Raw genomic sequence first — 57,671 nt, forward strand, 5'->3', positions numbered from 1 at the left:
ATCCATACCGAGGCCGACAAGCAGGAAGCCCGTGAAAGGACCGAGGAGATGCTCGGCCTGGTCGGCTTTTCCAACCCGCATCGCACTTACGACATGTATCCGTTCGAACTGTCCGGCGGCATGCGCCAGCGCGCGATGATCGCCATGGCGCTGATCTGCAAGCCGGCTCTCTTGATCGCCGACGAGCCGACGACGGCGCTCGACGTGACGATCCAGGCGCAGATCCTGGAACTGCTCCGCGAGCTGCAGGCCAAGCTCGGCATGGCGATGCTGCTCATCACCCACGATCTCGGCATCGTCGCCAATATGGCCGACGAGGTGGTCGTCATCTATCACGGCGAGATCATGGAAGCAGGACCCGTCGAGGTGATCTTCCGCAATCCGCAGCATCCTTATCTCAAAGGTCTGATGGCCGCCGTTCCGCATTTCGACATGAAACCCGGCGAGCGGCTGAAAGCGCTACGCGAGGTAACGGTCAATCTCGAGTCCCTCGTCGGCAAGAAGAAGCCGCTCCAGGCAGAGGCGCCGGGCACCCTGCTGTCCGTTGCCAATCTGTCGAAGACCTACAAGACGCGCAAGCGCAGTTTCTTCGGCAAGCACGAAGCCACCGTCCTGCGCGCCGTCGACGACGTCAGCTTCGACGTCCGCCGCGGCGAATGTCTTGGCCTGGTCGGGGAATCCGGCTGCGGCAAGACGACACTCAGCAAGATCCTGATGCGCGCCATCACGCCGGACAGCGGCGCGGTGGTATTCAACGACGGCAAGGAGGTCGTCGACGTCCTCTCCGTCAAAGGCGCCGAACTGCAGGACATGCGGACCAAGATCCAGATGGTGTTCCAGGATCCGGTCTCCTCGCTTTCGCCGCGCATGACGGTGCGCAACATCCTGAGCGAACCGCTCGAGATCCATGACCGCGGCGACAGTAACGAGCGCAAGCGCAAGGTCGAGGGATTGATGGCGGCAATCGGCCTCGACAAGCGTTATCTCAGCCGTTACCCGCACAGTTTTTCGGGCGGCCAGCGCCAGCGCATCGGTATTGCGCGCGCACTCGCGCTCGGGCCGAAGCTCGTCATCCTCGACGAGCCGGTCTCGGCTCTCGACGTTTCCGTGCAGGCGCAGATCCTCAACCTGTTGAAGGACCTGCAGAAGGAGCTGGGACTTACCTATCTCTTCATTTCGCACAATCTCGCCGTCGTCGATTACATGGCCGACCGTATCGCGGTGATGTGCAAGGGCCGCATCGTCGAGATCGCGCCGCGCGAGATCATCCTGCGCGATCCGGTGCATCCCTATACGAAATCGCTGCTCGCCGCCGTCCCCTTCCCCGATCTCGACCGGCCGCTCGATTTCAAGGCGCTCAGGGAAAACGGCGCCGCCGACAAGCAGAACTGGGGCGTGACCTTCACCGCCGAGCACGACGACGCTTCCGAACTCGCTTATGCCGACCTCGGCGACGGCCATCTGGTGCGCGCCCGCAAGGGCGCCGATGCCAAGGAGTTGCGTTGATGGTGACGCGTCGCACATTCCTGGGCGGCCTCGTCGGTGCGGCGATCGCGCCCGCGGTGGTGAGGGCGCAACAAGCCGCCGAACCCGAATTCCTGAAGGAGCGGCTGACATCAGGCAGCCTGCCGCCGATGGCCGAGCGCATTCCCGCCCGCCCGCGCATCGTCAACCTGAAGGAATTGGGACTGGAACCGGGTGCCTACGGCGGCACGGTGCGCACCATTATCGGCGGCCAGCGCGATATCCGCTTCATGACGATCTACGGCTATTCCCGGCTGGTCGGCTACAACAAACACCTGCAGTTCCAGCCGGACATCCTGGCCGGTTTCCAGTCCGAGGACGACACGGTCTTCACCTTCACGCTGCGCGAAGGCCATAAATGGTCCGACGGCCAGCCGTTCACGGCCGACGATTTCCGCTACTGGTGGGAAGACGTCATCCTGAACGACAAGTTGACACCCGGCGGCGGCGCGCTGGAGCTTCGTCCGCACGGCAGCCTGCCGCGCTTCGAGATGCTCGATGCGCTGACCGTGCGCTACACCTGGGAAAAACCTAACCCGATGTTCCTGCCGACATTGGCAGGCCCGCAGCCGCTCGTCATCTTCGGCCCTGGTCATTATCTCAAGCAGTTCCACAAGAAATTCCAGCCGGACCAGGCGAAGATGGACGAGCTGATGAAGACCTACCGCGTCAAGAAATGGCAGGATCTGCACATCAAGATGGCGCGTTCCTATCGTCCGGAAAATCCGAACCTACCGACGCTCGATCCCTGGCGCAACACGACGCCGCTGCCGTCCGAGCAGTTCGTCTTCGAGCGCAACCCGTTCTTCCACCGCGTCGACGAGACCGGCAGGCAGCTTCCCTATCTCGACCGTTTCATCCTCAACGTCTCCTCCTCGTCGATCATCGCCGCCAAGGCGGGTGCAGGCGAAGCCGACCTGCAGGTGACCGGCATCGATTTCAACGACTACACCTTCCTGAAGGAGGCCGAAAAGCGCTTCCCGGTGAAGGTCAATCTCTGGAAGCTCGCGCGCGGCTCGCGCATCACGCTGCTGCCGAACCTCAACTGCGCCGACGAGGTGTGGCGCGGCCTCTTCCGCGACGTGCGCCTGCGCCGGGCGCTGTCGCTGGCGATCGACCGGCACGAGGTCAACATGGTGGCCTTCTACGGCCTTGGCACGCCAAGCGCCGATACGGTCCTGCCCGACAGCCCGCTCTTCAAGCAGGAATATGCCGACGCCTTCGTGAAGTTCGATCCCGACGAGGCCAACCGCCTGCTCGACGAGCTCGGCTTGACCAAACGCGACGACGACGGCATCCGGCTGCTGCCCGACGGGCGGCGCGCCGAGATCACCGTCGAGACCGCCGGCGAGAGCAATCTCGATACCGACGTGCTGGAGCTGGTGCATGACCACTGGGCCAATATCGGCCTTGCGCTCTATACCCGCACCTCGCAGCGCGACGTCTTCCGCAACCGGGCCATGAGCGGTTCGATCATGATGTCGATCTGGTACGGCCTCGACAATGGCGTGCCAACAGCCGACATGTCGCCCGCAGGCCTTGCGCCGACACTCGACGATCAGCTGCAATGGCCGCTCTGGGGCATGCATTACCTCTCCGCCGGCCAGGAGGGCGTCGCACCCGACCTGCCGGAGGCGGCCGAACTGGTCGACCTGCTTGGCCAATGGGGCTCGACGGCGAAATTCGAGGAGCGCCAGGTGATCTGGCACAAGATGCTGTCGCTCTATACACAGCAGGTGTTCTCGATCGGCCTCATCAACAGCACGCTGCAGCCGATCCTTCGCGCCGCCAAGCTGCAGAACCTGCCGGAGAAAGCGCTCTACGGCTTCGATCCCACCTCCTATCTCGGCGTCTATATGCCGGATGCATTCTGGTACAAGGAGGCCTGAGGCGTGTTCAGATATATACTTTGGCGGATCGCCGCCATGGTGCCGACGCTCTTCGTCATTTCGGCACTGGTCTTCACCATCATCGAGCTGCCGCCGGGCGACTTCTTCGAGAGCCAGATCGCCGAACTGCGCGCCTCGGGCGAAACCGCCAACCTCCAGGAAATCGAGGAGTTGCGCCAGCAATACGGCTTCGATAAGCCGGAGATCGTGCGTTATTTCTACTGGGTCGGCGGCATGCTGCACGGCGATTTCGGCTATTCCTTCGAATACCAACTGCCGGTCTCCGACGTGGTCGGCGATCGTCTATGGCTGACGATCCTCGTCTCCTTCACGACGATCCTGCTCACCTGGCTGATCGCCTTTCCAATCGGCATCTATTCGGCCACGCACCAGTACAGCTGGGGTGATTACGGGCTGACGTTCCTCGGTCTGATGGGCATCGCCATTCCGAACTTCATGCTGGCGCTGATCCTGATGTATTTCGCCAATATCTGGTTCGGCATCTCGATCGGCCATCTGATGGACCAGCAATTTATCTCGGCGCCGATGAGTTGGGCGAAGGCGCAGTCGATCCTCGCCCATCTCTGGATCCCCGTCATCATCGTCGGCACGGCCGGCACGGCCGGCATGATCCGCCGGCTGCGCGCCAACCTGCTCGACGAGATGCAGAAGCAGTATGTCGTCACCGCGCGCGCCAAGGGCCTGCCGCCGCTGAAGGCGCTCATCAAATACCCGCTGCGCATGGCGCTCAACTTCTTCGTCGCCGATATCGGCTCGATCCTGCCGTCGATCATCTCGGGCGCCGAGATCGTCGCGATCGTGCTGTCGCTGGAGACGACGGGGCCGATGCTCATCAAGGCGCTACAGAGCCAGGACATGTACCTTGCCGGCTCCTTCCTGATGTTCCTGGCCTTCCTCAACGTCATCGGCGTGCTGATCTCGGACATCGCGCTCGGCTTCCTCGATCCCCGTATCCGTCTGCAAGGCAGGAGCACCAAATAATGTCGCCCCTTCCCGCACCCGGCGCGCCGCTGCCGCATTACGTCTCGACCGCGCCTTTCGATCCGCTTGCGACCGAAAGCATGACTTCGGCGCAATCGCGCATCCATCTCGCCTCGCAGAAGCAGCTGATGTGGTGGAAGTTCAAGCAGCACAAGCTGGCCTTGATCTCCGGCATCTTTCTCGCCGCCGTCTACCTGATGATCCTGATCGTCGAGTTCCTGGCGCCCTACGGCCTGCACACGCGCAATGTCGATTTCATCCACGCGCCGCCGCAAACCATCCACTTTTTCGACAAGGGCAGCTTCGTCGGTCCCTTCGTCTACGGCCGCAGCATGACGCTCGATATCGACACGCTGCACCGCGTCTATACCGACAAGACGAATGACGTGCAGCCGATCCGTTTCTTCTGCCGCGGCGACGCCTATAAATTCTGGGGCGCTGTCGCCTCGAACTATCATCTCGTCTGCCCGGCGATCGGCGGCCAGATGTTCCTGCTCGGCACCGACCGGCTCGGCCGCGACGTGCTGTCGCGCATCCTCTACGGCGCGCGGATATCGCTGACGATCGGTCTGATCGGCATTTCGATCAGCTTCGTGCTCGGCATCGTCATCGGCGGCCTTGCCGGTTATCGCGGCGGCTTTTTCGATCTCATCGTCCAGCGCTTGATCGAAGTGTTGCAATCGCTGCCGAGCCTGCCGCTGTGGATGGCGCTGGCCGCCATCATGCCGGTGACGTGGAGCCCGATCGTCATCTATTTCGGCATCACCGTCATCCTCGGCATCATCGACTGGACGGGGTTGGCGCGCGCCGTGCGCTCCAAGCTCCTGGCGCTGCGCGAGGAGGATTATGTCCAGGCCGCACAGCTGATGGGCGCCAGCACGCCGCGCATCATCGGCCGGCATCTGGTGCCGGGCTTCATGTCGCATCTCATTGCTTCGGCGACGATTTCAATCCCCGGCATGATCCTTGGAGAGACCGCGCTCTCCTTCCTCGGCCTCGGCCTTCGTCCGCCGATCACCAGCTGGGGCATTCTGCTGACCGAGGCAAAAAGCGTCAGCGTCATCGCCTTCTACCCGTGGCTGCTCTATCCGATCATTCCTGTTGTTCTTGTCATTTTGGCGTTCAACTTTCTGGGAGACGGCTTGCGTGATGCGGCAGATCCCTACAAATAGCAGGAAACGCGGCGGCGCATCTCGGCACCGCCCCCACCTCTTGCCCTCCGGACGGTGGGGGTACTAAGTATGTTGCTCACCCCAGAAGGGATGCCCATGTCCAGACGTCTCGAAGATGCGCGCATCCTCATGTACAGCCACGACACCTTCGGTCTCGGCCATCTCAGGCGCTGTCGCGCCATCGCCCATGCGCTGGTCGAGGATTATCGCGGCCTGAACATTCTGATCATTTCGGGTGCCACGATCGCCGGCGCCTTCGACTACCGCGCCCGCGTCGACTTCGTGAAGATCCCGAGCGTCATCAAGCTGCGCAACGGCGAATATACGTCGCTCGCCAGCCATATCGACCTGCACGAGACGCTGAAGATGCGCGAATCGAGCATTCGCCACACGGCCGAGACTTTCCAGCCCGATATCTTCATCGTCGACAAGGAACCGATGGGACTGAAGGGCGAAGTCGAAGATACGCTCGCCTATCTCAAGGCCCGCGGCACCGTTCTGGTGCTGGGGCTTCGCGAGATCATGGACGCGCCGCATCTGCTCGAGGCCGAGTGGAAGAAGAACAGCATCATGCAGAAGATCGACCAATATTACGATAGCGTCTGGGTCTACGGCCCACCTGACTTTTACGATCCGCTGATCGGCCTCGACGTGCCGGCAAGCCTGCGCCGGAAGATGGATTTCGTCGGCTTCCTGCAGCGCAGCGTCTCCAGGGGCAAGACCTCGATCAACGCCCGCAAGGACAATTACATCCTCGTCACCACAGGCGGCGGCGGCGACGGCTCCGATCTCGTCCACGACGTCATGAACGCCTACGAGGCGGACCCGACCTTGACGCAGAAGGCGCTCGTCGTGCTCGGCCCCTATATGCCGGCCGCCGAGCGCGCCAAGCTGGTGCAGAAGGGGGAAGCCATTCCCTATATCGAGGTGATCGAGTTCGACAATCACATGGAAGAGCTGATCGACAGCGCCACCGGCGTCGTTGCCATGGGCGGCTACAACACCTATTGCGAGATCCTCTCCTTCGACAAACCGGCCCTCATCGTGCCGCGTGTCAAACCACGCGAGGAACAACTGCTGCGCGCGAAGCGGGCAAGCGAGCTCGGCCTCGTCGACATGCTGCTGCCGGAACAGTCGGTCGACCCCACAATCATGGCGGAAGCGCTGAAGCGTCTGCCCTTCCGCCAGCCGCCGTCAAAGAGCGGCGGCAACATGCGTCTTGAAGGGCTGGACCATATCTCGCAGACCGTCGGCCGGTGGATCGACGGCCGCGGCAGCCACCTTTCCCTCGTCGGCGCGGAATAGGGCAAAGCATTGCCGCCACGCCGCAAGATCCTCGTCGTGCTGAAAGGCTATCCCCGCCTTTCGGAAACCTTCATCGCCCAGGAGTTGCTCGGCCTCGAAAAGGCCGGCTTCGACCTGACGCTGATTTCGATGCGCCGGCCGACCGACAAGAAGCGCCATCCCGTGCATGACGAGATCAGGGCGCGCGTCGTCTATCTGCCGGAATATCTGCACGAGGAGCCGATCCGCGTGTTGAAAGGCCTCATCGCCGGTTTCTCCAAGCTCGGCTTCAAGCCGCTGATGAAACGCTTCCTCGCCGACCTCAAGCGCGATATCTCCCGCAATCGCTTCCGCCGTCTCGGCCAGGCGCTGGTGCTTGGGCGTGAATGGCCGGATGAGGGCGAATGGCTGCATGCCCATTTCATCCACACGCCGGCCTCGGTGACGGAATATGCGAGCATCCTCACGGAAACGCCCTGGACCTGTTCGGCGCACGCCAAGGACATCTGGACGTCACCCGACTGGGAGCTTAACGAGAAACTCGGCAGCGCCCGCTGGACCGTCACCTGCACCAGGACGGGCTATGACCACATGCGCACGCTGACATCACGCAAGGAGGCCGTGCACTTGAGCTACCACGGTCTCGATCTCGCCCGTTTCGGCCATTTTGCCGGCGAGCGTTCGAACAGGACCGGCAGCGACCCCGACGATCCGGCCTTCATCCTCAGCGTCGGCCGCGCCGTCGAGAAGAAGGGCTACGACGTGTTGCTGCGCGGGCTGGCGCTGCTGCCCGCCGACCTTCACTGGCGCATGGACCATATCGGCGGCGGCGAGGAGCTTGCGAAACTGAAGGCGCTGGCCAGCGAGCTCGGTATCTCCCGCCGCATCGTCTGGAAGGGCGCGATGGCGCAGGAAGACGTTCTCGATCACTACCGCCGCGCCGACCTCTTCGCGCTTGCCTGCCGCATCGCCGCCAACGGCGACCGCGACGGCCTGCCGAACGTCCTGGTCGAAGCCTCGAGCCAGCGGCTCGTCTGCCTCTCGACCGAAGTATCCGGCGTGCCGGAGCTGCTGAAGAACGGTGAAAACGGTCTCGTCGTGCCGCCCGAGGACCCGGCGCGGCTGGCCAGCGCGCTGGAGGCTGCGATCCGCGACCCGGCACTGCGCAAGCGCCTCGGCGACGCCGCCGAAGGCCAGGTGCGCGAACATTTCGACTACCACTCCAGCATCCGACAGCTCACAGGCCTGTTCGAGGCCGAATGGCAGAAGGCGTCATGACGGCACCGCGTATTTTCTTCTATGTCCAGCATCTGCTCGGTATCGGCCACATAGCCCGCGCCAGCCGCATCGCCAATGCGCTGGTCAAGGATGGTTTTGACGTGACTGTCGTGACCGGCGGCCTGCCGGTGCCGGGCTTTCCGGGCGAAGGCGTGAAGACCGTGGCCTTGCCGGCAGTCGTCGCCAGCAATGCCGGTTTCTCCGGCCTCGCCGATGCCGATGGCCGGCCAGCGGGCGAGGATTTCCTCCATGCCCGCTGCCAGCTGCTGCTCGATGCCTTTCATGCCGCAAGGCCCGATGTCGTCATCACCGAAGCCTTCCCTTTCGGCCGGCGACAGATGCGCTTCGAACTCCTGCCCCTGCTCGAGGCGATCGAAAGGGCCGAACCCCGGCCGAAACTCTTGAGCTCGGTGCGCGATATCCTGCAGGAAAACCGCAAGGCCGGCCGCGACGCGGAGACCGTCACGCTGGTCAAGGACCATTTCGATGCCGTGCTCGTCCACGGCGATCCCGGTTTCGTCAGGCTTGAGGACACCTTTCCGCCGACACCCGAGATCGCCGACAGGCTGCTTTATACCGGCCTCGTCGCACCCCCGCCGGCGCCGGAACCGACGGAGACATTCGACATCATCGCATCGGCGGGCGGCGGCGCGGTCGGCGCTGCGCTGATCGGCGCGGCGAAAGAGGCGGCAGCGCTGCTGCCCGCCGATCTTCGCTGGCTGCTGGTCGCCGGCCCGAACCTGCCGGAGGCAGATTTCGCCAAGCTGTCTGGAGACGCGGCCCCGAATGTGACGCTGGTGCGTTTCCGTAAGGATTTTCCCTCGCTGCTGCGTGGCGCCAAGGTCTCGATCTCGCAAGCAGGCTACAACACGGTCGGCGATCTCCTGCGCACCGAGTGTCGGGCGGTCCTCATCCCCTTCGTCGCCGGCGGCGAGACCGAGCAGACGGTGCGCGCCGAACGGCTGCAGGCGCTCGGCCTTGCCGATATTCTGCCGGAAAACGGACTGACCTCGGGCCATGTGAAAGAGGCCGTCGAAAAGGCGCTCACCACACCGCCAAGGGGATCGGTCCCGCTCGACCTCGACGGGGCGGAGAAAACCGCCCTCATCATTCGCTCCATGATTGCCGAATCCCTCGCCCAATCCAAAATTCCTGTGGTATAAGCAATGTTCCGGCGAGAATCGGCGCTTTTGCGGCCGGTCGCTTCGCCTTGTTTTCATTGCGATATCGGCGGTCCGGCTGCATGATCCTCTTCTCAGAATTCCTCCCCGACCCGGCGCCCGGATCGCGCCCTCGGAATTTCCCAGCAAGCTGACGGTTAGCCATGGAAAAAAGCCTCGCCCGCTACATCTGGAAGAACACGCGGCTGCAGCAGCTGTGGATTCTGGCTGTCGTCGCCGCTTCTATGGTGCCCTATTTCCTGTCCTTCGACCTGCCGAAGCAGATCGTCAACGGGCCGATCCAGGGAGACGGGTTCGAAGGTCCGGGCGCAAGGCAGACCTTCATGCATATTGCCTACGACATTCCGCTGATCGGACATGTCGAATTCTTTCAAGGCTTGCAGCTCAACCGATTCCAGATGTTGATGGCCCTCAGCATGGTGTTTCTGGCACTGGTGGTGCTGAACGGGCTCTTCAAGTTCTATATCAACACCTATAAGGGCCGGCTCGGCGAACGCATGCTACGCCGTATCCGCTTTGAGCTCATCGACCGGGTGCTGCGGTTTCCGCCCATCCATTTCAAGCGGGTAAAATCGGCCGAAATCGCCACCATGATCAAGGACGAGGTGGAGCCGATGGGCGGTTTCACCGGTGATGCCTTCGTCTCCCCTGCCCTTCTCGGCGGCCAGGCGATCACGGCGCTCGCCTTCATCATCGTGCAGAATTTCTGGCTTGGCATGATCGCGGCGGGCATCGTCGGCGTGCAGGCGCTCGTCATTCCCCGCATGCGCAAGCGCCTGCTGGATCTCGGCCGGCAGCGGCAGCTGACGGCGCGTGAGCTTTCCGGCCGCGTCGGCGAAATCGTCGAAGGCATCGGCACGATCCACGGCAACGACACGTCGAACCTCGAACGCGCCGACATCGCCTCGCGGCTCGGCCGGATCTTCTCGATCCGCTACGACCTTTATCAGTGGAAGTTCCTGGTGAAGTTCATCAACAATTTCCTGGCCCAGGTCACGCCGTTCCTGTTTTACGCGATCGGCGGCTACCTCGCGCTGCAGGGCAGGCTCGACATCGGCCAGCTCGTCGCCGTCATTTCAGCCTATAAGGACCTGCCCGGCCCGCTGAAGGAACTGATCGACTGGGACCAGATGCGCCAGGACGTGCAGGTGAAGTACCAGCAGGTCTATGAGCAGTTCAACGTCGAGCCGCTGATCGACAGCCGCATCCAGGAACTCGCAACCGCCCCCGTCGGCCCGCTGACGGGCGCGTTCGTCGTCACCAATCTGACGCTCTCCGACGACAGCGGCGCCCGTATCGTCGACCACGTCTCCGTCGAGATCAAACCGAACGAGACGGTGGCGATCGTCGGGCCGAACGGCAGCGGCGCGGAAGCGTTCGCCGAAGCGCTCGGACGCATGGTCTGGCCGGACTCCGGCCGCATCACCATCGACGGGCGCGATCTCCTGGAGATGCCGGAATCGATCACCGGCCGGCGGATCTCCTATGCCTCGTCCGACACCTTCTTCTTTCACGGCACGCTTGCCAGCAATCTGCTCTACGGCCTGAAACATGCGCCGATGACCGATCCCGTTTACGATGAGCGGGAAGCGCTGGAATATAAATGGCATTCCGCCGAGGCGGAGAAGGCCGGCAATCCGACGCTCGACCTCAACAGCGACTGGGTGGACTACAAGGCCGCCGGCGCCAGCGGGCCCGAGGATCTGCTGAAAGCGATCCGCCCTGTGCTCGACGCCGTCCTGATCTCGCAGGACATCCTCGATCTGGCGCTGCGCTCGACCGTCAACACCGACGTGCATGTGGCGCTCGGCGACCACGTCGTGGCGCTCCGCGCCTCGCTGCGCGACAGGCTGCGCGACGAGGGGCTCGACACGATCGTCGTGCCTTTCGATTTCGACGCCTACAATGCCCAGGCGACGGTTGGTGAGAACCTGCTCTTCGGCACGATGAAGCGGCCGTTGATGACCAATCGAAGGCTTGCCGCGCATCCCTATTTCCAGCAGCTCTTCCGTGAGACCGGCCTCAGCACCGATCTCTACGACATGGGCCTCGAGATCGCCGAGAACGCCGTGGAACTCTTCCACGACCTGCCGCCGGACCATCCTTTCTTCCAGCAGCTGACCTTCATGACGGCGGACGACATCCCGGCCTATCAGGCGCTGCTGCAGAAGCTTCAAAGCCGCCGCTTCGAGGACGCCACGCCAGAGGAACGTTCGGCCATCATCCGGCTGAGTTTTGCCTATATCGAGCCGCGCCACCGCTTCGGCTTGCTGACGAACGAGCTCATGGACAAGATCGTCAGTGCCCGCAAGCAGTTCCACGAACATATTCCGGCCGATCTCTCCGAGCTGATCGAGCGCTACGACGCCGAGCGTTTCACTCCGTCGGCTAGCCTGATGGACAATGTGCTCTTCGGTCGTATCGCCTATCAGCAGGCCGACGCCTCCGACCGCATCCGCGGCATCATGGGCGAGCTCTTCGATGCGCTCGACCTTTATGACGACGTGCTGTCGATCGGCCTCGAATTCGATGTCGGCTCCGGCGGCAAGCGACTGACCATGGTGCAGCGGCAGAAGCTGAACCTGGCCCGCGCCCTGTTGAAGCGCTCGGACTATTTCATATTCAACCGGCCACTGTCGGCGCTCGACCAACGCGTTCAGGATCAGATCACCCGCAATATCATCGAGAACCTGCACGAGGAAGGCCATCGGCCAGCGATCATCTGGGTGCTCTCCAATGCCCGGCTGGCAGAAATGTTCGACCGGATTCTGCTCTTCGACCGCGGGGGATTGGCGGAAGCCGGAAACTATCCGGAACTTTCCGAGAAAAACGGGATGTTCAAGGAACTGTTATCGTAATATTCTATAGGGGCGGCGATGGTGGGTGTTCCCGATGGGGAGCGCCTCGGAGTTTGAAGATGCCTGGTCTTATGGACCCTGCGTCAGGGGATTGAAACGCTCATGCTGTTGAGAGACGAAGTCGAAATGCTGCGAAGGGTACCGATCTTTTCAAGGATCGCGCCAGCAAAGCTCAAGCTTTTGGCCTTTACCTCCGATCGCATGACCTACAAAGCCGGGCAGAACCTCTTTCATCAGGGCGATGTCGGTGATGCGGCCTACGTCATCCTCTCGGGTACCGCCGATATCGTTGTCGCCTCGCCAGCGGGCGAGATCAAGGTCGCCGACGTCGAACCCAATTCCATCGTCGGCGAAATCGCCATCCTCTGCGATGTCTCGCGCACGGCAACGGTTCGCGCCACCTCGCCTCTCGAAGTGTTGCGCATCAGCAAGGAGCACTTCCTGAAGCTGCTCAGCGATTTCCCGGAGATGGCCGTGGAAATCATGCGGGTGCTGGCCGACCGCCTGAACCATACCACCGCGGAACTGACCGCGGCTCGGGCGGCGAAACAGCCGCAGATGGCGCAGTAAAACGCATTCAGCGTTTCGGCGGCCATTGCTGCGCGCCATGTAGAAGGCGCAGTATTTCCACCCTCTGTGCTTTTCTGTCGATGCGATAGATCAGCAGAAATGTGGTACGCGGAATGACCAATTCCCGGGTTCCGTCAAGACGGCCGCCGCGTCCTGCTTCGGGGTGATCGGCGAGCATTTTGGCCTGATGTCGGATAACATCATCCAATGCGATTGCAGCCTCTGGATTTTGAGCGAAGACGTGCCGGATCTGAGCTTCCCGATCCCGGAGAGCCTGTTGCAGCCATTTGACGATCAAGAAGCCTTATCTCCGGATTCCAGCTGCGCGAGCAGTTCGGCCCGAAGCTTGTCCATTCGCTCTTCGGCGTCCTGCGCGCTGATCCAGACCGCGTTCGGATCATCGGCTTCCCTGATCGCTTCCTCGATCTGTTTGCGGAACCACTTGTCGTATTCCGCCGCCTCATGGGTACGACGTAGAGCTGCGGCCCGATCCGGCCGCGATGCCGTCCCCGGAACGTAATCGGCCGCATCGACATCGAACTGCGAGATGCCGACATCCTTGAGATAAGACACCAAGCTATCCATGCGCTTGAACACGCGCACCTGCCGGCTGCGTTGGGCGGCGAGTGGGCGCTCGGCCTTGCCGTAGCGGATGACGACGGACCAGCCACCGGTCTTGCCGACGACATGAGCCGCCTCAACCGCCCCTGCTTCGACAAGGCGGGAAAGGGTCGAATGATCGATGGTTTCCGCGGTCATGGCCTATCCTCGTTCAGGCCGACAAGAATATGCATTTAATTATAGATTGCAATGCATTCAATAATTGAAATTGCGCTGCCCGAAGACGAAAGCCTGCATGGTTTCCCATGCAGGCCCCCATGCGTTCAAGTCCACCTATTCGCGCTGCTCCAGCGCCCTGCTGAAGGCGAGGGCCGCAAGCGTGCAGATGGCGCCGGACAGCAGGTAGTAGCCGACGAAAGTCAGGCCGAAGCGGCTGGAAAGGCTGAGCGCCACCAGCGGCGCAAAACCCGCGCCGATCAGCCAGGCGAGGTCCGAGGTGAAGGCGGCGCCCGTATAGCGGTAACCGCGGCCGAAGCGCGACGAGATCGAGCCCGTCGCCTGGCCGAAGGAAAGGCCGAGCACGCCGAAGCCGATGATAACGAAAGCGTCATGACCACTGTTGCCGGACGCGATCAGGATCGGCCCGACGAAGCTGAAGATAGCGATGATGACGGCGCAGATGGCAAGCTGGGCGCGTCGGCCGATACGGTCGGCAATCAAGCCCGAGGCGATAATGGTGACAATGCCGACCATGGCGCCGACCACCTGCACCACCATGAAGGCGCCGATCGGCTGGTTGCCGTAAAGGCTCATCCAGCCGAGCGGGAAAATGGTGACGAGGTGGAACATGGCAAAACTTGCCAGCGGCACGAAGGCGCCGATCAGGATGTCACGGCCATGGACGCGCAGCACGTCGAGGATGGGGGCTGCTTCCAGCTCGTGCTGTTCCAGCAGCGTGCCGAATTCCTTGGTCATGACCAGGCGCAAACGCGCAAACAGCGCCACGACATTGATCGCGAAGGCGACGAAGAAGGGATAACGCCAGCCCCAGGAGAGGAAATCCTCACTGGAAAGATTGGCGACGAAATAACCGAACAGGGTACTCGCCAGCGCAAAGCCGATCGGCGCGCCGAGCTGCGGTATCATCGCATACCAGCCGCGGTGCTTGGCCGGCGCATTGAGCGCGAGCAGCGAGGCAAGGCCGTCCCAGGCGCCGCCGAGCGCGAAGCCCTGGCCGAGACGAAAGAGCGCCAGCAACGCGATCGACCAGACGCCGATCTCGTCGTAACCCGGCAGGAAGGCGATTGAGGCCGTGGAGCCGCCGAGCAGGAAGAGCGCGATCGTCAGCTTCGTGCCGCGGCCGTACAGCCGGTCGATCGTCATGAAGACGACGGAGCCGACCGGGCGGGCCAGGAAGGCCAGCGAGAAGATGGCGAAGGAATAAAGCGTTCCCGTCAGCCTGTCCGGCGCGAAAGGGAAGATCAGCTGCGGAAAGACCAGGACCGAGGCGAGACCGTAGACGAAGAAATCGAAGAATTCCGACATGCGGCCGATCACCACGCCGATGGCGATGCTGCCCGGCGAAACCGGCTTGTCGTCGTGAATGCGCCGCGCGTCGCGTTCCAGCGACGACGATGACGGTCCGTAATGCGATGTTGTAGCCATGAAACGCCTCCCTCGTTGAAGCGCTTTCGCCAAGGCGCCTCAACCTGATCTTGATCAAACCTGCAGGCTTATCAAGTCCATAAGACGTAAATAGTTCATCATGGCGGCTCAAAATGAGGCGTGAACGGAAAAAACAGCGTGATCCGGACCGCGATTTTCCGACGGGATGCTGGCCTGCCCGGTTCTGGCGGATATATTGCTTGGAAACATGCGCTGGCGGAAGAATCCTTCTTGAGTTCATCAGGATTTCAAAGCTGTAGTGCGACATGATTCTTGCCGCAGTGCGGCATGATTGCTGCGCTGCGACCAAACACCTCATGTCGCTATCGGGTCCAGTGCGTTAGTCGCGGAACGAACGAAACAACAAGAGCTTAGAGACGTGCTAAAACTCATGAAGTTTTCCCGCCTTCTATCCGTCTTGCCGCTGCTTTTCCTGGCAGGATGCAACATGGTGGTCATGGCGCCTTCCGGCGACATCGCCATGCAACAGCGCGATCTCATCGTCATCTCGACGGTGCTGATGCTTTTGATCATCATACCGGTGATCTTCCTCACGCTGTTCTTCGCCTGGCGCTATCGCCGCTCCAATACGGCTGCAACCTACGCGCCGGAATGGCACCATTCGACCCGTCTCGAAATCGTGATCTGGGCAGCACCGCTGGCGATCATCATCGCGCTCGGCGCCGTCACCTGGATTTCCACCCATAAGCTCGATCCCTACCGCCCGCTCGACCGCCTCGATGCGGAGCGGGCCATTCCGGCCGATACCAAGCCGTTGAACGTCGAGGTCGTAGCGCTCGACTGGAAGTGGCTGTTCTTCTATCCCGAACTCGGCATTGCCACCGTCAATGAACTCGCTGCCCCAGTGGACAGGCCGATCAATTTCAAGATCACCGCCTCCTCGGTGATGAACTCCTTCTATATCCCCGCCCTTGCCGGCCAGATCTATGCCATGCCGGGCATGGAGACGAAGCTGCACGCCGTCATCAACAGGGAAGGCGAATACGAGGGCTTCTCCGCCAATTACAGCGGCGCCGGCTTCTCGCACATGCGCTTCAAGTTCCACGGTCTCACCCAAGAGGGATTTGACCAATGGGTGGCGCAGGTCAAGCAGCAGGGCACCATGCTCAACCGCGACGCCTATCTGAAGCTCGAAAAGCCGAGCGAGAAGGAACCGGTGCGTTATTATGCCGGCACCGATGCCGACCTTTACAACGCCATCCTCAACCTGTGCGCCACGCCAGGCAAGATGTGCATGAACGAGATGATGCACATCGACATGATGGGGGGCGGCGGCAAGGAAAGTGCGGAGAACCGCGAGAAGCTGCGATATGACGGCCGTCACGCCGGCGGAGGTGTCGTCGAGCACGGGGCTACCGTGCCGGCAACGGGTGTTCCGGCACAAGTTGAGCCGCCCAAGAGCACCGATGGCGGCATGCAGCACGACATGCCTGGCATGCCCGGTATGCCTGAAATGGACATGCAGCATGAGGGTCATTCCATGCCGGGCATGAGCAATGGCGCCGATCCGGCGCCGGCGCAGCTCAACAACAACAATTAACCTGGCGCTTTGCGTCGCGAGACATAATGAACGGGTTGTTCCATGTTTTCCAATCCTGACCTCCTGAAGTTCGTCTTCGGCCGGTTGACCCTCGATGCCATCCCCTATCACGAGCCGATCCTGGTCGTGACCTTCCTTGGCGTCATCATCGGCGGTCTTGCCGTGCTCGGCGCCATCACCTATTTCAAGTTCTGGGGTCCGCTCTGGCGGGACTGGATCTGCAGCGTCGATCACAAGAAGATCGGCATCATGTATGTGATCCTGGCGGTCATCATGCTGTTGCGCGGTTTCTCCGACGCGATCCTGATGCGTGTCCAGCAGGCGATCGCCTTCAACGGTTCGGAGGGCTATCTGCCGCCGCACCATTACGATCAGATCTTCACCGCGCACGGCGTCATCATGATCTTCTTCGTGGCGATGCCCTTCGTCACCGGCTTGATGAATTTCGTGGTGCCCCTGCAGATCGGCGCGCGCGACGTCTCCTTCCCCTTCCTGAACAACTTCTCTTTCTGGATGACTACCGCCGGCGCGATCATCATCATGCTGTCGCTGTTCATCGGCGAATTCGCCCAGACCGGCTGGCTCGCCTACCCGCCACTGTCGGGCGCTGCCTACAGTCCAGGCGTCGGCGTCGACTATTATATCTGGGGCCTGCAGGTGGCCGGGGTGGGAACGACGCTTTCGGGCATCAACCTGATCGCAACGATCGTCAAGATGCGTGCTCCGGGCATGACCTTCATGAAGATGCCGGTCTTCACCTGGACGGCACTCTGCACCAACGTGCTGATCGTCGCCTCCTTCCCCATCCTGACGGCCACGCTCGCGCTGCTGTCACTCGACCGCTACGCCGGCACGAACTTCTTTACCAATGACCTCGGCGGCAATCCGATGATGTACATCAACCTTATCTGGATCTGGGGTCATCCGGAGGTCTACATTCTCGTGCTGCCGGCCTTCGGCATCTTCTCGGAAGTCGTCGCCACCTTCTCCGGCAAACGCCTCTTCGGCTACGCCTCGATGGTCTACGCAACCTGCGTGATCATGATTCTTTCCTACATCGTCTGGCTGCACCACTTCTTCACGATGGGCTCGGGCGCCAGCGTCAATTCCTTCTTCGGCATCACCACGATGATCATCTCGATCCCGACCGGGGCCAAGATTTTCAACTGGCTCTTCACCATGTATCGCGGCCGCATCCGCTTTGAGGTGCCGATGCTGTGGACGGTCGGCTTCATGGTGACCTTCGTCATCGGCGGCATGACCGGCGTCATGCTTGCCGTGCCGCCGGCCGACTTCGTGCTGCACAATTCGTTGTTCCTCATCGCCCACTTCCACAACGTCATCATCGGCGGCGTTCTCTTCGGTATGTTCGCCGGCGTGAACTACTGGTTCCCGAAAGCCTTCGGCTTCAAGCTCGACGCCTTCTGGGGCAAGATGAGCTTCTGGTTCTGGCAAATCGGCTTCTGGTTCGCCTTCATGCCGCTCTACGTGCTGGGCCTGATGGGCGTCACCCGCCGCATGAGCCAGTTCGAGGACCCGTCGATACAGATCTGGTTCATCATCGCCGCCTTCGGCGTCGGCCTGATCGCGCTTGGCATTGCCGCCTTCCTGATCCAGATCGTGGTCAGCTTCATGAAGCGCGAGGAATTGCGCGACGACAGCGGCGATCCCTGGGACGGCCGCACGCTGGAATGGTCGACCTCCTCGCCGCCACCGGAATACAACTTCGCCTTGACGCCTGTGGTGCACGATCATGACGGCTGGTACGACATGAAGAACCGCGGTTATGCGCGTCCGCTGGAAGGCTTCCGGCCGATCCACATGCCGAAGAACACCGGCACCGGCGCGATCCTCTCGGCCATCAGCATCGCCCTCGCCTTCGGCCTGATCTGGTACATGTGGTGGCTGGTGGTCGTTTCCGTCGTCGCCATGCTCTCTGTGGCGATCGGCCACACCTTCAACTACAGACGCGACTTCTACATCCCCGCCGAAGAGGTGACCGAAACGGAAGGCAAGCGCACCGCGTTGCTTGCCGAGCAGGTGTGATGACCATGAGCGATCAGACTATCGACACGGCCGAAAAGCCTGAATTCTACCTGACGGAAGATCATCATCCGGAAAACAGCACCAATCTCGGCTTCTGGCTCTACCTGATGAGCGACTGCCTGATCTTCGCGGTGCTGTTTGCAACACACGGGGTGCTCGGCCGCAACTATGCCGCTGGTCCGTCGCCGGCCGATCTCTTCGATCTGCCGATCGTTGCCCTCAACACCTCGATGCTGCTGTTCTCCTCGATCACCTACGGCTTCGCCATGCTGCAGATGGAGCGGAATGCAAAGGCGGAAACGCTGTTCTGGCTTGCTGTGACCGGCTTGTTCGGCGCAGCTTTCATCGGGCTCGAACTCTACGAGTTCATCCACCTGATCCACGAAGGCGCCGGGCCGACGCGCAGCGCCTTCCTCTCCTCCTTCTTCACCCTGGTCGGCACCCACGGGCTGCACGTCACCTTCGGCATCATCTGGCTGATCACGCTGATGGTACAGGTGTCGATGCACGGACTGATCGAGGCCAACCGCCGCCGCCTGATGTGCCTATCGATGTTCTGGCACTTCCTCGACGTCGTCTGGATCGGCGTCTTTTCCTTCGTCTATCTGCTGGGAGTTGTCGGATGAGTTCGCAAGCACCTGCACATGAGGATGCCCACGAGGCCCACCACGGCCACAGCCACGGCCATCAAGCCGGCCATGGCACGTTCCGCAGCTACATGACGGGCTTCGTGCTCTCCGTCATCCTGACTGCCATTCCCTTCTGGCTGGTCATGTCAGGCGTCTTCGAAAACCCGGCGGTGACGGCGGTGCTGGTGATGGGCCTCGGCGCGATCCAGATCGTCGTCCACATGGTCTTCTTCCTGCATATGAATACCAGGAGCGAGGGCGGCTGGACGATCATGGCGCTGATCTTCACCCTGATCATCGTCGCCATCGCGCTCTCCGGCTCGCTCTGGGTCATGCATCATCTCAACACCAACATGATGCCGATGAGCCCCGAGATGATGAAGAACATGCCGTGACTAGGAAGAAGGGGCGGCGGCAACGCCGCCCGCAGCGGGTCAGCTCATGAGCGAGGCTCACTCGGAAAAATCGGAAAGACGGCGTTATCAGTTCAAACGCGCGATCTTCGCCGCCTGCGTGATGCTACTTGCCGCGGCACTCGCCGCACTCGGCACCTGGCAGGTTGAGCGCCTAGCCTGGAAACGCGACCTCATCGCCCGCGTCGACCAGCGTGTGCATGCGCCACCCGTGCCGGCCCCGGCACGCGCCGACTGGAACAAGGTCAACGCCACTGATGACGAATATCGGCGGGTGACCGCAGTGGGGACGCTGGCCAACGACAAGGAGACGCTGGTCTATGCCTCCACGATGCTCGGTCCAGGTTATTGGGTGATGGCGCCGCTGACGCTTGCCGACGGGACATCAATCCTCGTCAATCGCGGCTTCGTGCCGACCGACCGGCGCGACCAGGCCTCGCGCCGCGAGGGCGAATTGTCAGGCCCTATCGAGATCACCGGGCTACTGCGGATGACGGAGCCGAAGGGATCGCTGCTGCAATCCAATGACGCCGCCGCCGACCGCTGGTATTCGCGCGATGTCACAGCGATCGCTGAAAAGCGCGGCGTCAGTGCAGCCGCGCCCTATTTCATCGATGCCGATGCCAGTGCCAACCCCGGCGGTCTGCCTGTCGGCGGCCTCACGATCATCGAGTTCCCCAACAACCATCTCATCTACGCGATCACCTGGTACGGGCTGGTGGCAATGGTGCTGGGATTGCTGGTGTTCATTCTTCGCGGCGAGAGGGGGAGCCGGGTTCGGCCAAGGCCTTAACCTCGTCGGCGATCCTTATGAAGCAACCCGGCTGATCGCCTCGGCGAGCTGCGCCTGTGAGAAGGGTTTGCCGAGGCGGGGCAGATTGGCGATGCCGGCCCCTTCAGGAACTTCGGCGTAACCGGTTGCGAGAATGATCGGCATCTCGGGCCATTCGCTGCGGATCGCCTCGGCGAGCTGCGCCCCCGTCATGCGCGGCATGGCATGGTCGCAGATTACCAGGTCGATCTGTTGTTTGCGCAGGATGTCGAGCGCCTCGGGACCCGCCATCGCCTCGAATACCGTATGGCCGAGATCCTCCAGCATCAGCGTCGTATTCATCAGGACCAGACCATCGTCGTCGACGGCGACGATGCGCAGCCGGCGCGGCGCATTTTCCACCGGTAACGGCCGGTCGGCGGTTGCCTCGGTCCCCTTTTTCATCATCGCGACCGGGAACCACAATTCGGCTGTCGTGCCTTCGCCGAGGCTGCTCTTCATCGTGAGGCGGCCGCCGGACTGGGATGCAAGGCCCTGGACCATGGAAAGGCCAAGCCCGGTGCCCTTGCCTACCCCCTTGGTGGTGAAGAACGGCGTGACGGCCTGCTCCAGCGTTTTTGCGTCCATGCCCTCGCCTTCGTCGATCACTGCGATACGGACATAACGGCCGGGCGACAGCGGACCCTTGCCTGACGGCAGCGACTCTTCGGAAGCGCGAAGCACGATCCGGCCGCCGGACGGCATGGCGTCGCGGGCGTTGACGACGAGGTTCAGGATCGCCATCTCCAGCTGGTTCGGATCGGTCAGGATCGTCGGCAGCCTGACGGGGAAAGAGGTCTCGATCACGGTCAGCGGGCCGAGCGAACGGCTCAGCATATCCATCATGCCGCGGATCAGGCCGGAGACGTCGATCGGCTCCATGTGCAGTTCCTGCCGGCGGGAAAAGGCCAGCATGCGTTGCGTCAGCGCCGCACCCCGCTGGGCGCCCTGCATGGCATTGTCGACCAACGATGTCAGCGAGAGATCCTGCGGCATGCGTTTCTTCAGGATTTCGAGACTGCCGAGGACAGCCATCAGCAGATTGTTGAAATCATGGGCGATACCGCCGGTCAATTGACCGATCGCCTCCATCTTCTGCGACTGGAAGAGCTCTTCGCGAGCCTGCTCCAGGGCCCGCTGGGTCTCCATCTTCTCGGTGATATCGCGGGTGATCTTGGCAAAACCGATCACATCGCCTTCGTCGTCCCGGATGGCGTCGATGACGACGCTGGCCCAGAAACGGGTGCCGTCCTTGCGGACGCGCCAACCTTCCCTCTCGAACCGGCCCTCGGTACGCGCGAGGCCGAGCGCGATCTCCGGCAGGCCGGATTCGCGGTCCTCGGGGGTATAGAAGGTTGAGAAATGCCTGCCGATGATTTCTTGCGGCCGATAGCCCTTGATCCGCTCGGCGCCGAAATTCCAGCTGCTGACATTGCCGTCGGGATCGAGCATGTAGATCGCATAGTCCGAGACGCCCTGGACGAGCCGGCGGAACTGTTCCTCGCTCTGGCGGATCGCCTTTTCGGCAGCCATGCGTTCGGTCAGGTCGCGGGTGATCTTGGCATAGCCGATAAGTTCGCCGGAGGGGCGGCGGATCGGATCGATGACCACATGCGCCCAGAAGCGACTGCCATCCTTGCGCTGGCGCCAGCCTTCCCCCTCGAACCGGCCGTCCTCCGATGCCGTGGCAAGCGCGCGCGCTGGTGCACCCGCGGCGCGGTCCTCTTCCAGATAGAAACGGGAAAAATGCTCACCGAGAATTTCGGAAGGCTGGTAACCTTTGAAGCGCTGGGCGCCGGTATTCCAGCTGGTGACGATGCCTTCGGGGCTCAGCATATAGATAGCGTAGTCGGTGATGGCATCGACCAGAAGGCGAAAGCGTCCCCCTTCGTCAAGAGACGTGTCATGTCGATTCAGCAATTCCATCGGCCCCTCTGAGTCACCAGCGCTTTAACGCCGAGGCAGCCAGATGGTTCCGAAACAGCTCCAGATTTTCAGACGGCCTTGACCCTTGGATAGAACCGTTCGCCGACGCGCTCGGCAACGGCATAGGCCTGCGAGACGATCTCGGGCACCAGATCGATATCTGGCAGGCTGCCGAGGCCGAGCGGGCCGACGGCAAAGAGTCCGGCGACCGTCGAACCGTCCTCGAGGAAGGGCTCGCCGCGCGCATTGACGGCTAGCCCGAGCGAGAGTTCGTCCGGCATGGCAAGGCCGGCGGAAAGCAGGCTTTGCATCAGCGGCGCTGAAAGATCCGGCGCCTGACAGCGGCAATCGATGATGCGCTCGGCATGAATGATCTCCTCGGCGGCGGACCCGGCCGGCGTGAAGAACAGGCCGCACGGTGCTGCGCCGCGGCCGGCCCGGCCGCGGCGCAGCACCGTGCGGCCTTCGGCGAGCTCACGTTTCAGACGCAGGTGCATGGCTTCCGGCAGGCGGTTGCGATGGCTGTCGTAGATTGCCCTGAGGTGCCGGTTGAACTGATGTTTGTCGCGGGCCGGCAGCGAGCGCCAGAGCGAGCGGGCATGTTTCCTCAGGCCGTTCATTACCGATTGCCAGCTTCGCCCCGCCTCCTCCGCCTCGCGACAGGCTTCACGGATGAAGCGCACGATCTCCGGCAGGCTCTGCGGCAGCGTTTCGGCCGGGAACACCGGATCGGCGGAATTCGGCGTATGGCTCTGGGGCAGGAAGCCGCGCCTTGAAATGATCGTCACCTGGCCGGTATAACCGGAATCGCGCAGCTGCAGCAGCTGGTCGACGACGCGGATGCCGCTGCCGAGCAACACCGCATGCGGCCGCGCGACGAGGCGCTGGGCTCTGACCGGCGAAGCATCCTCACCGCCGGCATTCGGCGCAGCCAAGCCGTAGCCGGTGGCGAGGATCACGGTATCGAACAACGGATTGGCGGGATTGGCGCTTTCGAGCAGGAAGCGGTTGCCGTGGCTCCTGCGGATCGCCACGACCGGATCGTTGCAGACCTGGACGGTAATGTCCCTGCGCGCGGCCAGTGCTTCCGAAAAGCGCTGGTAGACATAATCGCTGAAGATTTCCTTCGGCACGAAGATCTGCCGGAATCCGGGGATGGCGGCCGGCACGGCGGCGCGGAAGGCGGCGTTGCTGCAAAGCCAGTCGTTGAAATCGTCATTGTCGCCGACCGAGACCGAGAGGTCCCGCACGCGGGTGTTGAGGATCGTCGAGGAGCGGACTGAGGCCAGCGCCTGCCCACCGCTGACCGACGAATTCGGATCGAACAGCTGCAGGTGGAAGGGCGCGCGCACCGTCTTCATCAGCGCGATGGCCGTCATCATGCCGGAAAAGCCCCGCCCGACGATCGCAATGCGTGGTACGGCTGATATCTGCGCCGTCGCATTGGCCCTCGCGGAAAAAAGTCCCTGAACCGTCATCGCAACTCCTTTGCGGCTTCATCCGCACCGTGGGTCGATCGAGGTTTCAACGCATAAAACAGCGGTTCACGCGTTGATGAGGTTCATGCGGCCATTCACAACATCTGCCGCGGCATCGGGGTCCGAACCAGCGGTCCCGCAAGAGAACTAGGGGAGCAATCACGCTCGTCCATAGTCTATCAAACTAGTAGTGTATGAAAGCGCCAAATGGCGCAGGTGGCAAGAGGTTTGTTGCCGTTTTTTTACGCTATTGAAATACAAAGTAATTTATAGGCAATCTGCGAAAATATGACCGACCTTTGCACCCCAGGCTGCCGGGATTGGCCGTTGGGAAGATTGCTCCCGCCGGGGATGCGAGGAGACCTCACGTAAAAATAACCAACTGGTGAATTCTTTACTTGAACCCTCAAATGGAATCGGCAAAAGTGAAGGCGCTATCAATCCCCTTCATGGATTTGCCGTCTTTTCGGGCCAGCGTCCGACCACACATCTATTGGAAAAATACCGTGAGCAGCGATGCGTTAATACGCGCGACGAAGCCTTCGGCTTCGATGGCGCTTGCAACTGCGGCAGGCTGGGGCCGAGGCCTCTTCACATTGGTGCGTATCACCATGATGGCCTTCCGCCACCCCTGGCAATCCGGCTTTGCGATCGGCGCCACACTTGTTGCCTCCACCTTCCAGCTGATGATCCCGCGCCTTCTCGGCCGGGCCGTCGACCACACGCAGATGGCGATGAGCGGCGGTGCGGCGGGCCAGGTGGCACAGGACGCGCTTCTGACCACGGCGCTACTGCTGCTTGGCGCCAGCGTGCTGCGCGGCCTCTTCACCATGGTCCAGAACTATTACAGCGAAGCCGTCGGCCATCACATCGGCTACGAGCTGCGGCTGGCCTGCTACGAGAAAATCCAGCGTCTCTCTTTCAGCTTTCACGACACCGTGCATTCCGGCGACCTGATCACCGTCGGGCTGCTCGATCTCGAAGGCGTGCGCATGTATTTTTCCACGGCGCTCGTCCGGATGATCCTGCTGTCGATCCTGATCGGCATCGGCGCCTATATGCTGCTGTCGACCGATGTCGTGCTCGGCCTTCTGGCGCTAAGCTTCGTGCCCTTCGTCGGCTGGCGCTCCTCGGTGACGCAGCTCAGGCTACGTGCCACCTGGCTCGACCTGCAGGAGCGGCTTTCGGTGCTGACCCGCATCATGGAGGAGAATCTTGGCGGCATCCGCGTCGTGCGCGCTTTCGCCGCCCACGAACACGAGATTTCGAAATTCGAGGCCGCGTCGAAGAGCGCATTGGCGCTTGCACACCAGCGCGTCGGCATCCGCGTCACCAATACTAGCGCCATGACCTTCTCCTTCTTCGCGGCGATGGGCCTGGTGCTCTGGATCGGCGGCGGCAAGGTGATGTCGGGCGAGATCACCGTCGGCACGCTGGCTTCGTTCCTGACCTTCATGACCATCCTGCAGATGCCGGTGCGCCAGCTCGGCCTGATGGTCAACGCCTTTGCCCGCGCCTCCACTTGCGGCTCGCGGCTCTTTGCCCTTCTCGACCTCGACATCGCGATCAAGGATGCGCCGGACGCGAAGGAGCTCAACCTCACCGACGGCGTGTTGCGCTTCGAGAATGTCAGCTTCGCCTATCCGGGTTCCGAAAAGCGCACCGTGCTCCAGGATATCTCCTTTGAAGCCCGCCGCGGCCAGACGATCGGCATTGTCGGGCCTCCGGGCAGCGGCAAGTCGACGATCGCCCATCTCATTCCCCGCTTCTACGACGTCAGCGGCGGCAAGGTCACGATCGACGGACAGGACATCCGCAAGGCGACGCTGCAATCGCTGCGCCGGACGGTGGCCGTCGTCCAGCAGGATTCCTTCCTGTTCACGACGACGATCGAGAACAACATCGCCTATGGCGACCCGTGGGCGAAGGAAGGCCGCATCGAGCGCGCCAGCGAAAGCGCCCAGCTGCACAACTACGTGCTCGGCCTGCCCACAGGTTACGGCACCGTCGTCGGCGAGCGCGGCGTTTCGCTTTCCGGCGGCCAGCGGCAGCGACTTTCGATCGCCCGCGCGCTGATGCTGAGACCTGCGGTGATGGTGTTCGACGATTCGACGGCGGCGATCGATGCGGCCACCGAACAGCGCATCCGCAGCGCCATGCGCCGCTACGCCGCAGACCGCGTAACCATCATCGTTGCCCACCGCCTGAGCTCGCTGATGCATGCCGACCAGATCCTGTTCGTCGAAGACGGCCGGATCGTCGAACGCGGCACGCATGCGGCGCTGCTTTCGCTCGGCGGGCGTTACAAGGCGCTCTACGACCTTCAGGTGCGACCGGGCGACGAGGCTTTAAGCGCCTAGCGCATACTCCCTCTTCTCCCCAGCGGGGAGAAGAGCGGACAAAATACTGACTATGCAGGCAACCTGAAGTGTTTGGCCGCGGGAGGAATGACATGGCCGAGGAACTGGAAACCGAGCGTCCCGACGTTCGCGAGGACGGACGCCGCCCGCCACGGGCAGTCGTCGGTTCACATCGCGTCGAAGAGGAGATGTTCGGCAAGGCCTTCGACGGCAACATCGTCAAGCGCATCTGGGTCTTCGTCAGCCCCTATCGCCGGCAGGTCCTCTGGTCGGTCGTCGCCGTTTTGACCTTCACGATGATGCAGCTGATCATCCCGCTAATCATCCGCTATGCCATCGACCACGGCATGTCGCCGGGCGGCAACGCTTCGGCGCTGATCTGGTCGATCGTCGCCTTCACGATCGCCATCCTCATCAACTATGCGGCGAGCTACGCGCAGGAGACCCTGGTCGGCGGCGTGGCGGAAGACGTGCTCTTCGATATCCGCAAGGCGATGTTTTCGCATCTGCAGCGCGTCTCGCTCTCCTTCATGGACAAGACCGAAGTGGGACGGTTGATGTCGCGCCTGCAGGGCGACGTCAACTCGATGCAGGAATTCCTCGAGACCTCGGTGCTCTCCGTCGGCGACATCATGCTGCTCTTCGGCATCGTCTTCGTGATGCTCTATCTCGACTTCAAGCTGGGGCTGCTGACGCTCTCGGTGCTGCCGGTGCTCTTCATCGTCCGGCTGTTCTGGTTGCCGCTGGCGCGCAAGTCCTTCATGGCCGCGCACGAGACCAATTCGGTCGCAAACGGCGCGCTTGCCGAGGCGATCCACGGCGTGCGCGCCGTCCAGAGCATGGACAGGCAGGGCGTCAACTTCACGCTCTACGACGACAAGGCGCATGCCAACCTCGAGACGCATCTAACGGCGGCGCGTTATGCGCAGGTGATGGTGCCGATCGTCGACAGCCTGACGGGCGTAGCGATGGCGCTCGTCATCGTCGTCGGTGGCGCACGCGTTCTCAATCAGGCGCTCGATGTCGGCGTGCTTGTCGCCTTCCTGTTTTATATCCAGCGTTTCTTCGACCCGATCCGTTCGCTGACCCTGCAATACTCGGTGATGCAGCGCGCCATGGCGTCTGGCCAACGGCTGACCGAAGTGCTCGACGTGCCGGTCGACATCAAGGACGCGCCTGGCGCCAAAGCCTTGTCGCGCGACATGGACGGCTCGGTGGAATTCAAAGACGTCGTCTTCGGCTACAATCCGAAAAATCCGGTGCTGAAGCACGTCAGCTTCAAGGTCAATCCCAGCGAGACGGTGGCGCTGGTCGGGCCGACGGGGTCCGGCAAATCTAGCTGCATGTCGCTGATCCACCGCTTCTACGACGTTCAGCAGGGCCAAGTGCTGGTCGGTGGCCATGATGTGCGTGATCTGACGCAGGATTCGCTCGGAGCTCAGATCGCCATGGTGCTACAGGAACCCTTCCTCTTCACCGGCACGGTCTTTGAGAACATTCGCTACCACATGCGCGAGGCCACGCGCGAACAGGTGATCGAGGCGGCGAAGGCCGTTGGCGCGCACGAGTTCATCATGCGCCTGCCGGAGGGCTACGACAGCGTTCTCGGCGAGCGCGGCGGCAATCTCTCGCTTGGCCAGCGCCAGCTTTTAAGCTTTGCCCGCGCGCTGGTGGCGGATGCGAAGATCCTCGTGCTCGACGAAGCGACCGCCAATATCGACAGCTATACCGAGATGCTGATCCAGAAGGCACTGGTGAAGCTGCTCGAAAACCGCACCGGCCTCGTCATCGCCCATCGCCTCGCGACGATCCGCGAGGCGGATCGCATCATCGTGCTGCAGAACGGCGAAATCATCGAAAGCGGGAACCATCAACAGCTGATGAAGAATGGCAAGCTCTATTCGAAGCTCTATAACCTCAACTATGCGTCCTTCGACGATATTCCCGAAGACGTGCTGGAGGAGACGACGGCGACGCAGTCGGCGACTTGATGGTGTGTATGACTTGAATTAACACTTTTGCAAAGTTTGAACGAACAAACGCGTTGCTGCCGCATTTCCCTTTTATCCGGGGCGAATGCCACTGAGGAGAATGTCATGAAGAGAATCATTAGCAGCCTGTTGATCGCGACGGCCCTTGTTGGATCGGCTATCCAGCCTGCTGCCGCGCGTGACCACCATCACCACAACAACACTGGCCGAGTCATCGCCGGCGGCGTTGCCGCAGGTGTGGTGGGCGGCCTGATCGGCGGCGCACTCGCCAATAGCGGCCCGCGCTACTACGTCGATGGCCCTCGCTATGTCGAGCCGGCGCCGAGGTGCTGGTATGAGGACCGCGACGTCCGCAATCGCTATGACGGCGGTTATCATACCGAAACCGTGCGGGTCTGCGAGTAGCGGGCTCGAACCGGGACCATTTGTGGTCGCCGCTTATTTTTGCCCCTCAACCGAGGCTGCATCCGGCAGCCTCGGTTTTTCTTTATGACGACCATTGTTCTGCCTCGGACCAATGCGGTTGGTTCACAGCCATTCTCCGCAGCAAAAATTTCTGGCTGCCTCGGCCGCCTGTCATCCGGCTGTTAGGGGCGACCTGAAGCCGATGAATGATGGTCCATTAAACGGCGGCAAGACGCCAAAGAAACAATGCATGCGCTTCGTCAGCGCCGAGCAGGTGGCGCAATTGGCGGGAGTTTCGCGCTCCGCCGTGTCGCGCACCTTCACGCCGGGTCCGAGCGTGGCGCCTGCAACGCGCGAAAGGATGCTGCAGGCGGCGCAAGAACTCGGCTACCACGTCAACGACTTGGCGCGCGGCGTGCTTGCCAATCAGAGCCGCCTGGTCGGCATCGTCGCGACCCGGCTCATCAAACGCGGCAGCATCTCGATGCTTATCAATACCGGCCAGACGGAAGACGAGCTGCTCGCCGCCCAAAAAATGCTGATCGGCCACCGTGCCGAGGCGACCATCATCCTGTCCGGCTCGCCGCCGGCGAGTTTCTTCGAACTCGCGCAGCGAAATGGCCAGCCGCTCGTCCAGGTTACGAACGCGTCATTCCGGAGTTCGTCATCCGCCAGAGCTTCAGAGCCTAATGCCTCCCCCGGCTTTTCGCAGGCGCCATCCTGTGGCAAGAAAGGATAAACGCGATCCGGTGGGGAGGAAAATCGTCGAACATGAAGGGAATCCGCCAGCTCGCCGAGCATCTCGACATTTCGATCGGAACGGTGTCCCGTGCGCTGAACGGCAAGCCCGACGTCAACGACGAAACGCGCCGGCGCGTGCTCGCCGCCGCCGAGGAGCTCGGCTACGTCGCCAACCAGTCGGGCCGCAGCCTTCGCCAGGGCATGACCAACGTCATCGGGCTGATGCTCGAGGTGAGCCGCGAGACGGTTGAAAACAGCGACGATTTCTTCCTTGGCGTCACTGACGGGCTGCAGAGCGTCTTTTCCCGCCACAAGCTCGATCTCGTCATGCTGCCCTGCCCCGACGACGAGGACCCGCACGAATATCTGAAGCGCATGGTGGCGCGCCGGCTTGTCGACGCGCTGATCATCTCTGCGACACGACGCACCGACAGGCGCATCGAACTCCTGGAAAAGGCCCGCATCCCCTTTGTGGCGCTCGGCCGCAGCGCGTCGGGCGGCAGCTACACCTGGGTGGATCTCGATTTCGAGGGCGTGGCGACGCGCGGAGTCGATCGGCTGGTTGCCAAAGGTCACCGGCGGATCGCCGTCGCTGTCCCCTCCTCCGACATCAATCTCGGCTACCTCTTCTTTGACGCCTACCGCCAGGCACTGCAACGGCACGGCATCCCCTACGACCCGGCCCTCGTCATCCGTGTCAAGTCGAGCGAACAGGGCGGTTATCAGGCCGGCCATGAATTGCTGATGATCGCGCAGCGGCCAACTGCAATCATCCTGATCCATGAACTAATGGCGATCGGACTTTACCGCCGGCTTGCCGAGGCCGGCGTCGTGCCCGGCCGTGACCTCGCCGTCGTCGGTTTCCGCGAGGAGCCGCGGACGCTTTTCCTGCAGCCGGCGCTGACCTCCTTCCGCATGTCGCTGCGCGATCTCGGCGCGCAGCTTGGCGAAACCCTGCTCGCCACAATGCCGGCCTATGCCGATCATTATCCGCAAGGTGCCCGCAACAGGATCTGGCCGCTGGAACTCGTTCCGGGCGAAAGCGACGCTTTCACGCTGACGGCCTGAAGCCGTCGCATAGATATGTTTGGCGGCTTGCATCAGACCCGGCTTGGAGCCGCCTGATGCTCCCTCTGTGACAGCTGACGCGTGACGACGAAGACCAGCAGGGCGCCGACTGCAAGACAGGCCGAGAGAAAGAACATCGGCGCGATCGTGCTGCCGCTCTCATCCTTGATCCAGGGCACCACGTTCTGGGCGACGAAGCCGCCGAGATTTCCGACCGAATTGATGGCGGCAAGACCCGCCGCAGCCCCCGCGCCCTTGAGGAAACGGGAGGGCAAGCTCCAGAACACCGGTTGGGGTGCGAAGATCCCTGCAGCGGCGACGCAGAGGAAGGCGAATTGCAAAGTGTGGTTCGGGATCAGCGCCGAGAGCAGCAGGCAGGCGGCGCCGATGAAAGCGGGAATGACGATATAGGGCGTCTTCGATTGCGCCTTGTCGGCCATGGCGGGAACGGCATAGAGCGCGATCGCGACCAGCACCCAGGGAATGATGTTGAGGAACCCGTTCACCGTGTTGCTGACGCCGAAAGCCTTGACGATCGTCGGCAGCCAATAGCTGAGGCCATAGGCCGAAAGCGGAAAGGCGACATAGCAGAGTGCCATCAGCAGGACGCGCGGGTCGATGAGCGCCTTGAATCCGTTTCCGGCATTCTCGCCCATGCCGGCATTTTCCGAGGCGAGCCTTCGTTCGAGCCAGTTCTTCTCCTCGCTGCTCAGGAAGCTTGCACTTTCAGGCCGGCCGGGAAGATAAAAGAAGGTGACGATGCCGGCGATCACAGCCGGAACACCCGTCGCCAGGAAGACCCACTCCCAGCCGGCAAAGCCGTATAGACCATCGAGATCGAGCAGCACGCCGCCGAGCGGTGCACCGACGGCATTGGCGATGGCGCTGAAGATCATGAACAGCCCGACCATCCTGCCGCGATAGGCCGAGGGAAACCAGAGCGTCAGCAGATAGAGGACACCGGGAAAGAAGCCGGCTTCGCAGACACCGAGCAGAAAGCGCAGGATATAGAACATCGTCGCGTTCTGCGTGAAGGCGAGCGCGATGGTGACGATGCCCCAGGAGACCAGGATGCGCGCGAACCAGACACGGGCGCCGAGCCTGTCGAGGAAGAGGTTGCTCGGCACCTCGAAGAGAAAATAGCCGATGAAGAACAGCGAAGCGCCGAGACCATAGGCATACTCGCTCATTGCGAGGGCATCGACCATCTGCAGCTTGGCAAAACTGACGTTCTGCCGGTCGATATAGGCGATGAGATAAAGAATGCCGAGAAACGGCATCAGCTTCCAGGTGATTTTCGAGATCAGCCGCTTCTCGTCGACCATGCGTATCCTCCGGTATGACCATGCTTCGTCATGGCGTAGATAGCGCGGCCTGCCGATAATCAATTGTGCGTTGCATTTTCTCCGGGGCCGCGACCCGATCATCAGGTCGCACCCGGACACCGGGTGCGGCCTGTCTTGAGATCATTCGGCAGCGGCGACGGCGGCGCGGCGGCCGATCGTTACCTGCGTCAGCACGAAGGCTGAGAAGGCGCAGAGCGCTATGCCGGCGGCCATCGGAACGGCTGTGCCGTCGAAAAAGACGCTCGATATGACCATGGCGACGGCGGCGATCACGAAATGCAGCGTGCCCATAAGCGACGAGGCAGTGCCGGCGATCTCGCCGTGATCCTCAAGCGCAAGCACTGCGCTCGTCGGGATGACGAGGCCGAGGAAGCCGTAGCCGATGAACAGAAAGGTCGCCAGGACAGGCAGCTGGTTGAAGCCGGAGGCCATCACCACCGCCATCACGACCATCGCCAGCGCGTAAGCGCTGACCGCAATCCGCATGACGCGCACGAGGCCGAAACGCTCGCCGAGCCAGCCCGTGGCCTGCGATACCGCAAAGAAGGACACGGCGTTGATCGAGAAGGCGAAACTGTATTGTGTCGGCGTCAGCCCGTAATGCTGGATCAGCACGAAGGGCGAGTTGGCGAGATAGACGAGGAAGCTCGAAATGCCGAGGCCGCCGATGAAAGTCAACGTCAGGAAATTGCGGTCGGTTAGCAGCAGACGGTAAGCCGCCATGGCGCTCTTCAGACCGCTGCCATTGCGTTCGTTCGCCGAACGGGTTTCGTCAAGCTGGGTGGCGAGCAGGACGAGGCCGATGAAGGCGGCGATCGTCACGGCCCAGAATACGCCGCGCCAGCCGTAGAACTCGATGACGGCGCTGCCTGTCAGCGGCGCCAGGATCGGCGAGATCGAGAAGACCAGCATCAACAGCGACATCAGTCGGGCGGCCTGCACGCCAGTGTGCATGTCGCGGACGATGGCGCGCGGAATGACCATGCCGGCAGCACCGCCGATACCCTGAACGAAACGGAAGGCGATCAGCGTTTCGATGTCGGTTGCCAGCGCACAGCCGATCGAGGCGATGGCAAAGAGGCCGATGCCGAGATAGAGCGGCAGCTTGCGGCCCCACATATCCGACAGCGGACCATAGACGAGCTGGGCGAGCGCAAAGGAGATGAAGAAGGCGAGAAGGGTAAGCTGGGTGACGTTGTTATCGGCATGCAGGTCCTGGCCGATCGACGGCAGAGCTGGCAGATACATGTCGATGGCGAAAGGCCCGATGGCCGACAGAAGGCCGAGAATGAGGGCAATGCGAAAGAAGGGAGCCGTCATAATGGTGATCTTTCATAATGGCGCAGCGGAGGTACCGGATTGTCACTCCGCCGCATTGCTCTGAGAGTGCCGCGCGTCCTCTCGGAGGCACAAGGGATGCTCTAACACTGTAAATCTGCGCATCGTACTTTCCGAAAATCGGTTCCGATTTTCGGGCCGATGCGCCCGTTCAATGATAATCGTTCGCGCGAAGACGAAGTTGGGAGCTCATATCTCAGCGGTGGAACCAGGAGTGTCAACAAATTTGGACACGGATGTCAAATTAGACGCCATTGTCTAAACCGTCAAGACGTCTTATCTTCGATCTCATGAAAGATCGCATGACACCGGCAGTCCGGATGACAGGGCATACGCAGCGTGGACAATGCGCCAAGCGCATGTCGATCCTTGATGCCGCGGCCGACGTATTCTGCCGCCAGGGTTTTGCCGGCGCCAGCATCGACGAGATCGCCGCCGTCGCCTGCGTCTCCCGCCAGACGATCTACAATCACTACCGCGAGAAGGAAACGCTGTTCGTCGCGGTCGTCGAGGACGTCATGAACCGCGCCAATGCCATGCTCTTTTCCGTGTTGTCGACCTTTCCTGATCGTCCCGACAATCTGGAAGACGAGCTGACGGCCTTCGCCGTGCGCCTCAACAAGAACTGCATCTGCAACCACGACGGAAAATTTCTGCGCAAGTTGGTGCAGACCGAAGGCGAGCGATATCCGCACCTCTTCGAGGGCTGGCGCCAGCAGGGGCCCGGCAAACTGACCACCGCACTTTCCGCACTTTTCGCGCGGCTTGCCCAGAAGCAAGCGCTCGTCATCGATGATTTCGACGTTGCCGCCCGGCAATTCGTGGCGCTCGGCAATGCCGACCTGCAGATGATGATCCTTCTCGGCGCCACGCCCACCGATGAAGAGCTGGAAAAGGCGGCGCGCAACGCCGTGCGTACCTTTCTCAAGGCCTATGGCCGGGCAGAGGCTGAAAAGACCGGCCATCCGCCGCAGCTCGCAGCCATATCAGGCTAACCAGGACTTTCAGATAAAGCCGGCCGATCAGGCAAAGATCGTCATCTGCGCGGGCACGACCGCGAACATGCCGACACGGCGCGCGGCAAGATATTTCACCAGCTGCTCGACAACCGAAGGCATCACCGGCTTCTGGACCACGCCGACGGCGCCCTTGACGCCGTCAGCCACCACTTCGGGATTGCCGGTCATGAAGACGACGGCAATGCCATGCTCCTGCGCCAGACGTCGGCCGATCTCAGGCCCGGTCGGGCCATCGGCGAGATTGACGTCGACGAAGGCGATATCGGCAAGCGGCGCCAGCCGCAGGGCCTGCTCGCGACCATTCGCAAGGCCCGCGACTTGCATGCCCATGCCTTCCACCGTCGCCTCAAGATCGAGCGCGATCAGGAATTCATCTTCGACGATCAATACTCTCTGTTTCATGAGATCATCTCGCTGCCAGCGCCGCACGACATTGGTGGCCATGATACTTCCTCTTGGTTACGCCTATACTTCTAACGAGGGATCCGCTCCGGCAGTCTATCCCACACGAGACTCACGGTGGTAACGGGCAACTCAACGATATGTTCCGCGGTGGAACGCCGTTTTTTGCATTTAAGATATTGTTAACGTTGATAAATTCTTAAGTGCACAGAGGTGGCGCGAAAAGGCGGCACCATTGCCGCCTCGATAATGCCAGCACCGATAGGGTTAATCAGCCTTTGACCTTCATCACCAGGACCGGTTTGCCGCGGTAGTCGGCGGGAAACAGCGATTTCAGGTTCTCGATTTTCGGCAGGTCGTTGTAAACGATATAGGGATAGGCCGGATTGAGCGTCAGGAAATCCTGATGATAGGCTTCGGCCGGATAGAAACCTGCGGCTTCAGAGACCTTGGTGACGATCGGCTGCGAGAAGACATGCGCCTTGTCGAGCTGGCTGATATAGCTCTCGGCAACCTTACGCTGCTCTGGATCGGCAACGAACAACGCCGAACGGTACTGCGTTCCCCGGTCCGGGCCCTGAAAATTCAGCTGCGTCGGGTTGTGCGCCACCGAGAAGAAAATCTGCAGCAACTTGCCGTAGCTTACCTGTTTCGGATCGAACTTCACCTGAACGGATTCGGCGTGGCCCGTCGAGCCGGTGCTGACGGTTTCGTACTGCGCCGTTTTGGCGTCGCCGCCGGCATAACCGGAGACGGCGCTCTCAACGCCCTTCACGTGCTGGAAGACGCCTTGGACGCCCCAGAAACAGCCGCCGGCGAAAATGGCCGTCTCGGTGCCTGGCCCGGCGGCCTCGTCAACGGCCGGCGGCGGGATGACGACGGCATCTTCGGCCGCGCCTGCAGCACACGTACTGAGCGAGAAAATGGTGGCTGCAAGGAGCGCGGCAAGGCTCCTGCGGTGGGAAGACGGGGACATGGCGCTACCTCCTGCGATCACCCAAATCCTTGCTCATCCTTGCAAAAGCCGCAAATCACAAGGCGGTCACTCACGCCGATGTGACAGCCAGACGAAAGCGCCTGTGTGAAGATGAAACAGCGCTCAACCTGAGTTGACAATCTCGCGAGGAGTGAGGAGAGTGCCGCCGGTCAGAGCCAGCATTTCCGGGGGGAACCTATGTCCGTGCGCTCGTTCTTCGCATTCGCGACAATCGCATTTTCCATGATCGCCGTCAGCTTTCCCGCCGCCGCTGCGGACACCAAGCGCGACATCCAGACGATCAAGGACGCCGATTTCTTCGGCTTCGATCTTCGCACCGAACAGAACGTCTCGCTCGATCAGTGCAAAACCTCCTGCATCGGCGACAAGAGCTGCAAGGCCTTCACCTACAATCCCAAGGTGAAATGGTGCTTCCTGAAATCCGATTTCAAGACGATGAACGCCTTTCCTGGCGCCATCGCCGGCAAGATCGTCGAAACGGCCGGCCAGCAGGAGCCGGATATCGGCGCCGCGCCGCGCCTGACCTTCCTGACCAACGACCTCATCCAGCAGGCTCGCGACTTCAAGGACAATCTAGAGCTTGCCGACGACCAGCAGGGCCAGGGCGTCGACAGCCTGACGGCCAATGCCCGCCTCGACCTTACCGGCAACAACCTGGCCGACGCGCTGAAGTCCTTCCATGGCGCGCTGTCGATCACACCTGACGACGCTGATCTCTGGCTCGAAGCCGCCCGCGCCGCCGCTTCGCTGGGTACCGCCGAGAGCAATACGAGCGGCCAGGCCGTGCTCGACGCGCTGAACGGCTACGAGCTGACACGCACCAAATCCAAGCGCGCCGAGGCGCTCGCCGTGCTCGCCGACGCCCTGGACCGAAACGCCAATTACCGTCCGGCGCTCGACGCCTACAAGGCGAGCCTGGCGCTGATTGCCTCCGAAGATGTGCAGGCGGCCTACCTGCAGCTGAAATCGACGCAGGGCTTCCGCATCACCGAACACACGGTCGATGCCGACAGCGCCACGCCGCGTGCCTGCGTCACCTTCTCAGAAGCGCTCGTCAAGACCACCGACTACACGCCCTTCGTGACGCTGAACGGCGAAGCGCCGAAGGCGCTGGAAACCAAGGACAAGCAGATCTGCGTCGAGGGGCTGACGCATGGCCAGACCTACAAGATCGCTTTCCGCACCGGCCTGCCGTCGTCGGTCGACGAGCCGCTCGACGCCCCCGTCAGCATCGACGTCTATATCAAGGATCGCAGCCAGATGGTGCGTTTCACCGGCGACAGCTTCGTGCTGCCGTCGACGGCGCGCCGCGGTATCCCGATCGTCTCGGTCAACATGACGTCGGCAAACCTCAAACTCTACCGCATCGGCGATCGCGCCATCGCGCCGCTGCTGACCAATTCGCAGTTCCTGTCCCAGCTCGACGGCTACAGCGCTCAGAACATTGAGGACCAGAGCGGCGAACTCGTCTGGCAGGGCTCGATCGACATCGCCAATGAACTCAACAAGGACATCGTCACCAGCTTTCCGGTCGACGAGGCGCTGCCCGCGCGCAAGCCCGGCATTTACGTGATGACCGCAACGGCGGCAAACGGCCCCGCGCAGGAGTGGGATTCGCAGGCGACGCAATGGTTCCTGGTCTCCGATATCGGTGTCACCACCTATGCCGGTACCGATGGCCTCAACGTCTTCACCCGCTCGCTCGCTTCGGCAAAGCCGATATCAGGCGTCGAACTGCAGCTGCTGGCCAAGAACAATGAAGTGCTAGGCACCGCCACCACCGACAAAAACGGCCGAGCCACCTTCACCGCCGGCCTGATCCGCGGCACGGCGGCGCTGACGCCCGCCGTCATTACCGCCAAGAACGGCGCGTCGGACTACGTCTTCGTCGACATGACGCGCGCCGGTTTCGATCTATCCGACCGCGGCGTGACGGGCCGGGCCGCACCCGGCGCGATCGACGTGCTGACGTTTACCGAACGCGGCATCTACCGCGCCGGCGAGACGGTGCATGCTCAGGCACTTGCCCGCGACACCGATGGCAATGCCATCGAGAACCTGCCGCTCACCTTCATCTTCAGCCGTCCCGATGGTGTCGAAGACCGGCGGATCGTCAGCCAGACCAGTAATCTCGGCGGCTACTCCATCGATTTCCCGACCCAGGAAAACGCCGTGCGCGGTACCTGGACGATGAACATCTATACCGATCCGAAGGGCAGCGCGATCGCCACCAAGAGTTTCCTCGTCGACGATTTCGTCCCCGATCGCACCGACATGGAGATCAAGACCGAGGCCAAGGAAGTCGGTCCGGACACGCCGGCGACGATCACCGTTTCGGGCAAATATCTCTACGGCGCCCCGGCCGCCGGCCTGACGCTCGAAGGCGACGTCGTCGTCAAGCCGACGCGCGAGAGTGCGGCCTATAAGGGCTTCTTCTTCGGCCTCGCCGACGAAGAGGCGAGCGAGGATTCGCGCCTGCCGATCGACGGCCTGCCGGAACTCGACGAGAACGGCGAAGCCTCGACGGACCTCACCATCGGCGAACTGCCGGCAACGACACAGTTGCTGAACGCCACCGTCTATATGCGCATGCAGGAGGCAGGCGGCCGCGCCATTGAGCGCTCTTTGACCATTCCGGTGAAGAACGAGCGCGCTTCGATCGGCATCAAGCCGGAATTTTCCGACGATCTGCCGGAGAACGCGATCGCCAACTTCACGGTGATCAGCGTCAAGGCCGATGGACAGAAGCAGGAGACGAAGAGCCTGCGCTGGAAATTCTACAGCCTCAACCGCGAATATCAGTGGTATCGCGAGGGAACGGCCTGGAAATACGAGCCGGTCTACACCGCCGAGCAGGTCTCCAACGGCAGCGTCGACGCGACGATGGACGGCGGCAAGATCTCGGTGCCGGTGACCTGGGGCCGCTATCGTCTCGAAGTGGAAAGCCCGGATGCCGACGGCCCGACTTCCAGCGTCGAATTCGACGCCGGCTGGTTCGTAACCTCGACCTCGACCGAAACGCCCGACGGGCTTGAGATCGCCCTCGACAAGGATAGCTACAAGATCGGCGAAACCGCCAAGCTGAAAGTCACCTCGCGCTACGGCGGCGAGCTGATGGTGACGGCCGGAACCGAAAAGCTGGTGGCGGTGCAGAATGCCACGATCGGCGAGACCGGCGGCGAGGTCGACATCCCCGTCACGGCTGATTGGGGTGCCGGCGCATATGTCACAGCCACGCTTTTCCGCCCCGGCGACGCGCAGGACAGCCACATGCCGATGCGCTCGATCGGCATCAAATGGCTGAAAGTCGATCCCGAACAGCGCGCGCTGCAGGTGACGCTCGACACCCCCGAAAAGATGTTGCCGCGCGGACCGCTGAACATTGGTCTGCAGGTGGCGGGCGCCGGCGCCAACGAGGATGCCTATGTCACGGTTGCCGCCGTCGATGTCGGCATTCTCAACCTGACGCGCTACGAACCGCCGAATCCTGAGGACTGGTATTTCGGCCAGCGCCAGTTGGGACTCGAGATCCGCGACCTCTATGGCCGCCTGATCGACGGGTCGCTGGGTGCGACCGGCAAGCTCCGGACCGGCGGTGATGGCGGCGCCATTGCGCTGCAGGCAAGCCCGCCGACGCAAAAGCTCGTCGCCTTCTTCTCCGGGCCGGTGAGGCTCGACGCCGAAGGCAAGGCCAATGTCTCCTTCGATATTCCGCAATTCAACGGCACGGCGCGCGTCATGGCGGTCGCCTGGTCGAAATCAGGCGTCGGCCACGGCGTCAAGGATGTCATCATCCGCGATCCTGTCGTGGTGACCGCAAGTCTGCCGAAGTTCCTTTCCCCCGGCGACAAGGCCAATCTGCGCCTCGACATCGCAAACACCGATGCGCCGGCCGGCGATTACAAACTGCAATTGACCGGCAATGACGCGGTCGGCATCGAGCAAGCGTCCGCCTCGCAGACGATCCGTCTCGAGGCCGGCGCGAAATCCGAGCTGACGCTTTCGCTCATTGGAAAACAGCCGGGCGCCGGCAGCGTCTCGATCAACCTCTCCGACGCTTCCGGCCTCTCGCTCGACCAGAATGTCGACGTGCCGGTGCGCCCGGCCTCCTTGCCGATTACCGAACGCAGGGTGCTGGCATTGAAGCCGGGGGCAAAGCTCACCGTCGACAAGAACCTGCTCGCCGACAGCGTGCTGCCCGGCGCCTCGATCAGCGTCAACGTCACCCGTTCTGCCGCCTTCGATATCCCAGCCCTGCTGATGACGCTCGACCGCTATCCCTTCGGCTGCGCCGAGCAGACCACCAGCCGGGCGCTGCCGCTGCTCTATCTCGCCGATGTGGCGAAGCAGGCCGGCATGGAAAACGACGACGACGTGAAGAAGCGCGTCCAGGATGCGATCTACCGCGTGCTCTCCTATCAGGCCTCGGCCGGCAGCTTCGGTCTCTGGGGACCGGATTCGGGCGATGTCTGGCTCGATTCCTACGTCACCGATTTCCTGACGCGGGCTCGCGAAATGAAATACGACGTGCCGGAAAGGGCTTTCGTGCAGGCGCTCGAAAACCTGCAGAACACGCTGTCCTACACAACCGACATCAAGGGCCAGGGTGACCAGATCGCCTATGCCATCTACGTGCTTGCCCGCAATAAGAAGGCTGCGATCAGCGATCTGCGCTACTATGCCGATACGATGATCAACGACTTCCCGACGCCGCTCGCCAAGGCGCATATCGCCGCCGCGCTGGCGCTCTACGGCGATGCGCAGCGTTCGAAGAATATTTTCCTCGACGCGCTGCAGATGTCGGAGCAGTCGATGGTGTCGCGCGTGAACCTCTCGCGCACCGATTACGGCACGATCCTGCGCGACGGCGCGGCGATCCTGGCGCTCGCCGCCGAAAGCCGGCCGGTGCCGCCGGTCATCCCGGAGCTTGCCAAGGCCGTCACCAAGGAATGGGGCCGCAGCAAATATAAGAGCACCCAGGAAGAGGCCTGGATGCTGCTCGCCGCCCGGGCCATCCAGGGCGGTGACGACGGCCTCAAGGTCGATGTCAACGGCGCGCCGCACACCGGTGCCTACATGGCGAAGATATCAGGCGATGCGCTGAGCGACCATCCGCTGACGCTGACCAACCAGACAGGTGACGCGGTTTCGGCCGTCGTCACCACGGTTGCCGCGCCCACCGTGCCGTTGCCGGCCGGCGGCGACGGCTTTATCATCGAGCGGACCTATTACACACTCGACGGCGAAGAGGCGAATGTCAGCGAGGCGAAGCAGAACGAGCGCTACGTCGTCGTCATCCATGTGCGCGAAACCAACGCTTGGCCTTCGCGCATCGTCATCACCGATCTTCTGCCGGCCGGCTTCGAGATCGACAATCCGAACCTCGTCGACAGCGCCCAGATGACGAATTTCGACTGGATCGGCGAGATCTCCGCTGCCCATACCGAATTCCGCTACGATCGCTTCGTCGCCGCCTTCAACCGCGCAGAAGGCGACGAGCGCGAATTCAACGTCGCCTATGTCGTGCGCGCCGTCACCCCCGGCACTTATGACCATCCGGCCGCAAGCGTCGAGGATATGTACCGCCCGGAACTTTCGGCCCGCACGGCAACCGGCAAGATGGAGGTCGTGACGGCGCAAAAATGAGGCGGTGGCACAAGTTTGCGATCGGGTCCGCAGCCGGCATCGTTCTTGCCGGCGCGGCTCTCTTTGCGCTCGATGCCGCCGACAAGGCCTTTCCGCCGCCGCTCGACAGGGCAAATGCCGTCTCCGCCGAAGTGCTGGATGCCGACGGGCAATTGCTGCGTGCGTTTGCAACGTCGGAAGGCCGCTGGCGGCTGAAGACGGCGGTCTCCGACGTCGATCCGCAATTCCTGCGCATGCTGATCGCCTATGAGGATCAGCGTTTCTACGAACATGGCGGCATCGACCTCTGGGCGCTCGGGCGCGCTGCCGTGCAACTGGTCAGCAACGGCCGCATCGTCTCCGGCGCCTCGACGCTTTCGATGCAGGTGGCGCGGCTGATCGAGCCGCGCGAAGGACGCTCGCTTTCGGCAAAACTGCTGCAACTGGCGCGCGCGGTGCAGATCGAACGGCGGCTGTCGAAGGAAGAGATCCTCGACCTCTATCTGACGCACGCGCCCTATGGCGGCAATCTGGAAGGCGTGCGCGCCGCAAGCCTTGCCTATTTCAGCAAGGAACCGCGGCGCCTGACGGTCGCCGAGGCAGCGCTGCTCGTCGCCCTGCCGCAATTGCCGGAACGGCGCCGGCCGGATCGCAACCTCAAGGCAGCCGAGGCCGCACGCAAGCGTGTGCTCGACGGGGTGGCGGTCGCTAGAGCTGTTGGTGACGGCGAAGCGGAACGGGCCGAAGGCGTCGCGGTCCCGCCCCAGCGCATGCAATTGCCGGCACTTGCCGCCCATGTCGCCGAAGCAGCACTGCGCAAGGAGCCTGATGTCCTCAAGCATCAGACGACACTGAAGAAGCAGGTGCAGCAGGGGCTGGAGGCGGTTGCGCGGGCAGCGGCATTCAAGCTCGGGCCGAAGCTTTCGCTCGCCATGGTAATGGCGGATGCCCAGACCGGCGCGATCGTCGGTGAGGTCGGCTCGGCCGATTATTTCGATGCCAGCCGCTCCGGGTGGATTGACATGACGCGCGTCAACCGCTCGCCGGGCTCGACGCTGAAGCCCTTCATCTATGGGCTGGCCTTCGAGCAGGGCCTGGTATCGCAGGAGACGATCATCGAAGACCGGCCTGCCGATTTCTTCGGCTACCGGCCGCGCAATTTCGACATGAGCTACCAGGGCGACGTCACCGTGCGTGAGGCGCTGCAGCTTTCGCTAAATGTGCCTGCCGTCAAGCTGCTCGATGCCGTCGGGCCGTCACGACTGATGGCACGCTTCCGCCGCGCCGAGGTTCACCCGGTCCTGCCGCCGAATGAGACGCCGGGGCTTGCGATCGGACTTGGCGGCGTCGGCATCACCCTGAAGGATCTGGTGCAGCTCTATACGGCGCTCGCCAATCGCGGCCAGCCGGCAAGGCTCGGCGACGGCGTCACCGGCGCACCGGGCAAGCTCGACGGCGAACCGCTGCTGGAACCGGTCGCGGTCTGGAACGTCGCCGATATTCTCTCCGGCGTCATTCCTCCCGCCGGCGCGCCACAGCGCGGCATCGCCTACAAGACCGGCACGAGCTACGGCTATCGCGATGCCTGGTCGGTCGGCTATGACGGGCGCTATGTGCTCGGCGTCTGGGTCGGACGGCCTGATAACAGCGCCGTGCCGGGATTGACCGGCTATGGCACCGCCGCACCCATCCTCTTTGAAGGGTTCGCCAAGTCAGGCATCGCGACGACGCCGCTGCCCCGCCCGCCTGCAGGTGCCGTACGCATCGCCCAGTCCGAGCTGCCGATCAGCCAGCGGCGTTTTGCCCTCAATGCCAGCGGCCTGCTCACCTCCGGCCACGAGGCCGCGCCTGAGATTATCTATCCGCCCGAGGGCGCGCATGTCGATCTTGGCGCTGGGCAAGGCAACCTGTCACCGCTGATGCTGAAGCTTCAGGGCGGCCGCGCCCCCTTCCGCTGGCTTGCCAACGGCAAGCCGTTGCCCGATCTCTCCCGCCGGCGCATCCAGCAATGGCTGCCCGACGGCGGTGGCTACTCGAAACTGACTGTCATCGACTCGGCGGGCCGCGCCGCAAGCGTCGGCGTTTTCATCGACTGAAGCATCGTTCTTTGCGCGTCTGAAAGGACACGCGGCGCAGCAAGGGAACAAAAGCCACGCTGCAACCGTTGGGGACAATCTCCTTCCAACGTCAGACGGCCCCATGACACTTCCGACAGCGACCTACCGGATACAATTCCGCAACGGCATGACCTTCGATCGCGCCTGCGGCCTCGTCCCCTATCTCAAGAAACTCGGCATCAGCCACCTCTATGCCTCGCCGATCTTCACCGCCGTCAGTGGCTCAACCCACGGCTATGACGTCACCGACGCCGACAACATAGACCCGGCGCTCGGCGGCCGGGCAGGATTCGACAGGCTGACCGAAAGCCTCGCCTCGGCGGGCATGGGGCTGATCCTCGACATCGTCCCGAACCACATGGCGGCCTCGCCGGAAAACGGCTGGTGGCGCGACGTGCTGACATTCGGCCGGCAAAGCGCCTATTTCAGCCACTTCGACATCGACTGGAGCGAGCCGCTGACGCTGCCACAGCTCGGCCAGGATTTCGATGGGGCGCTGGCTGACGGCGAGCTTCGCATCACGCTCGACGAAACGCATGGCAACTTCGCCTTCGGTTATTTCGAGACGCTGCTGACGCTGAACCCCGGGAGTTACGGGGCGATCGCAAACCGGCTCGACGATCCGGTTGCCACCAGAATGGCGGAAGCTGCGGCCGTGACATCCGGCGAGAGCTTCAACCGTGCAATGCGAGACATTCTCTTCGAAGCCGGCGATCGGGCAGTCCTCCAGCAAAAGCTCGATGACGTCTCGGCCGATCGCGATTTCATGAGAAGCCTGCATGAGGCACAGCATTGGCGGCTGACGCACTGGAAGGAGGCGGCACGACATCTGAGCTATCGCCGCTTTTTCGAGGTGACCGGACTGGTCGGCACCCGCGTTGAAGACCCTCCTGTGTTCGAGGACATGCACCGGCTGGTGCTCGAGCTGGTGCGCCATGGCAAGGTCCAGGGCCTGCGCGTCGACCATGTCGACGGGCTCGCCGAACCCACGGCCTATCTCGACAGGCTGCGCGAAGCGGCCGGACCGGACACCTATATCGTCGTCGAAAAGATCCTCGGAGCCGGTGAGGTCCTGCCGGAGAGTTGGCCGGTCGCTGGCACCACGGGATATGAATTCATCGCCGCCCTGAGCGAGCTGTTCATCGACGGCGGCGGTCTGCGCATATTGGACGATGCCTATCGCGGCATCGCCGGCGAGACGGGTGATCTCGAGGCGGGCTGGCGGAATGCCAAGCGACTGATGGTCGAGCGCAATTTCGCCGGCGAGACCGCCAGGCTGGTGTCGATCGCAGCAGGCATCTTTCCCGAGGTGAAAAGAGAAGAGATCGCCACTGCGCTCAGCGAACTGCTAATCGCCTTTCCCGTCTACCGCACCTATGGCGACGGCGGCCCGCTTTCGTGGCAGGATTCAGCCGTCCTTGCCGCGACCGCCTCGCAAGCCATGGCGCGGCTCGACGATCGGCGTGCCCTCGACCATGTGCTGAAGCTTCTCGAAGGCAAGGTCGAAGGTGACGCGGCCCACGAGTTCCGTATCCGCTTCCAGCAATTGAGCGGGCCGGTAATGGCGAAGGCGACGGAGGATACGCTGTTTTATCGCTACAACAGGCTGCTTGCCGCAAACGAAGTGGGCGGCGAACCGGGCAAGGCGCCTGGCGGCCCGGAGGAATTCCACCGCCGCATGGCCGAGCGAGCGCGGCTGCAGCCGCATGGGCTTTCGGCAAGCGCCACCCACGACACCAAACGCGGCGAGGATGCGCGGGCAAGGCTTTATGCGCTGAGCGAGGGCGCGGATGTATTTGCGCAGGCGGTCGGGCGGTGGCGCGAGATGAACCGGCCGTGGGTGAAGGATCTGCCGGAGGGTGCCGCGCCGGAACCAAATGTCGAATGGATGCTCTATCAGGCGCTGGCCGGCATCTGGCCGGAGGATTTCGACAGAGGACAGACGGAAGAACTCCGCGAACGTTTCACCGATTACGCGCTCAAGGCGGTGCGAGAGGCGAAACTGCGCAGCGGCTGGGCAGAGCAGGATGCCGTCTACGAGGAAGCGGTCACCACCTATGCCGCGGCGCTGGTCTCGCCTGACAATGACGTCTTCCTCGAGGATTTCGAAATGGTGCTGCAGCCTTTCATCGCGGCGGGTTACCTCAATAGCCTGTCGCAGACGCTGCTCAAGCTGACGGCCCCCGGCATTCCCGATATCTACCAAGGTGCGGAGGGTTTCGATTTCAGCCTCGTCGATCCCGACAACCGCCGGCCGGTCGATTACAAGCGGCTGACGGCCTGGCTTGATGAAGCCGGACCGATCGCCAAGCTGCAGGCGGCGGCGCTGAAGCAGCGCCTCGTCGGGATCGGTCTGCAGCTGCGTCAGCGGCAGGCGGAACTCTTTGCCAGAGGCGACTATCTGCCGCTGAAGGCGGCGGGCGCCCGACGCGACCATGTGCTTGCTTTTGCCCGGGTGCATAAGGATGATTTCGCGATCATCGTAGCACCCCGGCTGATGTTCGGCTGGCTTGATCCGGGCGTGCTCTTTGCCGGCCCGGAATTCTGGGAGGATACGGCAATCGCCGTGCCCTCCCCGCTTCACGGTCTGAGGGCCGACCTGCTGACCGGAAAGACAATCGAGCCCGGGGGCAGCATTTCGGTCGCCACCCTGCTCGGGAGCCAGCCGGTCGGGCTGATCACCCCGATCTGACGATCAGCCGTCGCAAAAATCGAGTCCATGAAAATAGTGCTTGACCTTCCAGTCGCTGGAAGGTGGATAAGCCTATCCAACGGCCCTCCGGGCACAGGAGATAGTCATGGATATCAAGCACGATCACCATCACAGCCACGCCGATGGCGACGATCATTGCCATTGCGGCCATGAACAGGAGAAGGCTGTCAGCGCCATGATCCGTGATCCTGTCTGCGGCATGACCGTCGATCCGCAGGCCGGCAAGCCCTCGCTCGATCATGACGGCCGCACCTATCATTTCTGCTCCGAGGGCTGCCGGACGAAGTTTGCGGCGGCATCTGAGGATTATCTGACCGCGAAGGACCCCGTCTGCGGCATGGCCGTCGATCGCTCGACGGCGAAACACTTTCTGAAAATCGAGGGCGAAAAATTCTACTTCTGCTCGGCCGCTTGCCAAGCGAAGTTCGAAGCCGACCCCGCAGCCTATCGCGACGGCAGCCGCCCGGTGGCAAAGCCGGCACCCAAGGGTACACTTTATACCTGCCCGATGCACCCTGAGGTCGTCAGCGATCGCCCCGGCGACTGCCCGAAATGCGGCATGGCGCTGGAGCCGATGGGCATTCCGCCTGTTGACGAAGGCCCGAACCCGGAACTCGTCGATTTCGTCAGGCGGCTCTGGATCAGCGCCATTCTCGCCATACCATTGCTGGCACTCAGCATGGGGCCAATGCTCGGCCTGCCGCTTCGGGAAGCGATCGGCGAGCCGCAGGCGACCTACATCGAACTGCTGCTGGCAACGCCGGTGGTACTCTGGGCGGCCCTGCCCTTCTTCCGCCGCGCATGGGCGTCTGTCGTCAACCGCAGCCCGAATATGTGGACGCTGATCGGTCTCGGCGTCGGCACCGCCTATGCCTACAGCGTCGTCGCCACGCTTGTACCCGGCATCTTCCCGATGAGCTTCCATGGCCATGGCGCGGCCGTGCCCGTCTATTTCGAGGCGGCAGCCGTTATCGTCGCGCTCGTCTTCGTCGGCCAAGTGCTGGAATTGAAAGCGCGCGAACGCACCGGCTCGGCAATCCGCGCTTTGCTCGACCTTGCGCCGAAGACAGCGCGGCGCATCGATGCCGAGGGCAGCGAGAACGACGTGCCGGTGGACGATATCCAGCCTGGTGACCGGTTGCGCGTGCGCCCCGGCGAACGGGTGCCGGTGGACGGCTCCATCCTCGAAGGCCAGTCGACGGTCGATGAATCGATGATATCGGGCGAGCCCCTGCCGCTGGAGAAGTCGAAGGGCGACCCGCTAACGGGCGGCACGATCAACAAGAACGGCACCTTCGTCATGACCGCAGAGAAGGTCGGCGCCGACACTGTGCTGTCGCGTATCGTCGACATGGTCGCCAAGGCGCAACGCTCGCGAGCGCCGATCCAGGGTGCGGTCGACCGGGTGTCGGCCATCTTCGTGCCGGCGGTGGTCGCCGCCGCCGTGCTTGCCTTCCTCGTCTGGGCCGCGATCGGTCCGGAGCCGCGCATGGCGAATGCACTGCTTGCCGCTGTCGCCGTTCTGATCATCGCCTGCCCCTGTGCACTCGGCCTTGCGACGCCGATGTCGATCATGATCGCGACGGGGCGAGGGGCGCAGGAAGGTGTGCTGATCAAGGACGCCGAAGCACTGGAGCGCTTTTCCAAAGTCGACACGCTGATCGTCGACAAGACCGGTACGCTGACGGAGGGAAAGCCGAAGCTTACCGACATCGTCACCTTCGGCGGGGTCGGGGAAAATCGGTTGCTGTCGCTGGCGGCAAGCCTGGAGCGCGGCTCCGAACATCCGCTGGCCGAAGCGATCGTTTCCGGCGCCGAGGAGCGCGGTGTCCCCTTCGTCGAGGTCACCGGCTTCGAGGCAAAGACCGGCAAGGGCGTTCAAGGTCGTGCCGGCGGCACGACGGTAGCGCTCGGCAATGCGGCGATGCTTACCGATCTCGGCATCGATCCAGCGGTCCTTGTCGAGAAGACCGAAGTCCTGCGCGGCGACGGCAAGACGGTGATGTTCGTGGTGTTCGACGGTGCACTTGCCGGCCTCGTCGCCGTTGCCGACCGCATCAAGCCGACAACGGCAGCCGCCATCAAGGCACTGCACGATAGCGGTCTGAAGATCATCATGGCGACAGGCGACAACGAGCGCACAGCACGTGCGGTGGCAAAAAGCCTCGGCATAGACGAGGTCCGCGCCGATGTACTTCCGGAAGGCAAGAAGGCGCTGATCGACGAGTTGCGGGCCAAGGGCGCCATCATCGCCATGGCCGGCGACGGCGTCAACGACGCGCCGGCGCTCGCAGCCGCCGATGTCGGCATCGCCATGGGTACCGGCGCCGACGTCGCGATGGAAAGCGCCGGCATCACATTGGTGAAGGGCGACCTGAACGGCATCGTCAGGGCACGGCGGTTGGCGGAGGCGACGATGCGAAACATCCGGCAGAATCTTGGCTTCGCCTTCGGCTACAATGCGCTCGGCGTGCCGGTTGCGGCCGGCGTGCTCTACCCGATCTTCGGGCTGCTGCTTTCGCCGATGATCGCGGCGGCGGCGATGAGCCTCTCGTCCGTCTCGGTGATATCAAATGCGCTGAGACTGCGCTTTGCAAAACTATAGGAGATGGAGATGAATATCGGCGAAGCATCGGAACGATCCGGCCTGCCTTCGAAGACCATCCGCTACTACGAGGACATCGGCCTCATCCGCCCCGAAAGGGGCGGAAATGGCTATCGCGACTATGCCGCAACCGACGTCCACAAGCTGCGCTTCCTGCAGCGCTCGCGCGGTCTCGGCTTTTCCGTCGCGGAATGCCGACAATTGCTGGCGCTCTATGAGGACAAGGACCGGGCGAGCATCGACGTCAAGGATATCGCTGAGACCAAGCTTGCCGAGATCGACCGCAAGATCCGCGAACTGACGGAACTGCGCCGCACGCTCGAGCATCTCGTGCATGCCTGCCATGGCAACGACAGGCCGGACTGTCCGATCCTCGAAGAGCTTTCGGACGGCATCTGACCATTCCGGGAGAGCAGGCGTCGCGTTTCAGATGATCTGCATCAGGAAAGCTGAGGCATGTTCTGGTTGGCCGCCTGCGAGGATTGAGGCCGCTCGTCGGGGCTCTCGTCTTCGCTGTCGTCCAGCACGCCGTCATCCAACCGATGCTTGATCGCCAGCGCATAGATCACGTCGAGAATATTGCGGTCCTTCAGGTGAGAATCGGTCAGGGCGAGAAGCGAGGCTCGAACGATCTTCCTGCTGGTGGCCTTCGGACAACGCGCCTTGACGAAATCGTAGAGCGCCTGATCGGTCAGCCCTTCCATGGCGCCGTCCACGAGAGCTTCGTAGACCCGCTTCTTTTCCTTCATTCTTTCTATTCCCCTCCAAATCAGCGGCGCCATGATCTGTCATGTAATTGTCATAAACAATCGCGGATTTAAGGCGCGCGGCCGCTGAAGAGGGATATTTGAGATGATCCGGCGAGGGTTTTGGTCCCGCATGATTTTTTTACGCCGCCCGGGAATAAAATCCGCCGGATTTCCGTATACTCAATCATGGAACGCAAAGATCGCCCCTTTGATGTCATTGGACAGCTTGCAGCACTGCGGCGCTACGCTCGCTCACTGGTGCGCAATTCGGACGAGGCGGAGGATCTGGTGCATGATGCACTGGTGCGCGCCTTCGAGAAGCGAAAGAGCTTCCGCACCGGCGGCAACCTGCGCACCTGGCTGCTCTCCATCCTGCACAATGCCCATATCGATCGTATTCGCCAGAACCGATCGCTGACGCGCCGCCACGATGAGGCCGCTGTCGAAGCCGAGCAGTCGCTGCCGGCCGGCCAGGAACACGCCGTGCGCCTGCAGCAGGTGCGGGGCGCCTTCTTCGACCTGCCGGAGGAACAGCGCGAGGCGCTGCACCTCGTTGCGATCGAAGATCTTTCCTACCAGGAAGCCGCCCAGGCGCTTGGCATTCCTGTGGGGACGCTGATGTCGCGCATCTCCCGCGCCCGCGCTCAACTGCGCGAATTCGAGGAGAAGACGCCGCGGATTTCGCATCTGAGAATCATCGGAGGGAACGGCAATGAAAGCAGTTGATCCGATCATCGATGCCGATCTCGACGCCTATGTGGATGGCGAGCTGGATGTCGCCCGTCGCATCCAGGTTGAATCGTATCTTTCCGAGAATCCGGCGATTGCCGCCAATGTCATGGCCGACCTCAGCATGAAGGGCGAACTGCGTCTGGCGCTTGCCGGCGAAAGTGCCTTCGGCCGCCCTGAGACCCGCGATGCTGCCCGCCGGCTGGAACGTGGCCTTTCCTATGGCCGCATCTTCCATTCCATGCAGCGCGTTGCCGCTGTCGGTATTCTGATCGCTGCCGGCTGGGTGGCGCACAATTCCTTCGGCGCCTTCTCGGCGACCGAGGTGGTGGCATCCGTTCCGGCACCCGCCTATGTCGAGGATGCCGTCCGCGCCTATCAGACCGCGGCGCTCCGCCAATCGATGCCTCCACAGACGCCGACCACCTATAGCGCCGACGATATTCGCGCCGCCACCGCGATCGTGATGCCCGAATTGCCTAAGGATTGGAAGGCCGTTGACGTGCAGATCTTCCCGTCCGAATTCGGCCCCAGCGTCGAGATGGCGATCGAACAAGCAGATGGAAAGCAACTGTCGCTTTTTGCCGTCCGTCCTGGCGCCTTCGAGGTCAAGCCGGTCAGTCATCTTACGCTGGAAAAAGCAGAAGCAGCCTATTGGCAGATCGGCGAGGTCGCTTATGCGCTGATCGCAGACGATAGCGGTCTCAATCTCGACCAGGCGGCCGAACGGCTCGCCCGCTCGCTCTATTAATTCAAACCGAGGAGATCAGCATGAACCCGATCAATCCCCGCTATGGCGCCGTCGCCGGCTCGCAGGCCCTCTTCGACGAAGGCCTGCGGCAGCATATGCTGCGCGTTTACAACTATATGGCTCTCGGCCTCGTCATAACGGGCCTCGTCGCCTTTGTCGTCGGCTCGACGCCGGCATTCTACGTCCCGATCTTCGGCTCGCCGCTGAAGTGGGTGGTGATGCTTGCCCCGCTCGCCTTTGTATTTTTCTTCTCGTTCAAGATCCAGACGATGTCGTCCAGCACCGCTCAGATCACCTTCTGGGCCTTCTGCGCCGTGATGGGCCTGTCGCTCGCCTCCGTTTTCCTGGTTTTCACCGGGATGAGCATCGCGCGGACCTTCTTCATCACCGCGACGATGTTCGGTGCCACCAGCCTCTACGGCTATGCGACGAAGCGTGACCTCTCGCGCATGGGCTCGTTTCTGATGATGGGCCTCTTCGGCGTCATCATCGCCTCGGTCGTCAACATCTTCCTGGGTTCGAGCGCGCTGCAGTTTGCGGTCTCGGTGATCGGCATCGTCGTCTTCGTCAGTCTGACCGCTTACGACACGCAGAATATCAAGGAACAGTATTCGGAAAACTTTGATCAGGAATCGAACCAGAAGCTCGCCGTCTTCGGTGCGCTCTCGCTCTACCTAAACTTCGTCAACATCTTCCAGCTTCTGCTCAACTTCACCGGCGAGCGGGAATAGGACTGCGCTTCTGGGGGCAAAGGAAGCGCAGAGCGCCCGGTCTGCAATCTGTGACAGGATGGCAGATCGGGTGTTCACCTAAACGAGACGAGCCGGGTCAATGCCCGGCCGTTTTCGTTTAAAGCGCATCGCGTCAAATCGGAATCATACGACGCGCTTTAAGTCTTTGTTTTATGCATGTCGTTGTCCCAAAACCGCTGCACACTTTTGGGCGACATGCATTAGATGATACCCCAGGCGCGATAGCGGCCCCGGCCGGTAATTTCACGAATGCCGATCTCATTGACGAGGTTCAGCGCACCGCGCGGCGTGATGCGCAGATGACGGGCGATCATCGCCGCCGAGACCATCGGCCGCGACAGGATGAAATCGGCAAGCTCCGGCAAGCTGCTGTTCGAACGGCGGCCGCGGAAGCGCAGCTCCATCTGCGTACGTGCTAAGGACAAGCGGTCGATTTCCTTAAGGCCGGCCGCAGCGCCCAGATGCATCGCCTCCAGAAAGGCTTGCAGCCGCGTGGCCCGATCGCGCGCCCGACGACGCTCATGGCGCACCAGCTTCAGCCCGCCGTAAAAAGAAAACAGATGCGAGACGACCTTGCCGCGGGCGCGTAGATGGCTTGCGACCAGAAGGCCGCCGAGCCAGTGCTGACGCCGCAACGGCTCGATCCTTTCCCAGGCTTCGAAGAGGATGATGGCGCCGAGAACCGGCGGCAAGCTGTCGGTCAATGGCAGGACGCTCCGCCACTCCGCAAGCCGCTGTTCCTCGTCCCACTCGTCGTCACCGAGCAAGCCGAGGGGATCTTCGTTGCGCCTTGCCGGGGTAACGGCAGCCGTCTCGCTTGCCGGCGTTTTCCCTGTATGGATATCGAGCAGCTTCTGTGAGCGAGCAAGAAGCGCATCGATCTCCGCCATCTCGGCAGCGAGCGGCCCATCTTCATCCTCGCCCTCCTCGTCGATCTCGACCGGAGCTGCGGGGCTCTTCGCGTCCGGCACTTTCCCCTCCCCCTCCCCGCCGGTCGCAGTCAGGGTCGCAAGGCCCGAGACTCCGAGTGCCCAGGAGGGTTCGCCGGTCCAGATGCGCCGACGTGCCCGCAGTACGGAATGGGCGATCGTCAGTTCGTGGGTGGGAGCGCGGCTATCCATATGCGCATCATGCAAAACGAGATCCTCGACATGCACAAGTTCGCCGGCCACCCAGAGCGCGCCGGCGGCGTCGAAGAAATGGCTGCGTTCGGCAAATCCCCCGCCGACGGGCGAGCGTAACACGCGTTCGTCCAGCCGCGCCACCGCATCCTCCGCCGCGGCAATGGAGGGAAGCAGGGTTTGAAGCATTGCACCGTCAATATCGTAGCGCATTGTTAAGCTTTACAGTTTTTCACAAATGGAAGCAAAACGAACGTTTCCTTCCGCCATGTATGACATGGTTAACAGCGGTTTTCAACAAACTACGGGAAAGGAAGCCGTCAAGACGGCTGATCGACCGGCCGCATATGCTTCTAACCGTCGCAGCTGGCGCGAAACTTTTTCATAGCCGTTCATCCGGTTTTCCTCGCCGTCGGACCATTTGCCCGCATCAGCGCCATCAGCATCGGTCCGATCGAGAATTCGCCACGCTCCGCCCGCCGCGTCAGGTCACGCAGGTAACCGCCGGCGGAGTTGATATGTCCGCCCCTTTCCAGAATGCAGGCGATCACCGTGGCGGCGTTTTCCGGCCCCATGACATCGCAGGCCAGCTGATAGGCGCTGGGGCTGACGCCAAGCGTGGAACGGACGATGACGGCCGCGGCCATCAGATCTCGCCAGCTGCCAATGCCGCCGCCCGGTCCGTAAGCGATGATCTCCGGGCAGGCCTGCAGCACCATGGCAAGAGGAAAGGATTTTGGCGGCTCCCGCCACGGCTGCGGTTCTTCCTCCGGCTTTGCGCCCTGCTTCGTTTCGAAGCTTGGTTCAAGTTCAGATGGGGGGTTTGGGTTTGAATTATGTATGTGCCGACCGTTTTGGTTATCATTGGCGTCTGTTTTTTCTGTTTTCGACTTCGATTCCAGCGTCTTGACGATCAATTGCCGGAAAGCTTCGAGATCAGCCAGCAGGCTTTCCATCTCGGCAGCCGATGGGCGGCGCGGCAGGCTTGCGGAAAGCAGATTGAAATGCGTCTGCATCTCGATCCATTCGCCGGCAATTTCCTCCTCCAGCGCGATCTCGATGAGCTTGGCGATGTCACGCCGGCAAAGCGTCAGGCGCTCCCTCAGGCGCTTCCATTCGAGTTTGTCGGCCATCACTTGAGCAGCCTGCGCCTCGATCTCGCGAGCGCGCACCAGGAGCGGCGCCAGGCTGAAACCAAAGGCCTCACCAAGCCCGCCCTCGCCGTTACGGCGGGCAAAACGTTTCCCGTTCGGGCTATCTCGCCGGATGATCAGACCGGCTTCCACCAGCATTGCCAGGTTCCGCCGCAGCGTCGTGCCGGCCATGCCATGCGTGCGCAGCGACAGCTGGTCATTCGATGGGAAGACGACGAAACCGTTGGCCTCGGCAATCTCGTTCTTCGGGTAGAAGGTCAACAGCGCGTTGAGAACGGCCAAGGCACGGTCCGATACGCCGACCATGTCCTTTGCTTCGCAGAGAGCACGAAATATCTTCCACTTGTCGACCGATGCGTCCGGATCGACCTTGCTGGCGCTTTCCTGGCTTGCCAGCATGCCAAGCGTCATCGATCGCCGCCCGAAGGGCGTCGATACATATTGAGACTCCATGTCCCTCACCTTTTCTCAAGGCAAAAGAAACCTACCACCCAAAAGGATGCCGAAGACGCTTGACAGTGATTCGAGGAAGTGCGATTCTCAGATTGTCCAGATATGAGAAAGGCTTCCGCGACGGCAACGTTCGGAGGCTTTTTTCTTTTGCGGCCTACTCTCCTGCTTGCAACTTGCCGGCCCGATAGGCTTCGTAAAGCTCATCGAGACGGCGTGAAATGTAAGCGCCGAAATCCGGCGCATCGCCGGTCTTCAACGCGATCGTGAAGGAATTGCCGGCGCTCTTGATTCGGCCGGCAATCTTGCCGCCGCTCTTCGGCTTCCAGTCATATTCCGTGGTTTCGGGCTTTGCCTCTTTCTTGGCGAGCTCGGCAACCAAGAGCTCGAAACGGCGGTCGCTCTCTTCCGCCATGAAACCTCCCGAGGCAATAAGCTTCGCAAGCCGGGCGGCCGTCATCCCATTCCAGTCCTGGGCAAGCGCCATCCACCGGCGTCGCCCGATACCAGGCGCGGCTCCGACCGACCTGACGATCTCGGCGGGAATAGCTTTTGCAACAGATATCAGCTTCGATAACTCCGTCTTGTCCGTCGACAGCGCTTTCATGATGACCGGGCGCTCAAAACCCTTCAGCTCGAGATTGAGGGCAAAGACCGCGCGCTCGATATAGGAAAGGTTGCGGCGCGCCGAATTCTCGATGCCCTGCGCGATGACGACATCGGTATCGTCGAGCTTACGGACGATCGCCTGCACCTTGAGGCCGAGCAGCTTAACCGCCTGCAGGCGGCGATGGCCGTAGGCGATCTGGTAGCGGTCCTCATTATTGGGATGGCGGCGAACGAGGATCGGCACTTCCTGGCCGTTCTCGGCAATCGACTGCACCAACTCATCCTCAATATCGAGGGGCTGGTCGGCAAGACGATCGCGGACGAAGGAGGAATCGATCAGATCAGGGTCGAGCTCGACGATGCGCTCACCGGAGAGCAAAGCCTCCTGCATCGCCCTGCTCTCTTCCTCCATGCGGCCAAGGGTCAGCGCCATCGTCCGAACCGGCCCGGCCGATCCGCGCGAGGATGGTTCCTCGTAGTTGGCCGCGGCCAACTCCTGCGCTGTATCGTCGAAAAGACCTTTCAGGCGATCGCGTCTGCTCATGCTCGACCCCAGGCTTTGTGAATACCGGCGAGAACCTCGCTGTTGGCGGCATTGACCGATTCCAGCGCCCGGTCATAGGTCGAGCGGCGCACCTGCCCCTTCTCGATCTCGTAGAGCGTCTGCTTGGTCAAGCCGACATCGGCGATCGCCGTCGATTTGAGAATGGTCGCCGTCAACACGTCGTCACTGAAAAGACTGCGCAGCAGCGCAACGATCTGCGACTGCGGCGCATCGAAGGGTTCGTGACGAGTGACAACATATTTGATGAAATCATGCTGCAGGTCGCCGCCGGCCTTGCGCACGACGGAAAGCAGATCCGAAGTCATCAGCAGGAACTGCGACATGGAAGCGACGTCGACCATCTGCGGATGGATGGTGATGAGCAGCGATGTTGCGGCGCAGACGGCGCCAAGCGTGAGGTAACCGAGCTGCGGCGGGCAGTCGATCACCACGATGTCGTAATCGGCCTCGACCTCGGCAATGGCGACGCCGACACGGCGGAAGAACAGCTCGCCGGGCCGCTGCCGGTCGTTCAGTGCCCGTGGCGTCTCATGCTCGAACTCCATCAGTTCGAGATTGCCCGGCACCAGATCCAGCCCGTCGAAATAGGTCTTGCGGACGATCTCCTTCAGCGGCTTGCGGCCCTCATCATAGCGAATTGCGCCATAGAGCGTATCGCCTTCGGAAAGATCGAATTCGGGCTGAACGCCCAGCATGGAAGAGAGCGAAGCTTGCGGATCGAGATCGATGGCAAGCACCCGGTAACCCGCCAGCGCCAGATACTGAGCCAGATAGAGCGTCGTCGTAGTTTTGGCCGAGCCACCCTTGAAATTGGTGACGGCAACCGTCTGCAGCTTTTCGCCAGGGCGGCGCCAAGGCTGATAGGAAAGCGCATCCTTCGGCTTGAGCTTGGCCATATATTGGCGCAATTCGTTGATCTGGCCGAGCGTGTAGGAACGCCGGCCATTCTGGGCAAGATCCGGCTGCGGTCCCTTGCCATCCAGCGAAAGCTGGCGAAGATAGCCGTCCGAGACGCCGATCATCTGGGCCGCCTCGCCGGAGGAGAATGTTCGTAGCGTCTTTTGCGAGAGCGGCGGAAACAGCTTGTCGCGGAGGAGCTTCAGTTGCCGCGAAAGCTGGTTCGCATGCCGCTCGATCCGTACATCTGTCGTCGATACGCTAATGTTGTCCAAAACACCCAATCCTTTTCGATGCGCTTTTCTTTCAACATAGCGTCAAAAAGCGTATCGAAAGTGACACGATTCGGGATTTGCAGCAACAACAGCGCTCGGATGCCACCCACAGGGCCGGTTGGCCGCGGCCAACTCCCGTTCTGCCCTTGCGACCACGAGGTTTTTTCGGCAAGACCGCCAGGACTCAACGGGGAGTATCCGCTTGAAGCATATCAATATCATCGGCATCGGCACGGGCAACCCGGAGCATCTCACCATACAGGCGATCAACGCGATGAACGCCGCCGATGTGGTTTTCCTGCCGGTCAAGGGCGCCGCCAAGGAAGAGCTCGCCGAGATCCGGCGGGATATCTGCGAACGCTATATCACGCGGCCGGCTGGCAGGATTTCAGAATTCGCGGTGCCGCAAAGGCAGACGGCAGACAAGACCTATGTGCAGAGCGTCGATACCTGGCACGGCGAGATCGCCCGCATCTATGCAGAACTGATCTCCAGTCTCCCGGATGATGACAACGGCGCCTTTCTGGTCTGGGGCGATCCCAGTCTCTACGACAGCACGATCCGCATCATCGAACGCGTGCGGCGGGAAGGCAGCCTGGATTTCGATTACAGCGTCATTCCCGGCATCACCAGCATTCAGGCGCTGGCGGCCAGCCACAGGATCCCGGTCAACCTCGTTGGCAAACCGATCGAGATCACCACAGGGCGCAGGCTGGCGCAGGACGGGCTTCTGGCCGACAGCACCATCGTCATGCTCGACGGCGAACAGGCTTTTGCCAAGATCGACGATCCCGATGCCGAGATCTTCTGGGGGGCCTATCTCGGCACCAAGGATGAGATCGTCAGAGCAGGGCGACTTGGCGACATCGCCAGCGATATTCTGACGCTCAGGGCCGAGGCCAGGCAACGGCACGGATGGATCATGGACATCTATCTCCTGCGCAAGGGACGGGATTTCGAGGAATAGCGGTTCGAGCCTTGCCATCAGCTTTGCCGGGTTGGCCGCGATCATGTAAGAAATGATCAGAGGATCGAGAATGAGCA

The 57,671-nt window shown here is 62.1% G+C and carries 42 protein-coding genes and 2 pseudogenes (2 of these 44 only partly in view); 30 read left to right on the forward strand and 14 right to left on the reverse strand.

Annotated features, from left to right (window positions below; all coding sequences use genetic code 11):
• From ACIPSK_RS01115 to ACIPSK_RS01155, 9 genes are all read left to right on the forward strand, one after another.
• On the forward strand, nt 1–1,506 hold the 3' portion of the coding sequence (locus tag ACIPSK_RS01115) for an ABC transporter ATP-binding protein (RefSeq protein WP_162115190.1). Its footprint begins 384 nt before the window's first position; 1,506 of the gene's 1,890 nt are visible here — the last part of the coding sequence; the start codon falls outside the window, past its left edge; the stop codon is at nt 1,504–1,506.
• The gene (locus ACIPSK_RS01120; RefSeq protein WP_017968205.1) at nt 1,506–3,413 is read left to right on the forward strand and encodes an ABC transporter substrate-binding protein; all 1,908 of its coding nucleotides are present in this window, start codon (nt 1,506–1,508) and stop codon (nt 3,411–3,413) included. The genes ACIPSK_RS01115 and ACIPSK_RS01120 overlap by 1 nt, the downstream gene beginning before the upstream one ends.
• Before the next feature lie 3 nt (nt 3,414–3,416).
• Nucleotides 3,417–4,415: an ABC transporter permease gene (locus tag ACIPSK_RS01125; protein ID WP_162115189.1), complete on the forward strand. Its 999-nt coding sequence runs from the start codon at nt 3,417–3,419 to the stop codon at nt 4,413–4,415.
• Entirely contained in the window at nt 4,415–5,587 is a 1,173-nt protein-coding gene (locus tag ACIPSK_RS01130; protein ID WP_162115188.1) for an ABC transporter permease, read from the forward strand. The genes ACIPSK_RS01125 and ACIPSK_RS01130 overlap by 1 nt, the downstream gene beginning before the upstream one ends.
• A 96-nt stretch (nt 5,588–5,683) precedes the next feature.
• Nucleotides 5,684–6,892 (forward strand): glycosyltransferase family protein, encoded by a 1,209-nt coding sequence (locus tag ACIPSK_RS01135; protein WP_162115187.1) that lies wholly within the window; start codon nt 5,684–5,686, stop codon nt 6,890–6,892.
• Nucleotides 6,893–6,901: 9 nt separating this feature from the next.
• Nucleotides 6,902–8,149, forward strand: a complete 1,248-nt coding sequence (locus tag ACIPSK_RS01140) for a glycosyltransferase family 4 protein (protein ID WP_162115186.1) — start codon at nt 6,902–6,904, stop codon at nt 8,147–8,149.
• Nucleotides 8,146–9,312, forward strand: coding sequence for a glycosyltransferase family protein (locus ACIPSK_RS01145; protein WP_162115185.1), 1,167 nt, complete (start codon nt 8,146–8,148; stop codon nt 9,310–9,312). Before ACIPSK_RS01140 ends, ACIPSK_RS01145 begins: the two co-directional genes overlap by 4 nt.
• A 161-nt stretch (nt 9,313–9,473) precedes the next feature.
• Complete coding sequence (locus tag ACIPSK_RS01150; protein WP_162115184.1) at nt 9,474–12,188, forward strand: ABC transporter transmembrane domain-containing protein; 2,715 nt, start codon at nt 9,474–9,476, stop codon at nt 12,186–12,188.
• Nucleotides 12,189–12,290: 102 nt separating this feature from the next.
• The gene (locus tag ACIPSK_RS01155) at nt 12,291–12,758 is read left to right on the forward strand and encodes a cyclic nucleotide-binding domain-containing protein (protein WP_017968198.1); all 468 of its coding nucleotides are present in this window, start codon (nt 12,291–12,293) and stop codon (nt 12,756–12,758) included.
• Between the two features lie 7 nt (nt 12,759–12,765).
• Here the strand turns inward: ACIPSK_RS01155 and ACIPSK_RS01160 are convergent, their stop codons facing one another.
• From ACIPSK_RS01160 to ACIPSK_RS01170, 3 genes are all read right to left on the reverse strand, one after another.
• Entirely contained in the window at nt 12,766–13,056 is a 291-nt protein-coding gene (locus tag ACIPSK_RS01160) for a type II toxin-antitoxin system RelE/ParE family toxin (RefSeq protein WP_162115183.1), read from the reverse strand.
• Entirely contained in the window at nt 13,053–13,517 is a 465-nt protein-coding gene (locus tag ACIPSK_RS01165) for a hypothetical protein (RefSeq protein ID WP_017968196.1), read from the reverse strand. Before ACIPSK_RS01165 ends, ACIPSK_RS01160 begins: the two co-directional genes overlap by 4 nt.
• 135 nt (nt 13,518–13,652) lie before the next feature.
• Complete coding sequence (locus ACIPSK_RS01170) at nt 13,653–14,984, reverse strand: MFS transporter (RefSeq protein WP_017968195.1); 1,332 nt, start codon at nt 14,982–14,984, stop codon at nt 13,653–13,655.
• Between the two features lie 379 nt (nt 14,985–15,363).
• On the opposite strand from ACIPSK_RS01170, the gene cyoA reads away from it, so the two are divergent.
• From cyoA to ACIPSK_RS01195, 5 genes and pseudogenes are all read left to right on the forward strand, one after another.
• Nucleotides 15,364–16,545, forward strand: coding sequence for a ubiquinol oxidase subunit II (gene cyoA / locus ACIPSK_RS01175; RefSeq protein WP_017968194.1), 1,182 nt, complete (start codon nt 15,364–15,366; stop codon nt 16,543–16,545).
• Nucleotides 16,546–16,587: 42 nt separating this feature from the next.
• Complete coding sequence (gene cyoB, locus ACIPSK_RS01180; RefSeq protein ID WP_162115182.1) at nt 16,588–18,591, forward strand: cytochrome o ubiquinol oxidase subunit I; 2,004 nt, start codon at nt 16,588–16,590, stop codon at nt 18,589–18,591.
• A gap of 5 nt (nt 18,592–18,596) precedes the next feature.
• Nucleotides 18,597–19,217, forward strand: a complete 621-nt coding sequence (cyoC, locus tag ACIPSK_RS01185) for a cytochrome o ubiquinol oxidase subunit III (protein ID WP_130687604.1) — start codon at nt 18,597–18,599, stop codon at nt 19,215–19,217.
• Nucleotides 19,214–19,615 (forward strand): cytochrome o ubiquinol oxidase subunit IV, encoded by a 402-nt coding sequence (cyoD, locus tag ACIPSK_RS01190; protein ID WP_017968191.1) that lies wholly within the window; start codon nt 19,214–19,216, stop codon nt 19,613–19,615. The genes cyoC and cyoD overlap by 4 nt, the downstream gene beginning before the upstream one ends.
• Nucleotides 19,612–20,426, forward strand: a pseudogene (locus tag ACIPSK_RS01195) (SURF1 family protein). Before cyoD ends, ACIPSK_RS01195 begins: the two are co-directional and overlap by 4 nt.
• Before the next feature lie 15 nt (nt 20,427–20,441).
• On the opposite strand, the gene ACIPSK_RS01200 reads toward ACIPSK_RS01195, so the two are convergent.
• Both ACIPSK_RS01200 and ACIPSK_RS01205 read right to left on the reverse strand, forming a co-directional pair.
• The gene (locus tag ACIPSK_RS01200; RefSeq protein WP_162115180.1) at nt 20,442–22,370 is read right to left on the reverse strand and encodes a hybrid sensor histidine kinase/response regulator; all 1,929 of its coding nucleotides are present in this window, start codon (nt 22,368–22,370) and stop codon (nt 20,442–20,444) included.
• Nucleotides 22,371–22,438: 68 nt separating this feature from the next.
• Nucleotides 22,439–23,848 carry an FAD/NAD(P)-binding protein gene (locus tag ACIPSK_RS01205; protein ID WP_170256466.1) on the reverse strand — a complete coding sequence of 470 codons (1,410 nt, stop codon included), beginning with the start codon at nt 23,846–23,848 and terminating at the stop codon, nt 22,439–22,441.
• A gap of 551 nt (nt 23,849–24,399) precedes the next feature.
• Here ACIPSK_RS01205 and ACIPSK_RS01210 point away from each other — a divergent pair.
• The 5 genes and pseudogenes from ACIPSK_RS01210 (at nt 24,400) to ACIPSK_RS01230 (ending at nt 30,413) form a co-directional block, all read left to right on the forward strand.
• Nucleotides 24,400–26,208 (forward strand): ABC transporter ATP-binding protein, encoded by a 1,809-nt coding sequence (locus tag ACIPSK_RS01210; protein ID WP_020486261.1) that lies wholly within the window; start codon nt 24,400–24,402, stop codon nt 26,206–26,208.
• Between the two features lie 92 nt (nt 26,209–26,300).
• Nucleotides 26,301–28,199 (forward strand): ABC transporter ATP-binding protein, encoded by a 1,899-nt coding sequence (locus ACIPSK_RS01215; protein ID WP_162115178.1) that lies wholly within the window; start codon nt 26,301–26,303, stop codon nt 28,197–28,199.
• 105 nt (nt 28,200–28,304) lie between these two features.
• Nucleotides 28,305–28,604, forward strand: coding sequence for a hypothetical protein (locus ACIPSK_RS01220; RefSeq protein WP_162115177.1), 300 nt, complete (start codon nt 28,305–28,307; stop codon nt 28,602–28,604).
• A gap of 202 nt (nt 28,605–28,806) precedes the next feature.
• A pseudogene (locus tag ACIPSK_RS01225) lies at nt 28,807–29,301 on the forward strand (LacI family DNA-binding transcriptional regulator); the annotation flags it as partial.
• A 74-nt stretch (nt 29,302–29,375) separates the two neighbouring features.
• Nucleotides 29,376–30,413 (forward strand): LacI family DNA-binding transcriptional regulator, encoded by a 1,038-nt coding sequence (locus ACIPSK_RS01230; protein WP_162115176.1) that lies wholly within the window; start codon nt 29,376–29,378, stop codon nt 30,411–30,413.
• A gap of 32 nt (nt 30,414–30,445) precedes the next feature.
• Here ACIPSK_RS01230 and ACIPSK_RS01235 read toward each other — a convergent pair whose 3' ends face one another.
• Nucleotides 30,446–31,738: an MFS transporter gene (locus ACIPSK_RS01235; RefSeq protein ID WP_162115175.1), complete on the reverse strand. Its 1,293-nt coding sequence runs from the start codon at nt 31,736–31,738 to the stop codon at nt 30,446–30,448.
• Nucleotides 31,739–31,879: 141 nt separating this feature from the next.
• Nucleotides 31,880–33,079: a multidrug effflux MFS transporter gene (locus ACIPSK_RS01240; protein ID WP_017968182.1), complete on the reverse strand. Its 1,200-nt coding sequence runs from the start codon at nt 33,077–33,079 to the stop codon at nt 31,880–31,882.
• A 272-nt stretch (nt 33,080–33,351) separates the two neighbouring features.
• On the opposite strand from ACIPSK_RS01240, the gene ACIPSK_RS01245 reads away from it, so the two are divergent.
• On the forward strand, nt 33,352–34,092 hold the full coding sequence (locus ACIPSK_RS01245) for a TetR/AcrR family transcriptional regulator (protein ID WP_162115174.1): 741 nt from the start codon (nt 33,352–33,354) through the stop codon (nt 34,090–34,092).
• A 27-nt stretch (nt 34,093–34,119) separates the two neighbouring features.
• On the opposite strand, the gene ACIPSK_RS01250 is transcribed toward ACIPSK_RS01245, so the two are convergent.
• A complete protein-coding gene (locus ACIPSK_RS01250) occupies nt 34,120–34,560 on the reverse strand; it encodes a response regulator (RefSeq protein WP_162115173.1) in 441 nt (146 codons plus the stop codon).
• A gap of 229 nt (nt 34,561–34,789) precedes the next feature.
• Nucleotides 34,790–35,494 (reverse strand): peptide-methionine (S)-S-oxide reductase MsrA, encoded by a 705-nt coding sequence (gene msrA / locus ACIPSK_RS01255; RefSeq protein WP_162115172.1) that lies wholly within the window; start codon nt 35,492–35,494, stop codon nt 34,790–34,792.
• A 198-nt stretch (nt 35,495–35,692) separates the two neighbouring features.
• Here msrA and ACIPSK_RS01260 point away from each other — a divergent pair, with 198 nt between their 5' ends.
• The 5 genes from ACIPSK_RS01260 to cueR all read left to right on the forward strand — a co-directional run bounded on the left by ACIPSK_RS01260 (nt 35,693) and on the right by cueR (nt 48,974).
• On the forward strand, nt 35,693–41,161 hold the full coding sequence (locus tag ACIPSK_RS01260) for an alpha-2-macroglobulin family protein (protein ID WP_170256462.1): 5,469 nt from the start codon (nt 35,693–35,695) through the stop codon (nt 41,159–41,161).
• Nucleotides 41,158–43,236 carry a penicillin-binding protein 1C gene (gene pbpC / locus ACIPSK_RS01265; protein ID WP_162115170.1) on the forward strand — a complete coding sequence of 693 codons (2,079 nt, stop codon included), beginning with the start codon at nt 41,158–41,160 and terminating at the stop codon, nt 43,234–43,236. Before ACIPSK_RS01260 ends, pbpC begins: the two co-directional genes overlap by 4 nt.
• A gap of 103 nt (nt 43,237–43,339) precedes the next feature.
• On the forward strand, nt 43,340–45,949 hold the full coding sequence (gene treY, locus ACIPSK_RS01270; protein ID WP_162115169.1) for a malto-oligosyltrehalose synthase: 2,610 nt from the start codon (nt 43,340–43,342) through the stop codon (nt 45,947–45,949).
• 106 nt (nt 45,950–46,055) lie between these two features.
• Nucleotides 46,056–48,575 carry a heavy metal translocating P-type ATPase gene (locus tag ACIPSK_RS01275; protein ID WP_162115168.1) on the forward strand — a complete coding sequence of 840 codons (2,520 nt, stop codon included), beginning with the start codon at nt 46,056–46,058 and terminating at the stop codon, nt 48,573–48,575.
• Nucleotides 48,576–48,584: 9 nt separating this feature from the next.
• Nucleotides 48,585–48,974, forward strand: coding sequence for a Cu(I)-responsive transcriptional regulator (gene cueR, locus ACIPSK_RS01280; RefSeq protein ID WP_162115167.1), 390 nt, complete (start codon nt 48,585–48,587; stop codon nt 48,972–48,974).
• A 41-nt stretch (nt 48,975–49,015) separates the two neighbouring features.
• Here the strand turns inward: cueR and ACIPSK_RS01285 are convergent, their stop codons facing one another.
• Nucleotides 49,016–49,324, reverse strand: coding sequence for a hypothetical protein (locus tag ACIPSK_RS01285; protein ID WP_162115166.1), 309 nt, complete (start codon nt 49,322–49,324; stop codon nt 49,016–49,018).
• A 186-nt stretch (nt 49,325–49,510) separates the two neighbouring features.
• Between ACIPSK_RS01285 and ACIPSK_RS01290 the strand changes: the two genes are divergently transcribed.
• The 3 genes from ACIPSK_RS01290 to ACIPSK_RS01300 are packed head-to-tail and all read left to right on the forward strand — an operon-like array spanning nt 49,511 to nt 51,535.
• Nucleotides 49,511–50,050 (forward strand): sigma-70 family RNA polymerase sigma factor, encoded by a 540-nt coding sequence (locus tag ACIPSK_RS01290; protein ID WP_162115165.1) that lies wholly within the window; start codon nt 49,511–49,513, stop codon nt 50,048–50,050.
• Entirely contained in the window at nt 50,037–50,804 is a 768-nt protein-coding gene (locus ACIPSK_RS01295; RefSeq protein ID WP_162115164.1) for an anti-sigma factor family protein, read from the forward strand. Before ACIPSK_RS01290 ends, ACIPSK_RS01295 begins: the two co-directional genes overlap by 14 nt.
• 20 nt (nt 50,805–50,824) lie before the next feature.
• Nucleotides 50,825–51,535 carry a Bax inhibitor-1/YccA family protein gene (locus ACIPSK_RS01300; RefSeq protein WP_162115163.1) on the forward strand — a complete coding sequence of 237 codons (711 nt, stop codon included), beginning with the start codon at nt 50,825–50,827 and terminating at the stop codon, nt 51,533–51,535.
• Between the two features lie 221 nt (nt 51,536–51,756).
• On the opposite strand, the gene ACIPSK_RS01305 is transcribed toward ACIPSK_RS01300, so the two are convergent.
• The 4 genes from ACIPSK_RS01305 to repA all read right to left on the reverse strand — a co-directional run bounded on the left by ACIPSK_RS01305 (nt 51,757) and on the right by repA (nt 56,627).
• Nucleotides 51,757–52,890, reverse strand: coding sequence for an RHE_PE00001 family protein (locus ACIPSK_RS01305; RefSeq protein WP_162115162.1), 1,134 nt, complete (start codon nt 52,888–52,890; stop codon nt 51,757–51,759).
• Nucleotides 52,891–53,069: 179 nt separating this feature from the next.
• Entirely contained in the window at nt 53,070–54,284 is a 1,215-nt protein-coding gene (repC, locus tag ACIPSK_RS01310; protein ID WP_162115161.1) for a plasmid replication protein RepC, read from the reverse strand.
• 154 nt (nt 54,285–54,438) lie between these two features.
• A complete protein-coding gene (gene repB, locus ACIPSK_RS01315) occupies nt 54,439–55,434 on the reverse strand; it encodes a plasmid partitioning protein RepB (RefSeq protein ID WP_162115160.1) in 996 nt (331 codons plus the stop codon).
• Nucleotides 55,431–56,627, reverse strand: a complete 1,197-nt coding sequence (repA, locus tag ACIPSK_RS01320) for a plasmid partitioning protein RepA (RefSeq protein WP_026154606.1) — start codon at nt 56,625–56,627, stop codon at nt 55,431–55,433. The genes repB and repA overlap by 4 nt, the downstream gene beginning before the upstream one ends.
• A 202-nt stretch (nt 56,628–56,829) precedes the next feature.
• On the opposite strand from repA, the gene cobF reads away from it, so the two are divergent.
• The gene (gene cobF, locus ACIPSK_RS01325; protein ID WP_162115159.1) at nt 56,830–57,594 is read left to right on the forward strand and encodes a precorrin-6A synthase (deacetylating); all 765 of its coding nucleotides are present in this window, start codon (nt 56,830–56,832) and stop codon (nt 57,592–57,594) included.
• Nucleotides 57,595–57,664: 70 nt separating this feature from the next.
• Nucleotides 57,665–57,671, forward strand: partial view of a precorrin-3B synthase gene (gene cobG / locus ACIPSK_RS01330; RefSeq protein WP_162115158.1) — the 5' portion only. The gene runs 1,376 nt beyond the window's last position; only the first 7 of its 1,383 coding nucleotides appear in the window; its start codon is at nt 57,665–57,667; its stop codon lies beyond the right edge, outside the window.

The sequence above is a fragment of the Rhizobium sp. LARHSG275 genome, from assembly GCF_052871115.1.

Excerpts from the sequence above, each read along its gene's own strand:
- ACIPSK_RS01120 (WP_017968205.1), top strand. The coding sequence starts at position 1,506 with ATGGTGACGCGTCGCACATTCCTGGGCGGCCTCGTCGGTGCGGCGATC.
- ACIPSK_RS01130 (WP_162115188.1), top strand. The coding sequence starts at position 4,415 with ATGTCGCCCCTTCCCGCACCCGGCGCGCCGCTGCCGCATTACGTCTCG.
- ACIPSK_RS01135 (WP_162115187.1), top strand. The coding sequence starts at position 5,684 with ATGTCCAGACGTCTCGAAGATGCGCGCATCCTCATGTACAGCCACGAC.
- ACIPSK_RS01145 (WP_162115185.1), top strand. The coding sequence starts at position 8,146 with ATGACGGCACCGCGTATTTTCTTCTATGTCCAGCATCTGCTCGGTATC.
- ACIPSK_RS01150 (WP_162115184.1), top strand. The coding sequence starts at position 9,474 with ATGGAAAAAAGCCTCGCCCGCTACATCTGGAAGAACACGCGGCTGCAG.
- ACIPSK_RS01155 (WP_017968198.1), top strand. The coding sequence starts at position 12,291 with ATGCTGTTGAGAGACGAAGTCGAAATGCTGCGAAGGGTACCGATCTTT.
- ACIPSK_RS01165 (WP_017968196.1), bottom strand. The coding sequence starts at position 13,517 with ATGACCGCGGAAACCATCGATCATTCGACCCTTTCCCGCCTTGTCGAA.
- ACIPSK_RS01170 (WP_017968195.1), bottom strand. The coding sequence starts at position 14,984 with ATGGCTACAACATCGCATTACGGACCGTCATCGTCGTCGCTGGAACGC.
- cyoB (WP_162115182.1), top strand. The coding sequence starts at position 16,588 with ATGTTTTCCAATCCTGACCTCCTGAAGTTCGTCTTCGGCCGGTTGACC.
- cyoC (WP_130687604.1), top strand. The coding sequence starts at position 18,597 with ATGAGCGATCAGACTATCGACACGGCCGAAAAGCCTGAATTCTACCTG.
- cyoD (WP_017968191.1), top strand. The coding sequence starts at position 19,214 with ATGAGTTCGCAAGCACCTGCACATGAGGATGCCCACGAGGCCCACCAC.
- ACIPSK_RS01200 (WP_162115180.1), bottom strand. The coding sequence starts at position 22,370 with ATGGAATTGCTGAATCGACATGACACGTCTCTTGACGAAGGGGGACGC.
- ACIPSK_RS01205 (WP_170256466.1), bottom strand. The coding sequence starts at position 23,848 with ATGACGGTTCAGGGACTTTTTTCCGCGAGGGCCAATGCGACGGCGCAG.
- ACIPSK_RS01210 (WP_020486261.1), top strand. The coding sequence starts at position 24,400 with ATGGCGCTTGCAACTGCGGCAGGCTGGGGCCGAGGCCTCTTCACATTG.
- ACIPSK_RS01215 (WP_162115178.1), top strand. The coding sequence starts at position 26,301 with ATGGCCGAGGAACTGGAAACCGAGCGTCCCGACGTTCGCGAGGACGGA.
- ACIPSK_RS01220 (WP_162115177.1), top strand. The coding sequence starts at position 28,305 with ATGAAGAGAATCATTAGCAGCCTGTTGATCGCGACGGCCCTTGTTGGA.
- ACIPSK_RS01230 (WP_162115176.1), top strand. The coding sequence starts at position 29,376 with ATGAAGGGAATCCGCCAGCTCGCCGAGCATCTCGACATTTCGATCGGA.
- ACIPSK_RS01235 (WP_162115175.1), bottom strand. The coding sequence starts at position 31,738 with ATGGTCGACGAGAAGCGGCTGATCTCGAAAATCACCTGGAAGCTGATG.
- ACIPSK_RS01240 (WP_017968182.1), bottom strand. The coding sequence starts at position 33,079 with ATGACGGCTCCCTTCTTTCGCATTGCCCTCATTCTCGGCCTTCTGTCG.
- ACIPSK_RS01250 (WP_162115173.1), bottom strand. The coding sequence starts at position 34,560 with ATGGCCACCAATGTCGTGCGGCGCTGGCAGCGAGATGATCTCATGAAA.
- msrA (WP_162115172.1), bottom strand. The coding sequence starts at position 35,494 with ATGTCCCCGTCTTCCCACCGCAGGAGCCTTGCCGCGCTCCTTGCAGCC.
- ACIPSK_RS01260 (WP_170256462.1), top strand. The coding sequence starts at position 35,693 with ATGTCCGTGCGCTCGTTCTTCGCATTCGCGACAATCGCATTTTCCATG.
- pbpC (WP_162115170.1), top strand. The coding sequence starts at position 41,158 with ATGAGGCGGTGGCACAAGTTTGCGATCGGGTCCGCAGCCGGCATCGTT.
- treY (WP_162115169.1), top strand. The coding sequence starts at position 43,340 with ATGACACTTCCGACAGCGACCTACCGGATACAATTCCGCAACGGCATG.
- ACIPSK_RS01275 (WP_162115168.1), top strand. The coding sequence starts at position 46,056 with ATGGATATCAAGCACGATCACCATCACAGCCACGCCGATGGCGACGAT.
- cueR (WP_162115167.1), top strand. The coding sequence starts at position 48,585 with ATGAATATCGGCGAAGCATCGGAACGATCCGGCCTGCCTTCGAAGACC.
- ACIPSK_RS01285 (WP_162115166.1), bottom strand. The coding sequence starts at position 49,324 with ATGAAGGAAAAGAAGCGGGTCTACGAAGCTCTCGTGGACGGCGCCATG.
- ACIPSK_RS01290 (WP_162115165.1), top strand. The coding sequence starts at position 49,511 with ATGGAACGCAAAGATCGCCCCTTTGATGTCATTGGACAGCTTGCAGCA.
- ACIPSK_RS01295 (WP_162115164.1), top strand. The coding sequence starts at position 50,037 with ATGAAAGCAGTTGATCCGATCATCGATGCCGATCTCGACGCCTATGTG.
- ACIPSK_RS01300 (WP_162115163.1), top strand. The coding sequence starts at position 50,825 with ATGAACCCGATCAATCCCCGCTATGGCGCCGTCGCCGGCTCGCAGGCC.
- ACIPSK_RS01305 (WP_162115162.1), bottom strand. The coding sequence starts at position 52,890 with ATGCGCTACGATATTGACGGTGCAATGCTTCAAACCCTGCTTCCCTCC.
- repC (WP_162115161.1), bottom strand. The coding sequence starts at position 54,284 with ATGGAGTCTCAATATGTATCGACGCCCTTCGGGCGGCGATCGATGACG.
- repB (WP_162115160.1), bottom strand. The coding sequence starts at position 55,434 with ATGAGCAGACGCGATCGCCTGAAAGGTCTTTTCGACGATACAGCGCAG.